The following is a 57671-nucleotide window of genomic DNA, read 5'->3' on the forward strand; positions in this document are numbered from 1 at the left end:
ACTAATTTACAATCATACATACCACACACACGGTCAAATGCTGCTTTGGCAACCCCTATCAATAAAGGAAAAGCGCTTTATCGTAATTGCAGCTATTGTCATGGCGACATGGCTCAAGGTAATTACGCAATGTATGCGCCTAGGTTAGCCGGCCAGCATCCTGACTATTTAAAAAGACAGATTCTCGCGTATCAATCGGGACAACGAGGCGTGCATGCTAAGGATGTTTTCGGTAATCAAATGCGGCTAATGGCGAGCATTCTAAAAGATGAATCTGCGATCGACAACGTCGTTTTATATATCAATACGCTTACCAGTGAGGCCAAGGAATAAATGATGGAGCTATTCTCGTGAGTGACACTAAACATATAGCCATTGCTGATCAAGCTGATGAATCAGCGCATCCAACAAGCTTCATAACTAAATATATTTGGAGCCAAGATCACAAAGTGATCGCGATTCAATATGCGATAACCGCGATTGCGGTTGGGTTAGTCGCATTGGTACTTTCGGGGCTAATGCGGTTACAGCTAGGGTTTCCAGAACACTTTTCATTTATCGACCCATCCGCTTATCTGCAATTTGTCACAATGCACGGCATGATCATGGTGATTTACTTGTTGACTGCGCTGCTTTTAGGGGGCTTTGGTAATTACCTCATACCATTAATGATCGGGGCACGAGACATGGTATTCCCGTATTTAAACATGTTGAGCTACTGGACTTACTTATTAGCGGTAATTGTTTTGATGGCGAGCTTTTTCGTCTCTGGCGGGCCTACAGGGGCAGGATGGACGCTTTACCCACCACAAGCTGTGCTAAGTGGCACACCGGGTGAACATGGCGGCATATTGCTGATGTTGATTTCGCTAGCAATATTTATTGTCGCATTCACTATGGGCGGGCTTAACTATGTGACGACTATCCTTCAAGCGCGAACTAAAGGCATGACGCTAATGCGTATGCCATTGACCATTTGGGGAATCTTTGTTGCGACAATTCTTGGGCTATTGGCGTTTCCTGCGTTGCTGGTCAGTGCAATCATGATGATATTTGATAAAGTTGTGGGTACCAGCTTTTTTATGCCAGCGATACTCTCTTTAGGCGAGAGTCTAGATCACACGGGTGGCAGCCCTATCTTATTTCAGCATTTATTTTGGTTTTTTGGTCACCCCGAAGTTTATATTGTTGCATTGCCTGCATTTGGTATGGTGTCTGATGTCATTGCTACCCATGCAAGAAAGAACATATTTGGCTATCGAATGATGGTATGGGCTATCGTCGCTATTGGTGGGCTTAGTTTCGTGGTGTGGGCACATCACATGTATGTGAGTGGCATGAATCCATATTTTGGCTTCTTCTTTGCTACAACGACGCTAATAATTGCGATTCCTACGGCACTAAAAGTCTATAACTGGATACTTACGCTATGGCGCGGCAATATCCATCTAACTGTGCCGATGTTGTTTGCCATTGGTTTTATTTTCACTTTTACCCATGGCGGTCTCACCGGCTTGATGCTAGGTAATGTTGTTATTGATTTGCCACTGTCGGATACCTATTTTGTGGTGGCTCATTTTCATATGGTGATGGGAGTATCGCCAATCATGGTGCTATTTGCCGCTATTTATCACTGGTTCCCTAAAGTTTCTGGGAAATTCTTAAGTGACCGTTTGGGTAAAATCCATTTTTGGGGCACATTTTTAGGAACCTACGCCATTTATTTACCGATGCACTACCTCGGGTTTTTAGGCGTTCCGCGTCGCTACTACGCAATGGGCACAACGGATTTCATACCAGAATCTGCACAGACGTTGAACGCTAGTATTACGGTGTCAGCGATCATTGTTGGCGTTTTTCAATTGGTATTTATTGTTAATGTGATTAAGAGCTTAAGAAGTGGCAAACCAGCTGATGGCAATCCCTGGCATGCCACTTCACTTGAGTGGCAAACAGAAAAAACGCCTCCAGGACACGGCAATTGGGGAGATACGTTACCTCAGGTACACCGATGGGCGTATGACTACAGCGTGCCGAACGTAAAACTGGACTACATTCCGCAAACAGTTGCCGTTCAAGATGTTGAGTATCAAGAAGAGGTTAAATCGTCATGAGTTGGTTTTCTACATTAACGGAAAAGCCTTGGCTGGCACAGGAGGCAGCTAATGGTGTGCCTCATTGTATTTATGACCAACAGCTAAAACGCACAAAAACAGCGTTGTACTTCATGTTAGCGGTGATTGGTGTGGTGTTTTTTTTGTTCATAATTACGCTACTTCAGCGCTCACAGTCATTTGATTTTCAGCCGTTGGCGGGTGAGATTTGGCGACCATTAACCGACACGCGATTGTTATGGCAAAACACGGTGATGTTGTTTTTGGCGAGCGTAATGCTTTTTATCGCGAACAGGAAAGCAAAGAAAGAGCAACAAAATACGGCGATGGTTCTCGTGACCTTATCCGCGTTTTTTAGCATATGGTTTATTCACGGACAAGTTTCAGTATGGAGCCGTTTGCTTGCTGAAGGGTACTATTTGACAAGTAACCCAGCCAATAGTTATTTCTACGTATTAACAGGGCTCCATGTTGTTCATATTGCGGTTGGTTTGCTTGTCATGCTACGAGTTTTTATTCATTTTTTCCGTCCTGCGACTCCGCAATCATTACGTAATTTCATTCAGCTTTCTGGGATTTATTGGCATTATTTATTTGTGATTTGGTTGGCGCTCTTTTCACTGCTAACCAGCGATAGCGAGACTTTTGCGTCAGTGGCCGCCTGGTGTGGATTCTAAGGAGGTGAGATATGACAAGTCAGAAACCAGATTCACACAGTGAAAAAACGTCTAAACAGGAGTCAGAAGGTTGGTCTGATGTGGTAAGCGATTGGGCGGCAGATAAGCAAGTCTTTGATATGTCATGGGGCAAGCTCATGATGTGGTTATTTTTGTTGAGCGATACCTTTGTTTTTAGCATCTTTTTAACGGCCTATTTGAATGTCAGAACATCAGTAACCGTAGATTGGCCTAATTCAAGTGAGGTATTTGCGCTTACCATCGCCGGCCACCATATTCCTTTAGTTTTAATCGCCATAATGACATTTGTGTTAATTACCAGTAGCGGCACCATGGCGATGGCGGTGAATTTTGCGTATCAAAAGCAAAAAGATAAGGCAGTCATGCTCATGCTGTTAACGGCGTTCTTAGGAGCTACCTTTGTTGGAATGCAGGCATTTGAGTGGAGCAAGTTAATCGTAGATGAAGGTGTACGACCATGGGGGAACCCAATGGGGGCTGAGCAGTTTGGCGCTGCATTTTTCATGATCACAGGTTTTCATGGTTTGCATGTGAGCGCAGGAGTTATTTACTTATTGGTTATCGCTCGCAAAGTTGCTCGAGGTGATTATGAACAAAAAGGCTATCAAATCGTTGAAATTACAGGACTGTATTGGCACTTTGTTGATTTGGTATGGGTTTTTATTTTCGCATTTTTCTACCTTTGGTGAGTTTAAATAAGGATTGAATATGAGTTCTGGTGCTAAGCAACAACATCCTATTAGCCTCTATTTAAAAGTTTGGCTCTTACTGTTTGTATTGAGTACGTTTTCATATTTGGTGGATTTCTATCAATTACAAGGTGTGTTGCGCTGGAGCCTTATTTTATTGTTTATGTTTCTTAAGGCTGGATTTATTCTGGCGGTATTTATGCACGTGTCGTGGGAACGATTATCACTAAAATTGGTATTGTTTGTACCACCACTCGCTATCGTAGTCTTAATCGCGTTGATGTATATGGAGGCAGACTATACGTTGCTAAATCGTCTATTTTCTTTTAGCGCAGACCGATAAATGATTAAGAAGCATCTGACGTTAAGCTTCGTTATTTTTTGCATATTGAGTGGCATTTATTTTTTAGTTAGTCCTTTGCTTAAGCCATATGCAAATGAATCACCGCCTAGAATCCAAGGCGTGTTATTGCAAACCCCGGTCGCTTTACCACGTATTGATTTAATCAACCATTACAATGAATTAGTAACACAAGATGCCTTCAAAGGAAGTTGGTCAGTTATTTCTTATGGTTATACTCACTGCCCTGACGTATGCCCGCTATTATTGGTTACGTTGACTGAAGTCGAAACAGAGTTAAGGCGTATCGCACCAGACATTAATTTGGCATTTTATTTCTATACGGTTGATCCGCTTCGTGACAACGTGGCGCGGCTAAAACAGTATGTCCCCTATTTTTCATCAACATTTGTCGGACTTAGGGCTATTTCAGCGTCAGATAAGGATGTTTTTGAGGAGAGTTTGGGGATTCAATCTGTTATCGATATACCTGATACCAATGATTTGACAACGTACACCGTAGGTCATAGTCAATCAATTTTTCTTGTTAATCCAAACGGGGCGCTTCAAGCAGTATTATTGCCAATGAATAGGGGGGGGGTAGCACAGCCGTTCAATAGTGAACAGTTAGTTACAGATGTTACTAGCATCATTCACCACTACCCGCAGATTTAACGGCAGGTAGTTGTTAACTGAACCGTAATTACGTTACTTGGTGCTACAAGTATTATTCGGCAATGCATCAAATTAGCACTTAGTATGCGGCAACAATGGAGGCTAATGTACCGTCGCGTTGAATAGTTTTTAGTGTGTCATTAACATGCTGTTGTGCTTTTTTGTCAAACGTATCTGACATGGCTAAGTGCAAGTTGTAGTCGGCGATAATGTTTGAGAAGTTGTGTAGTACATAATCATCCACATCGAGTGCTTCCTTGTCTAAGTTATATTTAATTCGCACATCCATTTCCACGAATCCTGCTTTATCGGCCAGCCTGTCTACCACCTTAAATGCCGCTTGATAGTTCTTGACGTTTATCGCGTTAATTTTCTTGTCTGCAATATACTCTTCCAGACCAGGGTAATTGAAGCCATGTAGTAGTACTACAGTTTTACCAAACATATCTTCGATTTTATTTATTGGGCTTTCTTGCTGTTTAGACGTAAGCAAAGCATGTTTGACTTGGAAAATTGGCATGTCTGAAAGGTTTAATGATTGAACTCCCGGCCAATTGGGTGAACCGAAGGTAATCCAATTCTTATAGCGATTGTCTTCTAGCATCTTAATCATGCGATTGAATGGCAAAGTGTGTATTTTTAATTTGTATTCTGGGCCGCTAAAAATACGCTTTACGATGTCAGTTACGATGCCATCGTGTTCTTGTTTGTTAATATGATTTTGAAATGGTTGGGCTTGATCTTGTATGACAAAGTAATTTATTTCAGTGCTGGCATGTGTGTTGCCTGCGAATGCTAACATGCTCAAAATGAGTAATATTATTCTCATATCAACTTCCTGTGATTTTATGTCTCACCTAAAATTTAGCTCATAGATCAAAATTTGCAAAACATCAGATATCTACTAGCCTAAATGATTATACCAATGCGCTTTTCTAACTTTATTCTTCATCATTAATGTCATGGAGCGAAACACTATGTTAAGGAAGACGTAAGCAAATGAATTTTAAACACTCTTTAGCCAAGCAACTGTTGTTTTGGATATTACTATCCAGTTCATTGTTAACGCTCATTATTACCAGTATTCATTTGTATATTGATTATACCAACGACATGTCTGCGATTGATGAAAGACTATACCAAGTTGAGAAAAGCTATTTACCCACCATTTCCAGTGCGCTTTGGGTAGAAGATGAACATCAAATTTCTATTCAAATGGAAGGAATATTAAATCTCCCAGAGGTCGTACTCGTGCAGCTATTTCGTGAAGGCAAGCTGGCGGCGTCTAAAGGAGAGAATAGTACTGAGCATTTTCGTGAAGGGCGCTGGCCAATCGTATATCAATTTGAGGGCAATGAAGAAAAGCTAGGTGAATTGTATGTGGTAACTGATTTAGCGCCAGTTTATGCACATTTAATCGATAAGTTGATATTAACGGCGGTTACGCAAGGCACCAAAACTTTTATCGCTTCGTTAGTGATTTTCTATATCGTGTATTTGCTCATCACCAAACATTTGCATCACCTTGCAGAGTCTATGTCGAAAGCTAATTTCAATAACGGCATACCTAAACCTTTATCACTCAAGCGTAAGAAAAATAAAGATGATGAATTGAACTATGTGGCTAACGCATATAACTCTATGTGTACCGCATTAGCGGATTCGTTTCAGCGTATTGAAGAGCAAAAGGAAGTTGCGGAACGTGCCAATCACTTGAAAGGTGAATTTTTAGCGAATATTAGTCATGAAGTGAAAACACCGATGAATGGCGTCTATGGTATGACACATTTGCTGCTGCGAACCCCGTTAGATAAAAAACAATTTGAATACGCAAAACATATTCAAAAAAGCGCGAATCATATGTTGGACTTGCTCAATAGCATCCTCGATTTTTCTAAGATAGAAGCTGGCGGTTTACAGTTAGAAAATCATGAATTTAATCTCGCAGAGCTAGCAGATGAAGTGGTTACTATATTTCGCCAAAGTGCTCATGATAAAAACATCGAGCTGTTGCTCGCGTTAAATGATGAAATTAGCTACTACATTATTGGTGATTCCACTAAATTGAAGCAAATTTTGGTTAACTTAGTGAACAATGCCATTAAGTTCACTGAAAAAGGCTCGGTATGTCTTAAAGTAGAAGTTAAACACTGTAAAAATGAAGTTTGTACTATAAAGTTTTCGGTTATTGATTCAGGGATTGGTATTGACGAAGACAAGCAACAACACATATTTGAAAAGTTCACGCAGGCAGAAAATTCAACAACACGTACGTATGGCGGCACAGGTCTAGGTCTTTCTATTTCTTCACGCCTTGTTACGATGATGGATGGCGAGTTAAAGGTAAAAAGTCAGGTCGGGGTTGGCAGTTGTTTTTCGTTTGAACTTGAGTTCCCGATGACGCAGCATCAAGTGCAAAGCCCTGACTATGATCTTGCTAAACTTTTTGGAAAGAAAGTGTTGGTGGTGGATGACTATTCATTTAATACCAAGGTAATGACCGAATTACTGGAAAGCTGGCAGATGCACGCCTTCTCTTCAAACCAGCCGGAACTGGCATTGGAAAACATTCAGAAATTTGATCAGGAAGGAGAACCTTACGATCTCATTCTAATCGATAAGAAAATGCCTAACATGGATGGCTATGAATTGTTTTCTGCATTAAGCAAGTGTCCGCTTAAAGTACGCCCTCGTGTGATAATGACATCGTCAAATACTGACGAGCAAGATCTAAAACTATGTAAAGACAAAGGCATCGATGGTTTCATTTCACTTCCTGCTGCACCTGAGTACATACTGCAGGTTATTCAAACTGTTGTGGGCAATGATAACGAATTTTTCAGCGCAGAAGAGTTGTTGTCAAAGCATAACCAAAGCAGTAAGAAAGCGATAATCATGTTAGTAGAAGACTCAAAAATTAATCAGCAAGTATGTTTGTGTGCGTTAAAAGACTATTTCCCTGATATTATCGTTGCCAACAATGGATTAGAGGCTGTAGAAATTTGGCAAAAACATCAAATTGATATTGTGTTGATGGATTGTCATATGCCTGTCATGGATGGCTTTGAAGCCACGAAGAAAATCAGAGAAATGGAGGCTGGTGGTTTGTCGCGCTCCGCTATCATTGCTATCACCGCAAGCGATGCAGATCACGACAGATCACGTTGTAAGGAAGTAGGCATGGATGATTTTGTTGCCAAACCATATTCCCCTGAGCAATTGTTTAAGGCTATTGTTAAGCAATTGCCAAAAGATAGAATGGATAGTATACAGGCTACGTCGAATCTTTAGCGCTTTGAATAGGTGATTGTCGCTAGGTTGCAGGTGTGTTAGTTTGAAAAATAAGCGTTTAAGTAATAAAAACAATAACAATAAGGAAAAGTTATGAAAAAACTTATCGTGCCGAGTTTAGTCGCTGCCATTGCCATGTTTATTTGGGGCTCCGTTTTTTGGATGAGTCCACTACCTTATAGCGCAACGGTGCCGTTGGATAACCAAGCGCAATTGCAGACTAAAATGGCGAATACTTTCACTCAACCGGGCACTTACCTATTTCCATCAATGATGCAGCAAGACGTTGAGCAAGAAGCAATTATGGCGCTTTATGAGCAAGGGCCGATTGTTATTGCGCAAGTGGCACCGGGACGAACTGCTTTTGATCCTATGGTTTTTGGTAAAGGATTTATCCATTATTTTGTTGTTGCGTTACTAATGGCTTGGTTGCTAACGCGTGTTTTCACCCAAAACGGCACATTTAGAGAAAAGTTTGATTTTGTTAGCAAGATTGCGTTCTTACTTGTTTTGTTTACACATGGCAGTGAGTTGATTTGGTGGGGGATTCCTGCTGGTTGGACGCTATGGACCGCGTTCTATGAGTTTATTGCGTTAGTATTAGCTGGAGTGGTATTAGCCAAAATGATCAAACCTGATACCGTAGCAGATGAGGCACCACAAGCCGCGTAAAGTTTAAAGCGTAAATTCTATAATCGACTAATACAAAACGGCGAACTATTGGGTTTGCCGTTTTTTTTGAGGGCGATTCTCAATCAATTTAAATCAATCTATCGTGAAACTAATACGTCTAGCCTAAGAGGTGATTCAAATTGTACGCTTACCTATGATGTCAAGCACTTCAGAACGAACCAACTGGCTGCTACTTGAATGGCTCAGTTTAAGATAAACATGCTTTGTTTGATAGTTGTACGGTAGCTCTGAAAAAAGAGTAAATGCTTTCTCTGCAACGTCGTTTTCGTGAGAAAACAGTAAAGGGTTAAGCAAACTAAGGTATGTTTTACTCATATTGCTTCGAAGCAGATCTAACATGATAAGCGTTTGTTCGGTTGTCATTACTGATTGTTTGGCAAATAGCCTAATGATGAGCTGATGTGGCAAACGATCATTAGACGCATCTTTCACTCTTGCTGCTGCGACTAGCATGTCATCAATATTCTCAGTTGTTAAACTTGCGATTAAAATACCACTGAGTTTTTCCTCACGCTTTTGCTTTCTTAAAAAAGACTCTGCCGTATATTGTTCAGGCGTTTTTAACGTTTGGTACTCAGAGGTTTTGCTGTTCTTAACACTAGACAAAACAGCTATGGAGATAATCGAAGTAATAAAAAGGAAGCGCATGATAATAAAATACTAAATTAACTTGTCGACCAGTCTAAAATAAGATTGTGCAGGAAATGTGGATGCGACGAACCACATCCATTAATTCGTGAGGTCTGTTGTTTCTGATATTTGCCACTTCTTTTGAATTTCTTTGAATCGATTTGATTGTTTTAGCTGCTGAAAGGCGTTGCGAAATTTTTCAACGGTCTCTATTGGGGTTTGCTTGGAGAATGCTAAACACAAGTTGCTTTCCAGCGATTTAATCTCGAACAACTTGTGCATGTTTTCAAACGGTAATCCTAACGAATTAGCCCGGTGTTTAAGTGATAATTCTGAGCCTGCGATGGCATCGACACGATGCCTAAATAGCATCTTCATATTTTGTGTTTCCATGACGACGCGTTTAATACTCGGATAATTCAGCTGAGTTAAGTATTGTTCAACATTTGAGTTTCTTTCGGTCGCAATACTGCGAGGAGAAAAAGATTCAATTGAATTGACGGTGTTAACCAATTCAGGGTCAAGCGACCAAACATAGAGCTTTTCGACGATTAAACTACCAATCCAATGAAACTTATCTTCGCGAAATGAGGTTCTGGCAATGGAAAATATTAAGGTGTTGGGTTGTCGTAAAGCAGTGTTATAGGCGCGTGCCCATGGCATTACTTGAATTTTATCTTGGTTATTAATCATAGTTTGCAATTCGCGTACAACGTCTATGGCAAAACCTGATAATTCCCCTGTAGGTCTGAGAATTTGATATGGTTCAAGATGTTCAGTGACAAAGTTTATTTCGTTTGAGTTTGAACAATGCGCTGCAGGAGGGAGCAAGATACTTGATAGCAGCAAAAAATAGAACCGTATTGAAGTAGCGCGTGATACTAGAAACATATGTAGTTATCTCGATAACTTACCGGCAAGATACATTGCATGACTGTAATTATTCCTATTGAGAGCGGTCTACTCCTATTGAGTATAGTAAACAATAAGTTATCGATAACTTTAATTAGTGTTCAGACACATCGATTACCGAGTTAGGTGACTAAATGTTCGCCTTAACCTGCATACTCAGTGATACCTAATAATTCTAGCACTTCGTCAATTTCTATCGTGGAGAATTGGCTGCGCTTGAGTATAGGAGGAATGTGGTTATTCACATAAGCAATGGAAATCTTTCGTTCGGTAAATGAATAGCCCATATTTTCTGCTGCCATTATCAAATGTGATGAAATATCCCGTAGATTTTGGATAAACCTTTGTACTTCGTATACATCCTCAATAATAATTTGCTGATTCTTGATTAGGTAATTACCAGTGCGGATGCGTCCATAAATTGGTGAAGCATATTCGAGCACGTTGTCTGTGGTACCAAATGAACCGAATTCATGTAGTGATAAGACAATACGTGTCTGCATATTGTCTGTGACTTCAATTTTGAGTTTATCAAAGCCGTCAATTGTTTGCGCGATGGCTTTGTTACCTTCCTGATATATATGCCATTGACCAACAAAAGACTCCGCCATTGCAGCGGGTAATAACATTATGAACATAAGCACAATGCGGATAAGCGTTATGCTGGCGGAACGAATAATCATCATACTGTGCACTTTATCTTAATCGACTGCACACCGGTAGTTATATTGCGTAACAAAATATACCTATTATTGTCGGTCATCCTGTTCCGGATGGTAAATGTGTGGGCCTGGGCCTTTCTTAGCCAATCTGTCTCTCGGGTTTGCTAGTCTGCACTTTTCGATCGATAAACAACCGCATCCGATGCACTCATCTAGATTGTCTCGTAAATCAATGAGTTGGTTTATTCGGTGATCTAGCTGTTCTCGCCATTTATTAGATAGTTTTGTCCAGTCTTCTACTGTCACTTTCTTATGGTTTGGCAAGGCTGACAGGGCGTGTTTAATTTCTGTGAGTTGAATGCCGGACTCTTGTGCAATGCGAATAACAGAGATAATGCGCAATATATCTCGCGTGTATCGCCTATGGTTTGCGTGATCCCGATGTGATGAAATTAGTCCCTTTTTTTCGTAAAAATGTAGCGTTGATATCGCGATGCCTGCGCGCTCTGCAACTTCGCCTACGGACAATTCATTACCTTTTAGCATGATACTTTTTCCAAATAAGCTGTTGACCTAAAGTATAGTTGAGGTAGTAGCATGCCGGCAATTGTTTTAAGTACGACAAATAGTTTTGTCAGTGTTTACCAAAATTTAAGGGGACGTTATGCGTTATTTATCATGGACTTTAACGGTTGTTATTACGGCACTTACAGTGTCAGGGTTATTTGTGTATAAGCAGGCACAATCGGCTGAATCTGCTAATCAATCCAATTATGAGCCTGCTATTGCAGTAGAAGTAAGTCGCACAAAGGCGGTTACTTTTCAACAGACGCGGGCAGTCTCAGGCACTATCAAACCAAAAAATCACCTCATAATTAAGAATGAACTGGCAGGTAAAATTGCCAAAATTCATGTTGCTTCAGGCGAAGTCGTAGAGGAAGGTCAAGTGTTGCTTGTTATTGAACATGATGAAGAAAGTGCTCAACTGGCCGCTGCCAAAGCGAGGCTCAAATTATCTCAACTAACATTATCGCGATTTCAAACTTTGGCGAGGTCTGAGCGTATTAGCAAAGAAAAAGTGGATGCTGCGCAATCTGATGTTGCTATCGCGAAAGCTGATGTTGCCAGAATCGAGAGTCTTATCGCCAGAAAAACACTACGTGCTCCGTTTGAGGCGTTCGTAGGTATTCACGATTTGAAAGAGGGAGAATATTTAGATACCAACGAAGTGGTTGTTGAGCTAGTGGGTACTGAACGTGAAGTCTGGGTGGATTTCTATCTACCGCAAACATACCCGCTGCTAATGCCTAAATCGACAGTGAAAGTAACATTTGTCGGTAGTAAAGCACAAGAACGTGAAGCGACTATCGTTACCCGCGCCAAGCATGTATCGGTTGAAACTCGTCAACTCCATTATCGCGCAACATTGACGGTTGATCATCAAGCGTTGGTCGCCAACCAATTGGTACGCGTAACTGTGCCAGTGACAGAGCCTGTGGAAAACCTTGCTATACCGGCTTTGGCCATTGTTCGTGATCAAAGTGGCGATTATGTGTATCAGCTTAATGCTGATTCAGAAGGCACGTTCAGGGCAGAAAAGGTGAAAGTAAAGGTGGCCGTTATCAATCGCCAGCAAGCGGTTATTTCACAAGGGGTAACAGACAATACGTTGGTAGCGACCAAAGGCGCGTTTAAACTCTATCCCGGTGCTAAAACGCATTTTGATCAATCGATTGCTAATGTGGAGTAAGTCATGAGTCATTCAAATCGAAAAATCACCGATATTTTCGTTAATCGCCCCATCCTTGCGTTGGTTATTTCACTGATTATCAGTATTGCTGGCTTGTGGGCGGTTAAGCAAATAACCGTTTTACAATTTCCTAAAATTGAAAGTGCTTCGCTGACCATTGAAACTACCTATATTGGCGCTCAACCAAGTATCGTAAAAGGGTTTGTTACTGATCCGATAGAACGCATTGCTGCAACTGTGCCAGGTGTTGAATATGTTGATTCAGAAACTAAGGCTGGATACAGCAAAGTGACAGCGTGGTTGGCACTCAATGAGAATAGCACCATGGCGCTGGCTGAATTGAATACCCGCCTAAGTCAAATCGGTTTTGAACTGCCTTCTGGTGCAGAAGATCCCGTGGTCTCGGTGACACGCGCCGACCGCCCTTATGCCGTATTTTACTTAAACGTGTCATCAGAACATATGAACTTAAGTGAATTGAGTGATTATCTGACACGCCAGATTAATCCCAGTATTAACAATATTGCTGGTGTTCAACGAGTTGGTATTGAAGGTGCACGTACGCCTGCTATGCGCATATGGTTGCAACCGACGTTGCTTGAATCACTGAATGTAAGTGCTGCAGAAGTCTATCAGGCGCTCTCGGTTAACAATCAAATTTCAACATTAGGTTATTTAGACAACCAAAGTAATCGCTTGGATGTTGTCGCTAATACACAGCTTTCCAGCGTGGAAGACTTTGAGCAGATCATCATTAAAGAGAGTCATCAAGGCACGATATTTCTTGCTGATGTGGCAAAGGTTGAGATTGACGCTGAAACGCCACAAAATACCGCGCGATTTGATACTGAGAATACGGTGTATATTTCTGTATGGCCGCTACCGGGCGCAAACGAGCTCGAAATTGGTAATGCGCTATATCAGGTTGTTGAAACCCTAAACCAGAAAGATACGCAGGGTATTCACATTAACCTCGCTTATGACGGCACGTTGTATATGCGAGACGCAATCAATGAAATCGTCATTACTTTGTTTGAAACGGTTCTCTTAGTAGGTATTGTGGTGCTATTACTGATGGGATCTTGGCGTACGGCTTTAGTACCGCTAATTACCATCCCAATTTCATTGTTGGGTGCTATAGCTGCTATTTGGCTTATGGGCTTTAGTCTCAATCTCTTAACGGTTCTTGCCATAGTGCTGTCTGTTGGCCTTGTCGTGGATGATGCAATTGTGGTGGTAGAAAATGTTGCTCGCCATATGCGCAGCGGTATGTCTAAAATTGAGGCGGCGTTGCTGAGTTCTCGTCAATTATTGGTGCCAATTATTTCAATGACGCTGACGTTGGCGCTCGTATATGCACCAATTGGCTTTTTATCAGGACTAACGGGTGCGCTTTTTAAAGAGTTTGCTTTTACCTTAGCTGTTGCCGTAATGGTTTCAGGAATCGTAGCTATAACGCTGTCACCGATCATGAGCGCGCACGTTAACCCCGAAGGTGGGCAGGAAGGTCGCTTAACGAAAAGAGTCAACCGCATATTTGAGTCTGTACAAACACGTTACAGTAAGTGGCTAACACAGTTGTTATCACGCCAAGGACAGGTTAGTTTTGTCGCTATCGTACTGATGTTACTCATCGTTCCTTTTTATCTGTTTTCAGCAAAAGAACTCGCACCGATGGAAGATCAAAGCAGTGTAACTTTGGTGATGCAGTCTCCTCCTGATGGCTCATTAAACTATACCGAGCAGCACATTACGCCTGTCGTTGAAGATTTACTAACGATAAAAGGCACCGAGCAAGTATGGCAAATATTAATGCCTAGCGGTGGTTTTGGCGGGCTTGAGTTTGCCCATGCGAAAGAACGTGACTACACCACTGCGGAAAAACTGCCTGAAATTTATGGCCGCCTTTCACAATCAACGGGTCTAAATATCTTCCCGGTTTTACCTTCGCCTTTGCCTACAGCGGGTCAATTTGATGTGGAAATGGTGATCAAGTCCAGTGATAACCATTACGACATGAATCAGTATGCGCAACAGTTAGTGCAATCCGCTTATCAATCGGGACTGTTTATGTATGCAGATACTGATTTGAAAGTCGATCTGCCACAACTTGAACTCGTGCTTGATAAGCAGAAAATCGCTGATTTAGGTTTAACAGTCGCGCAAGTATCGAGCGAGTTGTCGACCTATTTATCAACCAACTTTGTTAATCGATTCGAGCATTTTGGCAAAGCATATCGCGTTATTCCGCAAGTAGGAGACAACGCTAACGTCGACCCGGACCAAATATTGTCGCTTACCATTCGAGCAGCAAACGGCGAGTTAATTCCTTTTGCTGATTTTGTTGAACTTAAATGGTTAACAGTACCAAGAGCATTAGGCTCATTTGCGCAGCAAAATTCATTCAAACTCTATGGTGGTGTTTTACCTGGGGTAACGAAAGGGCAGGCTTTGCAAGCCATGGAAGATATTGCTCGAGAAGTGTTGCCAACGCATTATTCTATTGATTACGCAGGCGAATCACGCCAAACCAAAAAAGAAGGCAATAGTTTGTTAACGGTGATGGCGGTGTCGCTATTAGTAATCTTCCTATTACTTGCGGTGCAATTTAACAGCTTTAGAGATCCGCTGGTCGTATTGTTGGGGAGCGTGCCACTGGCATTGTCGGGGGCTCTAGTGTGGTCTTATCTATCATTTACTACATTGAATATTTACTCGCAAATAGGCTTAGTTACGCTTGTAGGTCTGGTGGTTAAAAATGGAATCTTGATTGTTGAATTTGCCAATCATTTACAAACTATTGGCAAGGATAAAATGACGGCGATTGTTGAAGCTGCCAAAACGCGTTTGCGTCCAATTCTGATGACAAGTGCAGCGACTATTTTAGGACATTTTCCGCTGATTCTGGTAACAGGTGCAGGTGCTGAATCGCGCAATAGTATCGGCATCATCTTAGTTGCTGGCATGTTTATTGGCACGATTTTTACACTCTTTATTTTGCCAACGATTTATTTACTCATTGCCGAAACACGTAGTGTGGAAATTTCAAAAGGGAAAGTTACCCGTATTAATCAGGAAGAACAAAGTGCGGCCGCTGATGCTGCAATGGCTAAACTTGCTTAATTTGAAATTGTTGAGCACTTTAATCACGCCTTTAGCGAATATCGTTAAGGGCGTTTTTCACCAAATGCAGTCAATGCCTGCCAAAGCGATTCGGCAACAGGCCCAAAGATTTGATCTTTATGTTTAATCGCATGGTAATTGAGAGGCAGCCTTGTGCGTAAATCACTCAGTTGTAACGGGATCAGTTCACCTGATGCAATGTCTCGATTAATAACTGAATCGGGTAATCTTCCCCAACCAATACCACTCTTAATTAGGGTATGCTTAGTATTAAAGTCGTTTACATACCAACAGCGTTGACCAGTTTGTACACTAAACTGCTTGCCCTGAGAGCTTTGACCTGAATCTTGAACAACAATTTGATACTCGTTGATGAGCTCTGTGGCACTTGCTAAGGCAGGATGGCGTTCAATGAGTTTTGGCGAGGCAACATTGATCAAATCCCCTTGATCTAGCCATATTGCAGTGAGCTTGCCTAATTCCAGTTTTACAGGATCTATGGTGGTAATGGCTATGTCAGCACGCTTTTCTTCTACTGACTCGATAGCGCCACTTAAATACTCCTGTTTCAGCACAATTTGAGTCTGAGGAAATTGTTGCTGCATTGTTTCAAGCATCGGAATTATTTTGCGTATATCAAACGATGCGTTCATGGCAATTACAACCTGAGGTTCTTCGCCTCTGGCAAGGTGTACCGACAACTGCCTTAATTCGTTTGCTTCTTTAATGGTACGCATTGCATGATGATAAATTTTACGGCCTGCTGTAGTCAGTGATAATCGATAGGAAGAACGGTCGAATAGCTTAACGTTTAGTTGCGCTTCAAGTTGTTTTATTCCTTGGCTTATCGCAGGTTGTGTTTTATGTAACAGTGCGCTCGCCTGCTTTAATGTGCCCGTGTCTGCTAAAGCGACTAGCATGTTGAGTTGGTCTAAGGTCATTTAGTACAAGATTTATAAGTTTAAGTAAAAGTTTACTAGTTGTTCAGTATTATTCAATATTAATTTAAAGGTTGTGCTGGCACACTAACGCTAATAGTTAAGAGTTAGACGGATTGGTATTAAGGTTTTAAATTATGCAGAACACCGAAAATGGCTATGGCACAGTGGCAATTGTTATGCACTGGGTTGTTGCTGTGAGCTTTTTCGCCTTGTTCGGGCTGGGGTTTTGGATGGTGGATTTGGGCTACTACGATCAATGGTATAAAAAGGGCCCTGATTTGCACCGAAGTGTTGGCATATTGCTGTCAATGTTAGTGATCGCCAGATTAATTTGGCGTGTCAAACAAGTAAATCCGAAGCCTATTGCGACATATAGCAAATTGGTTAGACGCTCGAGTCATCTCATGCACATCACATTGTATGTGTTGTTATTTGTGATTTTTGTCAGTGGTTATTTCATCTCAACCGCAGATGGCAGGGGTATTGATGTTTTTACTTGGTTTACCGTGCCTGGATTTGGTGAATTGTTCGACGAACAGGCTGATATTGCCGGAACCATTCACAAATATGTTGCCTATGGCACATTAGCTTTGGTTGCTTTGCATGCTGTGGCTGCGTTTAAACACCATTTTGTTGATAAAGACGATACATTAAGGCGCATGCTGAGTAGTAAGCCCAAAACATAGATAGATTTTTACGTAACAGACAATTATTAATTTAAAAAATTTAAGAGGAATCCCATGAAAAAATTATTAGCAGGTTTAACCACAAGCCTTTTGATGTCAACAATAGCGTTGACGGCTTCGGCAGCTGATTATGTGATTGATACCAAGGGTGCACATGCATCAGTCAATTTCAAAATTCAGCATTTAGGTTATAGCTGGTTAACCGGGCGCTTTGATAAGTTTTCGGGAAAATTTAGCTACGACGAAAGCAATGTTGCTTCATCTAAGATTGAAGTTTCAATTGATACCGCAAGTATTAATTCAAATCATGCTGAACGTGATAAACATTTGCGCAGCGACGACTTCCTATCGGTTGACGAGTTTGCAACGGCAAAGTTTGTGAGCAAAAAAGTGATCGACAAAGGTGATGGAGAATTATTAATTCAAGGTGACCTTACATTACACAATGTGACCAAAACTATTGAAATAGACGCTGTTAAGATTGGCGAAGGCAAAGATCCTTGGGGCGGCTATCGTGTCGGTTTTTCAGGAAAAACACGTTTGGGGTTAAAAGATTTTGGCATTAAGACTAATCTTGGGCCTGCCTCGACACATGTTGAGCTTGAATTACACATTGAAGGTGTCAAAGTTTAATCGTACTCGCTATACAAATAACTATGCGAGGTGCCCGAAAGGGCACTTTTGCGTTTTGAGGGTGTAAATTGAAAATTACAGTCTTACGAGACATTAAGTTTAAGTGAATGAAATTTGAGAAAATATCAAAATTCGTCGAAACGAGTACGATAAAAGTTACTTTTTTGTGATTTGGCGCAATTACAGGCAAAGTTGAAATTACAAGCTATACTGTGATTTCATCTCAAAGAAGGAAGGGCTCTGACATGGATGCTGCAATCAAAGAACGTTTAAACAACCTCACTGAAAAAGCGCTGCGTGATAACGCCAGTGACGAAGAGCTTAGGGAACTTACTACCCTAGTAGCTGAAACTATCATGGGGGGATTTGATAAAATAACCTCAACTGAGGCTAGCGAAGGATAAATGCCGAGCCATCGTATGCCAAAAATTAAATACTCGGGCTTGCCAATACAATAGAGTTAAGCCCGAATACTGTAGCTGACGTCTTAATTAATGCACATGTAAATTACTTTGGTTCTAGTCAAACGCACTTTACTGTTCCTTTAAGAATTACAGCTTGAGGTGCTGATCCAAATTTACGATCTTCCTTAAACTCTGTTTTTGCCTCTTTGTCGCCACACAATTCTTTTGCTCGACGAAGCCACAACGGTTTCAATTCATCAATTTTAGTTAAATTACCGGCACCGGTGTAACGCAACCAATATTCATTCTCGCTAAGCTGACCATCTTCGTAGCCGCCGCCTCCGCCAAAAATAGGTTTAGGTTGGTATACCGTCGACATACAGCCGACTAAAATAGTTAATAATGAGATAGTAGCAATTTTTTTCATTTTATTATTCTCAATTGACCATAGTAAAATTCTCATTAGTAACTTATGTTAAATCGTTCCAAAAAGTCAATTTAATGTTTCAAACTTGTTAATCAGTGATGCTTGGTTCGTCGTTGTCTTGCGGTTCAAATTCTTCTTCATCGATGACAATCGTCTCATTAACTGTGTAATAAATACTAACGGGTTCCGAAAAATTAGGCACATCGTCGTAACTAAACACTGAATAATATTTGGGAATGTTAGCATTGCCAAAATTATCAAATGTGTATTCATCAGGACCACCATAGAGTTTTACGCCATCATTGGGGGACTTGGGCGGGTGAAAACGATTCCGCACGACGAAACAGCCGACGAAATCCTCATCATTCGGATTTTGCCAAGTGAGTTTAACTTGCCTGTTGTCCACGTTGGCGCTCAGTTGTTGAGGCGCACTAACGGGACGTTTGCGACGTGGAATGTACTCAATAACGAGTTGTGGGAGTTGCGTTGAGCTTTCTCCATGCCAATCCACTTGCTGGGCTCTTTCAACCGAAGAACTGGTGGCTCGAATGATTAAGTAACAAGGCTTACCGTTCTCGTGCAGTTTTTCCAATTGTTGCTTGCAAAAACTATCAAATATGAAGTGATGGGTACTGTTTTCTTTGAGTTGTGCGTTACTTACCTCATAACCGATGAATTCTTTTTTGCGCCTTTCTTTAACGCTTTGGTAATCAATATCTCTTAAGCTTGCCAATTCGATTGTAAAGCGCGTGTCTTTGTGAGTACTCATTGGTGACTTACTATGCATGACTAAGTAGGCGTTGGTGATGACCGTCTTATTTACGTCAGGTAAATCATTGAGCATGAATGCCATTTGGCCATAGACAATATCGCCATCTTCATCAAAGCCAGACGATAGTTGTTTTTCAATGATGGTATGTTTGTTAATCGTATTTAGCGCGATTGGGTCGAGTGTCATCGTTGCTGGTGTTCGGGTATAGATGATCTCAAGATTAGGGCGATAATGAATGCCTGCACCAAACTTTCCATAACCAATGTCAAATTGCATCATTTGAGAATCAGCCCCTAAGGGTAATTTCTTAGGACCTTCAATTCTTAACAAGACTTTGCCATCTTTTATTGCGTTTTTGAGAATGTGTCGCTCGGTGACATTGAAGTCCCATTCGCTCCATATTCCTTGGGTAAGTTGGTCAGATGCAATTGCGTGTCCCAATGTTTGTAAAGGAACGGCGCCATCGATTTGGTTAAAGTCGGTTAAGTCGTTAATTTGGTGATGATCAAGAATTGATACTGTCCATTCACCGAAGTTTTCGACTTTCGCATTAACACGGTTCATGGGGTAAAGGGAGAATTTGGCAGATTTTAGTTTTGCGTCTTCAGGTAAGTTGTCTAACGTAAATGCGATCACGCCATAACATACGCCTTTGCGCTTGTTTACGCCGACAAAGAGCGAGTTATAGCCAAAATGTTCTTTGTTTTTGTCGGTTTGCCGTTGGCTAACGTATCCAATGTCTCGTTTTAACGGATACAGCGAACGAGAATATTCGTCAGCTGCTAATGTGGTTTTTATCTTGAGTTCAGGACTAAATGGTGACTTAATCTTGCTCATTTTGTCCACGGCTCGCAGATTGTAATAGTATTTTTTTCCGCTTTTTAGTTGTACATCGGTAAAGTGCGTTGCATGGGTAATTGCGACCAGTGTTTCGTCAGAGCATGCCGTTTTCACTTGTTCAGCGCGATAAACTTCAAAGTAAACTTCCTTGGTATCATCATATTGCCAGCTAATTTTGGCGGTCGATGTGTCAATTGAATCCAGAACGAATTGGCTTGGCCTCGCTGGTGCAACGTTGGAATAATTCACCGCCTCAGACAAAGCCAACAGTACTGCGGGTATATTTTCATCAACACTTTGCGACATATTAATCAAATAATCAGGAATATTTCGCGTTCCTACTTCGACAACTGCTGCAAGAATACCAAGTGAATAATAGTACTCCCTGCCACTTCCATGGATCAGGTTGGTAGGGGGCTTTCCGCGATGTATACCGTATTTTCGACCTGTAACTTTAAATATTTCTCGATTCATATTGGCACATAAAATATTGAGATCTGTGCCTTCGATTTCTGTCTCATGGTTAAATTTATGTGCGGGAAAAAAAACATTACCTTGTGAGTGGTAATCGAGTGCAATGGTAATATTTTTATGGTTCTGCACAAAGTCACGAATCGCGCGAGTTTCTGGCTCAGAAAAAGCTTCAGGACCTGCATAAGTGTTTAAACTGGTGTCTGTACCTTTCTTGAAACGCACACCAAAGTTACGGTTCAAATCTACCCCAAATGTGCCATCTTTGTTATCACGACGGTTCTTGCGCCAAAATGAGAAATGATTACGTGAAAACTCAAAACCGTCAGGATTTAAGCAAGGCACCATGTACAAGGTATTGCGTGTTAGCGCCTCTTTTAGCTTAGGGTTAAAACGATAATTACTGATGACATATTCAATGAACTTGATGGCGAGCTCATTGCCGATCCATTCACGGGCATGAATGGTCCCTGTGTAGAGCAAGGCGGGCTTTTGATCGGCGTATTCAACGTCGAGTGACATGGTCACTAATAAAATTGGCCGTTTTTCCCATGTTTCACCTATTTGGGTGAGCTTTAATAAATGGGGATGTTCGCCCATAGCTTGCTCTAAAAAGCGCACGGTTTGTACGTATGACGTATATTGCTTTTTCAATGTAAATTACTCTAATTATTTCATTTGGTATTGGGCGCAGTTGCCAGCATTTGTTGCCATTGCGATACAATGAGTGCTAGTTTTTTTTCTTTTAGATTTCTCACCGTGAGTAACTTGGCCGGATCATGCTGTAGTGCAGATACAGTTCCTTCTCGACCTAAAGTCTCGATGATGCTATCCACCATTTTTTTACCAATACCTTTGATTGACGCAAAAAAGCTTTCCAGTTGACTGGTATCAAATGGATAGGCTGTTGTTTGTTTATTATTTCCACTAACCACATTGTTTTCATCGCCTAGCACATTACTATCTTCGTTAACGTGGAGCTTTGATGTTTGCCTGTTTTTTTGGTAGTTATCTTGAAAATTCCATTGCTCACTCGGCCACTCTTCTTGTGGCCTCAATTCAATTGGTAGCAACGAAAAATCGATTGCCGTTGCGTGTGCCAGTACGTCATTACAATCATAACTCGGTGTATATTCGCCAAAGGTAATGTGACGCATAGTGCGTAATAACGACGAATTGATTTTGCCGAGTTCTTCCCAATTAAATAACGGAAAATAGGGTTTTTTAAATGTGCCATCAGATAGCAACCACATTAAATATTGGCCTATCCAATCACGCACGTAAGGAAAGGCTGCAAATGCCGTGGCGCACTCTAATATTCTAAATTTACCATCGGTGCCTAATGCGATGTCACATGCCCAATATTCAGCGTTCGCAGCTTTTGACGCTTGAACAGCGATATCCAGCGCTTTTTGTGGCACATTGAGATAGTCCATCGCGCCACCTTGGCTAGTATTGGTAAGCCATTCACCGTCTGGCGGACGTCGCCAAAACGCACAAATTGGTCGATGGCCAACTAGCATCACGCGAATATCGGCTGCCATGGGCACAAACTCTTGAACGTAAACGGGGTAGTAACGTTTTACACTCAATAGTGATTTGGCTTCATCAAAGGTGTCCACTTTATGGACGTAATACCCGCCATAGTTTGAGGGCCCATATGATTTTTTGATGATCTTTGGATAACGGGTGTACTGCAAAAATGTTAATGCTTCATCTAGCTCATAAAATATGTCCGTTTTGGGAATTGGTAATCCATATTTCTGACAGAAGTGGGTTACGTTTTCTTTCGACTTGTTGGCAAATTGCGCATCTAATGACGGGACAAAGCGTACATGTGGCAAGGCGCGTGCAATTTCACGAAATGTTTCATACGCCGTTGCCGGAATATTGCCAATGAGAACGTCGATATTCTTGCGTTTTACTTCGTTGATAAACCGTTGTTTGTCCTTGCCCCAATGGTAAGTGACTGATTCTATTTTGTCTGGCCAGCCTTTAAAGTTTGATACGTCAAAGAAGCGTAAAACGTGATCAAGGTATAGCAGGCCTAACTTAGGGAGCGATGTAGTAGTATTCATTAAATCAGTTTCCGTAGACAGATTAAAAATTCACAACCTTGGCAGTAGCAACAGAGGCGGTGCTTTGTACCCGTTGTTCGATCAAATCAACAATTTTGGTAATTTTTTTATGGTTGAAGTTGAGCCCTAGCTTCTCTTGTTCTGGTGTGGCAAATGCCGGAATGCCGTTGACTTCAAGAACAACATATTCTTGACGTTCTATGTCGAAAATAAGATCGACACCTGCGATCTCCAATCCGGTGACTTTCGCGGCTTTTAGCGCAAGGTCGATAGCGGCTTGGCTGGGTTCGCGTAGCATAATGCTACCGCCACTAGTGATATTCGTTTTCCAATCATCCTTGGGGGCTCTGCGGCCGTAGCAAGCGATGTATTCGCCATTAACGATATCGATGCGATAGTCGGTCATGTCGTAGTTGACGAAGCGCTCGACGTAAAAATGCGGGATGTTAGTGTGCTCTAAAAACGGAAATAGCATATCAAGTGCTCGTTCATTCTCTATTTTTACAATGCCCATACCGCCCCAGCCGTCGGTAGGTTTGTAAACTAGCCGTCCCTCCCATTCTTTTAATGTTTTTTTCAGTCGTTTCTTATCCCGGTTTTTTAGCATTTTATAATCCGCGGTTCGTATGCCAGCACGGTTGAGTTTATGTGATGTGCGAAACTTGTCTTCGGATAAGGCGAATGCGTCAAAGTTGTTCAGGCATGGAATTGAATCATTGAGTGTTTGGTAAAGGTACATCTGGTATTGCGTTTGTTTCCCTGCGTTATAGGAAAAAAACGCAGCCAATTCTTCCATTGCGACTTTTTTACACAAAATATGGCCATTTGTTGCGACGGCATTCGCTAAATTCAAATCGGGAATAACGTGTATATCTCTTGCTTGTAACTGATTGATAAGTTCTTCTTGTATGGCTTGGCCACCACCATTCTTATACATCCACATTCCAACGGTATACTTCGACATTTTCGTTCCTGAATTTCTCTTGGTTAGGGGCATTAATAACCACCTAGCCTAAAAATGCACTGTTACCGCTGTATTACGTATTGTCATTGCAAAAAAAAATTCATGATTCTGTAGTAATGGGGCTAGCCTTTACGTAATCGTAAATATTTCCGTCATCGCTTATTCATCAATTCAACACAGTATTGTCATCAATCTGCCAACAATTCACGTTGCAATAGCACAAAACCTTCGTGTGTGATGTAAAGGAGTGAGCAATGTCACAATATTATGATTTTTCGCAATTGGCTCAATTGGTTAATATAAATTCTTATACAAAGAACAAAGTAGGCGTTGATGCAGTTGCTAGCTTGTATTCGCAATGGATGAAAGAACTCGGCTTTGCTGTCAACAGATACAAACGCGCAGAAATAGGTGATCATCTGCATTTTATTTCGTCTAAACAAGTGGGTAAAAAAGTGCTACTGCTTGGGCATTTCGACACGGTGTTTCCACCGCAAACGTTTGAAGGTTTCAGTGAAGACGAAGGATGGATTTATGGTCCTGGCGTGTGTGATATGAAAGGCGGAAACATGGTTGCATTGGAAGCTTTACGCAATGTGCATCAACAACATGGTGAAATCGCAAATATTGATGTCTTAATGGTTAGTGATGAAGAAACAGGTAGCGATGATAGTAAAGCGTTGACAGCACAGCTTGCCAGAGATTATGACTTATGTTTGGTGTTTGAAGCTGCAGGGCCTGCACAAGAAATCGTTATTGCGCGCAAAGGAATTGCGACGTTTACCATCCTAATTGAAGGGAAAGCTGCACATGCAGGTAACCACTACCAAGACGGAATCAACGCTAATCTTGCCGCTGCCCATATGGTTATATCGCTAACCAGCCTGACTGATTTGTCGCGTGGTTCAACAGTGAATGCGGGCAAAATTGCTGGCGGCATTGGTGCTAACACTATATCTCCGCGTGCTGAAATAAAGGTGGAAGCAAGGTTTACTGGCAGTCAAGAAAAGCAGCGAATACTTGATGGTATAGAAGAAATAGCAAACGCACCCAAAGTAAAAGGTGTACGAGTCTCGTTAACGGGGGGCGTGCAACGAGACGTAATGCAAACGACTGAGCAACAGGTGTCGCTGATTCAAACATTCGAAGCAATTACTGAAGAGTCGTTTAAGCTGGAACGTCGAGGCGGGGTATCAGACGCTAATGTGGTGTCAGCCATTGGTATACCTACGTTAGATGGCTTTGGTCCTTTCGGTGACGGTGATCACACTGAAAATGAGCGAGCGTGCAAAAAGAGCTATTTAAGCCGTATTGCCTTGGTGAGTAAAATTCTTAATGCCTACAATGGCGTGCAAAAGCTACCAGAGAGTGATGTTGCATAAGCACTTTAAGCCATTGAGTTCATTTTCGATTTTGCTGCATTTGAGCATTGCGATCAAATGCAGCGATTTTATATATCTAGCTATGCGCTTTTTTTGGCGGTGGGGGAGGTGCTAAGTCAGCACGCTTTTGGGTCAATATTGGTGTGTATACCCAGAGAAATATCGCCATAGCGGTTAGCCAACATAGCGCACTGCCTAGCCATGCGTAGTACGGAGATATGACAGTCAGAAGTGCCACCCTAAAAATCAATGAACATACTAGCAATACAAATGCTGCGATGATGATTGGCCTAACTTGCAGCGCCCTGCCGGTGTGACCTAATGAGACACGGCTTAACATACTCAATATCATCAAACCTATGCCTCCTATCGTTAATGTGTGTATGCCCATGCTAAAGGTGATTGCTGCAAGCCAATAAGAAAAACCTAAAAGTAGCAAGCCTAACGCCATAAATAAATACGACAAATGCAAACTCCACAGTAGGGCTACTTTCAACGTCTGGTGGCTTTTCCAAAAAGCGAGACGCGCTACATGAAGCAGTGCTGTAAGAGAAAACAGCCAAGGCATAATCGGCGTAAGGCTGGCGAATATTATATGTAGAATATAGAAGGCAATGGTACAAATCGATGCGATTAGCACCAGCTTTTCGATGACTACGGGTGTCTGAATGGGGCCGGTGTTCGTGCCTCTAGCAGTAAAGAATGGAATAACGCGACCGCCTATAATCGACATGATCAATGTCATCATCAACAGACTGATCTGCATCAGCGACGTAACTATTGAAAACTGTTGTTGAAAGCTTAGCGTGAGTACCAACAGGTTTAGCATCGCTAACACCGTTAAGATAGGGACAAATAGAAAGTTGCGCTTGTTGTTTGCTCTTATCACCATTCTTGCAAATGTGGCAATGGTCATTAACCACCAAATAGCGGATAAGATGATCGCCAGAATTACACTAACATCAGAGTTATAGTAAAGCGTTGCTCTAATTGCGCACCATAACAATACAAATCCTAGTAACGGTCCTTTACTCAGGCTGGCTTGATTCGTCCAAGTTTGACCCGCCGTTAGAATGAAAGCGACGGCGATTGTGATAGCAAAGCCAAAAATCATTTCATGCGCATGCCATAAAGTAGGCGCAATGGCGTGATGCGGCATGACTGGCGTTCCACTTAGTTGAAGAAGCCAGACGGCTAAAGCCAAACAAGAAAAGAGCGTTGCCAATAGAAAAAACGGGCGAAAGGCTAGCTCAAAAATAGGGGCATGACAAATTGCCTGCCAGCGTGTTTTATGTTGCCCAGGTTGACCGAAGGGCTCTTGAATAGTCAGCATATTAAAAGTTCTGTTTCCCTAGCCCATGTTGACCTACGCAACGGATGACATAACCTAACTTGAATAAACCCGCAAATATGATGGTGCAAATATGGGCAATAATTTGTACTTGTATGCTAATAAGGTTGTCATATTTAAACGTAGCAAGTATTGATATAGCGCAAACTATAAAACTAATTAGCATTAATACGTTGCCTAAATGCACACACCGGCGAAAGTTCACTTGGGGGGAGAGTGCAACCGTTGGCATCAAAGTGGTTTGAGACATAGTGGTTTGAGACATAATAGTTCCTAGTAACCGATATTGACGAAGTTGCAGCGGTGTGCTGAAACTAGTTAATGAGTAATGCATCGCAAATCTAATGCCAATGTGTTAGTTGTTGATATTGTTAAACATTTAATTCTGTGTAAAGTTACTGTGTAGTGTTTATGACTCTTTTGTTTGTAGTCAATTTGACTTTGGTTGTAATCTCTAGTCAAATTGACTACAGTGGTGAAATGCTACTTTAAGTAACGTTCTGAGAACTAATGTCTGATATTCCCACAAATGCACTACTGTCGTTATCGCTTGATTTAGCGAAAAGCTTGTCTAGCCAAGATCGTTTTGATCGACTGCTATCGACGATCAGAAAGGTAATTCGCTGCGATGCTATTACTTTATTACGTTTGCACGGTGACATATTGATACCACTTGCACAGCAAGGATTGTCTGAAGAAACCTTAGGACGCCGCTTTGTTGTAGCGCAGCATCCAAGATTTGTTGAAATATGCCAAAGCCAAGAGCCAATACGATTTAGTGCTGATTGTCATTTGCCAGACCCTTATGACGGACTGCTCATTGATAGTGACGATGATTTGCCAATGCACGCTTGCATGGGCCTGCCATTACGCTATGACGATAATCTAATTGGTGTAGTTACGTTCGACAGTTTGACGACTGGCGTCTTTGATAACATCGCTAGCAAAACCTTAGCGTTATTGTCTGCAATCTCTGCTGCCCACTTGAATACTGCTTTGATGATTGAACTGATGGAACAAAATGTCGCTATGTCACAACAGGCAGTGGTAGAAATGAGCTATCAGCAGACTAATGCGTTGGGTTACGAAATGATAGGTCAAAGTGAGCCGATGCAACAATTAAAACAAGAGATCGCACTCGTTGCGACATCTGATTTTACTGTGTTGATCACGGGCGAAACGGGTTGTGGTAAAGAGTTGGTTGCCGATGCGGTACATAAAGCTTCAAGACGCGCTCAAGCGCCAATCGTACACGTTAACTGTGCTGCGATTCCTGAAAACCTCATTGAAAGTGAACTATTTGGTCATGCTAAAGGAGCTTTCACTGGCGCTGAACGTGAGCGCCGAGGCAAGTTTAGTATTGCGAGCGGTGGTACCTTGTTTCTCGATGAAGTTGGTGAATTACCTTATAGTGCACAGAGTAAGATTTTACGTGCATTACAAAATCAAGAAATTCAACCGGTTGGCAAAGAACTGGCTGAAAAAGTTGATGTGAGAGTGATTGCAGCAACCAACAGGGATTTACTAAAAGAAGTAGAAGCCGGAAACTTTCGCGCCGACTTATATCATCGACTAAGTGTTTATCCCATCTCCGTGCCACCACTACGTCAACGTTATGGCGATGTCACTTTACTTGCGGGCTTTTTTCTGGAAAAAGTACGACGAACCTTGGGGATTAAGCAGTTGAAGATAGCTGAATCCTTGCTTGCACAAATGCAGAATTACCAGTGGCCTGGGAACGTTAGGGAGCTGGAGCATGTAATGAGCAGAGCTGCGCTCAAAGCAAGCGCACGTCAAGTGAGTAAGCAGACAGTAGAAATCGAAAGTCAGGACTGCTACGAAATACTGACAGCATCCTCCAATCATATTGTGCCACCATCTAAGGTTGCGCCTCCCGATACTAATATGTCCTTTGATACAGGGCTCAAAGTTGCAACTGAATCTTACCAACGACAAATGATTAGACAAGCCCTACAAACATCAAACGGCAATTGGGCAGCGGCGAGCCGAATCTTAAAGATGGATCGTGCAAATCTTGCAAGATTGGCAAAGCGTCTTGATGTTTATACGAGCGCGTGAAATGTGTGCTGAGTAATATAAACAAGTAGCGAAAGTTTTAGACGTCTATATAGCCAAACGGTAATTTTACTGTTATAGTGACGACCGTTTTTTGGTGCTTTGTGCGAACAAAGCGCTAGAGCAATCGTTAATTTCGCCAATCGAAGGCGTGATAACGAGTGTTGTAGCAGGGAATACGATGAAAGTTCGTAACTGTTCCCGCAACTGTAAATGAAGCTGGGCTTACAAACCACTGGGTAACTGGGAAGGGTGAGTTGATATCAGGCAATCTTCATGAGTCAGGATACCTGCCAAGAAACGAAGAAGTAATACCATTGGGTATCTGAGTAGATGAACAATATTGAAAATGATGTTGTTACTCATTTGCTTTATTGTCGTGCGGGTAACGCGATAGTTTCAATTTTTAGGGCTGTTCGAATACATTAACTACACTGAATAAATATTGGTGCAGTTTATGGTAAAGCTTGCCCTGTCATTGTGCTGCGTCCCTGCATTTATGCCATCGCCATTAGGCTAAGTGTTAAATTTTTACTATGTCAGCAGCAGAATTATCGGTTCAATCTTTGTCTTGGGGGGTTAACCACCAGACAATTATTAAAGATATCAGTTTTCAGGCTAATGCCAACGAAGTGATTGGTATTGTTGGGCCCAATGGTGCAGGAAAAACCTCCATATTAAAGTGCTTGTATAAAGCATACTCAGCTCATTCTGGCGATATTTTTGTTAATGGTAAGTCTGTTCAATCACTATCTAATCACGTTTTAGCGCAGTTAATTGCCGTAGTATGCCAACACAATGAAACGGTGTTTGATCTCACGGTTTTTGACATAATCCATATGGGGCTTGTACCACATAAAACGATTTTTGAACGTGATACCAGTGAAGATCTACGTCACATTGAAATGGCGGCGACCAAAGTCGATTTATTTAACAAGCTAAACAGCAAATTTTCTATTCTTTCTGGTGGTGAGCAACAACGATGCTTGATCGCCCGAGCAATTGTTCAGCGGCCCCAGTTGCTCATTATGGATGAGCCTACTAATCATCTAGATGTTTTTTATCAACATCAAATATTGGCTTTAGTGAAGCAACTTTCATTGACCTTAGTAATGTCAATTCACGATCTGAACCTCGCTGCGCAATATTGTGATCGCATTTTGTTACTTAACCAAGGGCAAGTGGTAGCGTTTGATACCCCCGAAAACGTCTTGGTGCCACAAAGGCTAGAGGCTGTCTTTCGTCTGCCTTGTATTGTCGACCAACATCCAATTACGCAAAAACCGCGCGTGACTTTTTCAGGAGCGGCTCATGTTTAAGCGTTGGACATTGTGGCAAAGCACTTTCTTTTTGTCTGGTCTCGTAATCGTTTCATTATTCTTGTCTATGGGATTTGGCGCAGCGGAAGTTGGGTATCAGCAAATTTGGCAATGCGCCACCGTAGGCTGTGAGCGCTCTATTTACCAAACGATTCTCATGGATATTCGTTTACCGCGTGTATTGATGGGATTTTTAGCTGGCTTTGCATTGGCGGCAGCAGGGGCTTTAATGCAAAACGTTACCCGCAACCCTCTGGCTGACCCTTATCTGTTTGGTATTGTTGCTGGCGCTGGCCTAGGTGCGACTATTGCTGGCCTGATGCCTGAACAGGTACAAATGATTACCTTGCCGCTAGCTGCATTTATCGGAGCGCTTGTTGCTGTCGGTATCGTAATGTTGGTCGTGATGAACAATAACTGGCGGCGGGTCGAACACTTATTGTTAGCGGGTGTAGCAGTTTCTTTTCTGTTGAGTGCGTTCACCACATTTATTTTGTATTTTGGTGAAGCATTTGCCAGTAATCGCGTTATTTTCTGGTTAATGGGCAGTCTGTCGCGTGCGGATTACAGTGCACTCGGATGGACATTTCCGGTAGTGCTTGTGGCATGTGGTATTGGTTTGCTATATGCCAGACGGCTCGATGCAATGCTACTAAGCGATGAAAGTGCCAGCACTTTGGGTATCAATGTGGGTGTCATGAGACTGATGGCTTTGGTTATTAGTGCCGCGATGGTAGCTGTCATTGTTTCTTATTGTGGCGGAATCGGCTTTGTCGGCCTGATGATCCCACATATTGTGCGTCCATTTTTCGGTATAACCACGGCTAAATTGCTATTGAGCGCAGGGTTAGTTGGCGGTTGTTTCTTAGTCTGGGTTGATGTAATTGCGCGAACAATTATCCCAGGGCAGGAAATTCCAATCGGAGTCATTACCTCGGTTATTGGTAGTGTGTTCTTTCTTTTTCTTATGCGTCGGATGTAACTGGTTATGATAACTTCTGTCACCCATCAATATGATGGGGCAATTCAACAAGTGATTGACAATAAAACAAAGCCAATGGGCGCTTTGGGCATGTTGGAATCGCTTGCTAGGCAACTCGCTAGTATTCAAAGCCACCGATTGGCACAGCTATGTACCAAGATATCCTTGAGCAAACCGACGATGTTAGTATTTGCTGGCGACCATGGCATTGCTCAACATGGTGTGAGCATCGCACCTAGTGATGTAACGCATCAAATGGTGCATAACTTCTTAGCGGGAGGAGCAGCGATTAACTGTTTCTGTCGCACTAATCATATAGATTTTTATGTCGTTGATGCGGGCATCCAAACAGAAATAGATGAAGTAACTGTTGCAGCGCACCCAGAGTTAATTATTCAGCGACTAGGCGCGGGCACGGCTGACTTTTCTTCGCAACCAGCTATGACACCTGAGCAAGTTCGGCAAGGGCTCAATTTCGGAAAACAAGCAGCACAACGCATTCTTGACCAAGGTTGCGAGTTATTGATGTTTGGTGAAATGGGGATCGCCAATACTAGTGCGGCATCTGCGCTATTTGCTGCACTAAGTGATGTACCTGTAGTCGCAACGGTAGGACGGGGCACGGGGATTTCGATTGAGCAGCTCAACCAAAAACAGCAGTTAATTCAACAAGCGCTGATGCGATTCTCTGGTCGTGCACCATTGGATGTGTTGGCGGAAGTGGGTGGGTTTGAAATTGTGCAAATGATTGGCGCGATGCAGGCATGTGCCGAACGTAAAATCCCGATGTTAATTGATGGTTTTATTGTCTCAGTCGCCGCGTTTGTTGCGACTCAACTCGATGCCAATATTAGGGATTACTTAATTTTTGCCCATTGTTCAGATGAGAGCGCACATCGTATCTTATTGGGTAAATTAGTTGCGAAGCCAATACTGGATTTATCTCTAAGGTTGGGCGAAGGTACTGGCGCAGCGTTAGCCTTTCCGATACTCGCGTCTGCAGCAAGCTTTTATAATGACATGGCGAGCTTTGAAAGCGCGGGAGTCACGGTGTGATGACGATTTCGCGCACAGCAGCGCTGAAGCAGTGGCAGCTATTTCAATTGGCGGTAATGTTTTTTACTCGCATTCCAGTAGGGCGAAATGTGCCTTATTCGGCGCAGCGCTTAAATCAAAGTAGCCGTTATTTTGCACTTGTTGGTGTTGTGGTTGCCATTGTTTTTATACTGAGCTATCAGCTCGCACTTACTGTATGGCCAAACGATGTCGCTATGCTGCTGGCGATGATCGCAAGTTTTCTGGTTACAGGCGGCTTTCATGAAGATGGTTTAGCAGACGCGGCTGACGGAATTGGTGGTGGCATGACCGTTGACAAACGGCTGAGTATCATGAAAGACAGTCGCATCGGTACTTATGGTGTTTTGGCGTTATTTTCGGTGGTATTACTTAAGTATCAGTTATTGCTAGCACTGTCTGTCGCCACGCAACTTACTTGGGGATTTATTGCCTCTGTTGTAATAGCGCATTGTTTATCACGAGCTATTGCGGGAAGCCTGATATTTAACACTGCTTATGTTACTAAACAGGATGCAAGCAAGAGCAAGCCTTTGGCTGAACAGCAGTCAAAAACTGAACTGGTCATTTTGCTGGCCACGGGATTACTTCCGCTCACCTTATTCATCTTTAACGGTAATTTTTGGTCACTGATAGCGACTTTGTTGGCAGTGTTGATAGTGTTTAGAACGTTCGCCCGTCGATGGCTAATCAATAAAATAGGCGGTATTACTGGCGATTGTCTTGGTGCGGTGCAACAAATAGCTGAACTAATTATTTATTTCGTGCTGCTGGCATTGATAAACAATTAAGGGCGATTTTGAGATGCATTTTATTATTGGTGGCGCACGTTCTGGAAAATCTAACTTTGCAGAACAGCAGGTGCAGAAAATTGTCCAGCAAACGGATCAAACGCCCATCTATTTAGCAACAGGAATCGCCATTGATGACGAAATGACAGATAGGATCACACGTCATCAATTGCAGCGTAGCCAAGCCAGCGCAATGATGAACAAACCGTGGCAATTACACGAATGTGCAATGCAAATTGCCACGGCATGCCAGCAATTTGGTCATGAACATGTGGTTTTGTTGGATTGTTTATCGTTATGGCTTAACAACCATATTTTCTATGCTGTGCAACAGTTCAGCAGTGATGACGAAGTTCAGACATACCTAAGTGATATGCGTCAACAACTGGTACAGGCATTACAAAACACGACGTGCCGACTCGTGATTGTCAGTAATGAAGTCGGTTTGGGCATCGTGCCGCTAGGCAGAGAAACGCGTTGGTTTGTCGATCATCTCGGTTGGCTCAATCAAGCGATAGCACAAATTGCCGACGAAGTGACTTTGCTGACCGCAGGGCTTCCAATGACATTAAAAACAAATGATAGGGTTTAAATAAGATAATGGCTAAGATTCATCTAGTGAGGCACACCAAAGTAATGGGACCCGCAGCGCTATACGGTCATAATGACATTGCCGTTGCACCGAAAGACAATCAAGCATTGATGGTGCAATTATTGGCTCAAAACATATCGCCAACGAAAGTGCTTACCTCCCCATTGCAACGTTGCCAGTCTTTAGCAACAGCATTAGCGATTGAACTTGATTGCCCATTAGCGATAGAACCCGCATTTACTGAAATGGATTTTGGCGATTACGATGGCGTTCCGTTTGATGACATCGTACAACGTGACGAAAAATGGCAGGTATTAGAGCGATTCTGGCAAAACCCAGTACAAAATACGCTACCGAATGCCGAATTATTGGCAGGCTTTAGTTATAGGGTTTTGCAAGGCTGGCGTAAGTTGTTAGCCGCTGAGCTCGACGGCGAATTAGTCATTATTTGCCACGGTGGTGTTATCCGCATGATTTTAGCCCATTTACTGGGGGTTGATTGGCGAAACGCTAACCTTTATACGCGGCTGAATATTGCTTACGGTAGTATGACAACGCTCAATATCTCTGAGCGTAGAGATGTAACTGTTGAATGTATCGCACGCCCTATTTTGCCAACAGAGGCGGTTGTCTAGTAATGCACAAATTTCCCCCTACAGATTTGACCAATTTTGCAGGTACGCTAATGGTACAAGGCACTACCAGTGATGCTGGAAAGTCGACCTTAGTGGCAGCAATTTGTCGAATATTGGCCAATCACAATGTGACTGTTGCGCCTTTTAAACCACAGAATATGGCGCTAAATAGTGCTGTAACTGAAAACGGTGAAGAAATTGGTCGTGCGCAGGCGGTTCAGGCAATTGCGGCTAAGATACCATTACAGGTTGATTTTAATCCTGTGCTGCTAAAACCGCAGTCAGATACCTGTGCTCAAGTTATCGTTAACGGTAAAGCGTTACCAGCTATGGAGGCTGAGAGCTATCATCGGTATAAACCGATTGCTGCTAAAGCCGTGTTTGCCGCTCACCAAAGGCTAAGTGAAGGCTTTCAAGCGGTTATCGTTGAAGGCGCGGGGAGTCCTGCAGAAATCAATCTTAGAGAGGGTGATATCGCCAATATGGGATTTGCCGAGAAAGTCGATTGTCCGGTGATTTTGGTCGCTGATATCGATAAAGGTGGGGTTTTTGCGCATATCGTTGGTACCTTGGCATTGCTTTCACAATCCGAACAAGATCGTGTAATTGGCTTTGTTATCAATCGCTTCAGAGGCGAAATCTCACTATTACAATCTGGCTTAGATTGGTTGGAACAACATACCGGTAAACCTGTACTTGGGGTGCTGCCGTATATTCATGGTTTGCACCTGGCTGCGGAAGACGCTGTCGAAAACCATCAAACTACCGTAAATACCAAATTAAAAGTCGTCGTGCCTGTAACGCCGCGAATGAGTAATCACGATGATTTTGATGCGCTTCGTTTGCATCCAGAAATTGAACTCACCTTTGTTTATGCTGCTGAGCATAGCGCAACCCGTTTACCCGATTGTGATTTGATCATACTCGCTGGCAGTAAGAGTGTTAGTGCCGATTTAGCTTTTATCCGAGCACAAGGTTGGCACGAAGACATTAATAGGCATTTACGTTATGGCGGTAAGGTATTTGGTATTTGTGGGGGATATCAAATGCTAGGGAATACCATTCTTGATCCGTTGGGCATAGAGAGCGATGTCAAAGCTATGCCGGGACTCGAGCTGTTAAACATATCGACCCAATTACTGGAGCATAAAGCGTTGGTCAACTGTCACGGGTTGATGTGCTTGAATGGTGAGCAAGTTGCGGTGCAAGGTTACGAAATTCACTGTGGAGAAACAAACATCGGCACAGAAAACGCACTCAACCCTTTGTATCATATAGGAGATAGGCTGTGTGGGGCGATCTCTGCTGACAACCAAATTGCAGGTGGTTATTTACACGGGATATTTAATCAAGATCAGGTGGTAAGTGCCCTCGCTAATTGGTGTAACACCTCAATTTCCAAACAAGAAGATATGAGCATTCGTCAGGAAAAAGCGATCGCTTTACTCGCCGACACTGTCGAACAACATTTAGACATGAAAACATTAAATCGTTTGTTAAGTAATTGGATTCAAAATGACTGAGAATAAAAACAATCGCGTTGAACGCGACCCGAAAAAGCATCAACAGCGACAACAAAAACTAAAAGATAAAGTCGATGAGCGTGTTGCCGCGGCAACCGAAGATAAAGGATTGTTACTGGTAATTACGGGCAATGGCAAAGGTAAGTCGACGTCGGGGTTTGGCACCGTCGCACGCGCAGTTGGTCATGGCCTAAGCGCCGCAGTAGTTCAGTTTATTAAAGGCACTTGGGATTGTGGTGAGCGCAATTTATTGGAACAGCACAGTGTGCCTTTTGTCGTTATGAATACTGGCTTTACTTGGGAAACGCAAAACCGTGAACAGGACATTGCCGCGGCTGAAAAAGTGTGGACTGATGCGAAAAAGCTGTTAGCGGATCCTCAGGTAGATGTGGTGTTGTTAGATGAGATCACTTACATGCTCAGTTATAAATATTTGGATTTAGACGAGGTATTGCAAGCCATCAAAGCGCGTCCTTTACATCAGCACGTAGTAGTTACGGGAAGAGCGTGTCATCGTCAGTTAATAGAACTTGCTGATACTGTTTCTGAAGTTCAGTCGGTTAAACATGCTTTTGAAAGTGGTGTTAAAGCGCAACGTGGAATTGATTGGTAAGGAGAAGCTAAGTGTTTCATAAATTCATCATTAAATTATTGCTGCTGATTGCATTTGTACCGGTTGTTACTGTACAAGCCAATGCACCGCTGGCTGCAACAGAGGATAAAGCAACTACATCTGTAAAGCGTATTGTGGTGCTGGCGCCACATATCGTTGAAATGCTATACGAAATTGACGCTGGTGATCTAATTGTTGGGACCACCGACCACTCAGATTATCCTGAAGCTGCGCTTGCGATACCGCGTATAGGTAATTACGCCAAGCTCAATATTGAGCATGTGCTGTCCTTGGCACCTGACGTAGTGCTGGCATGGAAGAGCGGTAATCCCAGTGATGATGTGGAAAAGCTGCGTCAATTAGGGTTGAAAATCATCTATTCGCAGCCTGATGCATTAGAGGATGTTGCCAAAGAACTACGATTGTTTGGGGAGCTTGTTGGTCACCAGCAAAAGGCAGAAAAAGTGGCCAAAGCGTTTGAAAATGAACTGGCAAGGTTACGCCAACGTTATCAGGGTAAAAAGCCAGTATCAGCGTTTTATGAGTTATGGTCGCGACCGTTAACCAGTGTCGCGGGTGAAGCTTGGCCACAACAGCAGCTCTCTGTTTGCGGTATCGATAACCCGTTTATTCATAGTGCGACTGATTATCCACAGCTAAATATCGAACAAGTCGTGTTAGCAGCACCTCAGATTATTATTCAACCGGGAGCACACGGTGATAATGCACCTGATGCTGTGAATTGGCGTCAATGGCCTGAAATTCCAGCGGTTGAACACAATGCATTTTTACATCCCGATCCTGACAAAATGCACCGCATGACGTCAAGATCGTTACTCGAGTTAGCCAAACTTTGTGCTGACATCGATCAACTAAGGAAAACATACTACGAGTAGGACAGCTCAATCTAATACCAGTGTTGATGTGTTTGAAATTCGCTTTATACCCATAGGTGTTGCGCGAATAATTCGAATGAAACGGGAAATGGGTGAAACTCTCATGCTGCCCCCGCAACGGTAATTGGTTAGCGGTGAAATCACGCTAACCATAAGTCCGGAGACCGGCATCAACTATCACTTACTGTTTTTTCTGTGCGGGGTGCGCAGAAGGCGAGGAAATTATGAAAAAAAGTATTTTAGCGTCATCTATTTTGGCGTCAGTCGCAGTTTCGGTCAGTCAAGCAGCATTCGCATACAATGCAAATATTGATGAACGCATTTTAATCACGGCTAACCGTAGCCAACAAGATAGCTTTCTGGCGTTGTCGTCAAACAGCGTTATTACCCGAGACGATATTGAAGCCATGCAGGTGGCGAGTGTTTCTGACATACTGAAAACCGTCGCAGGTATTCATGTAGTGAGCCAAGGAGACGCGGGACAAAACAGTTCTGTTTTTACGCGCGGCATGGAAAGTGACCATACCTTGATTCTACTCGATGGCGTACGCGTTAATTCGGCAACTTTGGGGACTACTAACTTTGCTGCCTTATCAGCACAACAAATTGAGCGTATTGAAATCGTTAAAGGGCCAAGAGCCGCACTTTGGGGTTCGGATGCACTTGCTGGTGTTATTCAGATTTTTACCAAACGTTATGCGAATAACGAAGGTGCGATTAACTTAGGCGTTGGTAGTAATAGTTTCTACCAAAGTGCCGTTTCAGTTGGTTTTGGTAATGAACAACACCAATATACCCTTACTGCTTCTAGTGAACAATCAGATGGGTTTAATGCTTATCAATCTGATCCTGATAACCCATATGATTTGAACGAACCAGATAATGATGGCTATCAACGTCAAACTATTTCATTGATTGGTGATAGTCAGTTTTCAAAAGCTTTTGGTATGTCGGTAGTTGCACGTTTTCAACGTGGAGAAAGCGAATTTGACGCTTCGTATCCAGATCAGCCATGTTGGGACGACTTTACTAAAGTGTGCCCAAGTTTTTATGCCAACGAGCAAGATACTAAGACTTACCACACGAAAGTGGCGGGTCATTACCAATTTGGTAAAGGGTCAATGGAACTTGCTCTAGCCAAAAGTCAGGACAGGGGCGAGCAATACGGTAATGGCGTTGATTTGCAACAAATTCAGACTAAACGTGATCAAGTGTCTTTCGTTTTATCTTATCCGTTTACTGAACAAAGTAGCGTAACGACAGGGACGGAGTGGTATCAAGAAAAGGTCTCTGCTAATTATGACCTTGATATTTATACACCTGAAACTCAAACGTTTGCTAATACGTCTCGTGATGTCAGTGCGATATTTGCCCAAGCACGTCACCAAATTGACCGTGTGTTATTGGAAGTAGCGGTACGTGGTGACGATATTGAGCAAGTCGGTAATGAAACAACCTATAACCTGTCATTAGGCTATCAATTAGCAAAAAATTGGCTAGTGAGTGCTAATACTGGCACCGGATTTAAAGCGCCTTCGTTTAACGATCTATACTGGCCTGGTTCAGGTAACGCTGAGCTTAAACCTGAAACGTCAAAAACCAATGAGCTTTTAGTGCGTCACTTTGAAGATAACTATAACGTCGAATTAAGCTTATATGATACTGAAGTAGATAACTTGATTTCGTGGGCAGAAGGGGCTGATGGTTTGTGGCGTCCTGCAAATGTTGATCGAGCAACGATGACTGGTGTCGACTTAGCTGCATCATTAGATTTCGGTAACTTATCGCACCAATTTAACTTTGGTTATGTTGAAACTGAAGATAAAAAGACGAAAGAAGAGCTTTTGCGTCGACCAAAAGTTTCAGCTGACTACACGTTAGGTTATCAATGGAATGCATGGCATTTTTCTAGCACATTGAGCTACCGTGATGAAGCGCGCGATACCGCCGAATTGGATAGTTACTGGTTACTTGACGTGGGCGCTCAATGGCAAGTGAATGACAGCTTATTGTTGTCTGCTAAGGTAAATAACCTTTTTGATGAAGCTTATGAGACGTCACGAAACTATGTGGCTGACGGTCGAAACTTCACCGTAAATGCTAGCTTTGCGTTCTAAATTGTTAAAGTGAGCTGATAAAACGCGCCAATCGGCGCGTTTTTTATAGCCATAGATTAATGACCAGAATAGAATATCAAAGTGACCAGTCGCATCGATAAAAGGAAAATGAAGCAGTGAGCATGAAGAGTGAAATGTTAGATGGCATGGTAGTGTATGTCACTGTGGTAGAGTTAGGCAGTTTTTCATCGGCAGCTGATCGTTTGGGACACTCTCCATCTTTTATCAGTAAAGAAATCAGTAAGCTGGAAAAACGCTTGGGGGTAAGGTTACTCAATAGAACGACGCGCAGTCTGACCCTAACTGATGCCGGATTGACGTATTTTGAACGATGCCGACAAATTATTATTGATGCAGAAAACGCTGAATTTGCGATGGGGGCGTTGCAAGAAACACCTAAAGGGGTTCTTAAAATCAGCGCACCCATCACCATGGGGAGTGTGCATCTGGAACAACTCTTAACGGAGTTCTTAAAAACCTATCCTGAAGTCGATTTAGATATTCATTATAGCCAGCGCAAAGTTGATGTTGTCGCGGAAGGTTTTGATCTGGCTATTCGAGCGGGCACACTAAAAGAATCAAACCTGATTGCAAAGAAAATTGGCGCTGCTAAAGGCGTTTTTATTGCGTCGCCTGATTATATCGCCGAGCATGGTGAGCCGAAATCAATGGAAGAGTTGCAACATCACCGTGTTATTAGTTATGCAAATGTTGGTACACCCAAATATTGGGAGCTCAATGATAAACACGGTAAATCACATAGCGCGCATGTCAACCCTCGCATTATCACTAATAGTTCAGATTTTGAAGTTGTTGCAACTTGTGCAGGGTTGGGAATTACCAGATTACCTGCGCATTTGTGTCTGGATGAACTGAAAAGTGGTCAACTGGTAGAAATACTAAAAGATATTGAACTAGACGATATTGGCATTTATGTTGTTTACCCGCATCGCCAATATTTATCGGCGAAAGTAAAAGTGTTTATTGAATTCATGCAAGAGAACTTACAAATAGAGATGTGGTAGTGTTTGAATAGGTCAAATATTTATGTCAGTTGGTATTACAATTCTCTGGTAACTTGGTTACAGTAGTCATTAATTGAATTTTACACCATTAGCTCGTATGAAGATTGTCTTGTACAGTATGCAAAATTGTCCGCATTGTCAGACAGTTAAAAAATATCTGCTAACGAATAATGTTAGTTTTAGAGAGTGCAATGTTAAAACACCCGCAGGACAAAAAGAGTTTGCGCGAACGGGGTTTCGCGGTGTACCTATTATTAAAGTAGCAGATAGCTACCACCAAGTAACAAATTTAAAAAGTTTAGCCAAATTACTAAAGCAATAGATAAATGGATTAGGGATAGCAGGTGCAGGCTTTAAAGAGGTTCTTACAAACTGTATTTATTAGCATTTTGTGCAGCATGTCTTGCGCAGCGTATAGTAATTCAGTGGCCGATTTACAAGAGATGGAACAAGAAATTTATCAGTTTCCATGGAAATCCTACCAAAAAATTCTAGCCTACCCAAAAGTTGGTGCGCTTAAGCCAGAGGAATATCTGTGGTGGTTATTAAGAAAAGCACAAAGTGAAAATTTGCTCTATCTTTACGATGACTTTTCTGCAACGGTGACCGAAGCCGTTCAGCGAATAACGCCTACTACCCCAAAAATAATTCAAAGTCAGATCTATCATTTTCAGGGGATGATATTTGGCCGCGATGGTCGCTATAAAGAGGCGGTCAAATCTTTTCGTCTAGCAATGAAAACAGCCAAAGAAATCAATGCCAACACCATCTATTTGTATGCAAAGCAAGAGCTTGCCTATACCCAAAGTCTTACCGAGCTATTCGAGATTTCCTTAATTGATCTGCAAGAAGCTTTCGTAGAAGCATTCGCGCTCAACGATCACTTTCTTATTGCCGTAATCAACGAAACTTATGGGGCGGTTTATGGTTATATGGGTGAATACGAAAAGTCTATCAGCTACTACGAAAAAGCGTTGGCAACGTATGAGCGTCTTAATTATCCCGCGCATATGGCGGAAGCCATCTATGGGTTAGCATCTACCTATCGATACTGGGGTAAATTTGGCTTAGCCATCGCCAAATTTGAGTTGTATCGTCAACGGATTTCTTACACGCCCAATAAAGAAATATCCTATTTTGGTGCGTATGGGCTAGGCATGACCTTGGCGGAAAAAGGCGCCTGTGGTGAAGCGTTACAAGTCATAGACGAAGCATTGAGTTTAGAGGGCATTGATGACTATGACGCCGAATTATTGAAACAAAAAGCACGCTGTTTGATTCAACTTAACCGAATTGCAGAGGCAAGTGTAGCCTTAGAGCAGGCCAATGATATTTTTGAGGGCATGCCAGAACTTGTAGGGACGCGCTGGCAGTTGGAAATTACCAAGATTGCTGGTGAGTTAGCGTTTGCTAACGGTGAGTTGGAAGAAGCGTATCAATACGTTAATGAATACTACGAACAATATATTAAATTGGTCAGGGAAAGTGCCAGCGCGCGGCTGGTCAATGTAAAAGCTTTGCTGGAGTTAGAACGCCAAGAAATTGAGGAGGCTTTAGTATCGCAACGCTCGCGTGCTGACGACTTGGAACATCAGGTCGAGATTGATAAGTACGAACGTCAAACTTACTTACTGATATTTTTTGTGACAGGTTTTTTTATCGTTGCTGCCGTTGTCGTGGTGCAATATAGAAACAATCGCACAATGAAGCAATTGACTATTACTGATGAATTGTCTGGCATATACAATCGACGTTATGTTTTTTCATATCTGAATAAGATGTTAAGTGCAATTAGCCAAAACAAAGCACAAGTGTCCGTAATTTTACTTGATATAGACAACTTTAAGCGCATTAACGACCACTTTGGTCATCTTGTCGGTGATTTAGTGATAAAAACGTGTGCTGAGAAAGCACAGAAAATACTACGTAAAGAAGACGTAATTGGTCGAATTGGTGGTGAAGAGTTTATGTGTGTTCTACCAAGAACAAATAAACAAAAAGCCATGACCATTGCTAACCGAATTTTGGAAAGCATACGTCAGCATCGATTTGTTTTAGGGGACTCTGTTAATGTTCCAGTGTCGGTTAGTATAGGTGTCGCTGAGTTTGGTGATGATTGTGCTGACGGCCAAACACTGTTCAGTCATGCTGACATGGCGTTATATCAAGCGAAATACCTTGGTAAAGATCAAGCAGTAAGCTATCCGTTTGACAGCTAATATTTGAAATTCACGGAATGTAAATGGAACAAGTACTTGAACACAATGAAGTAACATCATTGTTTAAAAGTGTCATAGTTTCATTGCAAGAGCTGATTAATTATCAAGGGATTACACCTAAAATTCACTTTGAAGTAGAAGGGTGTTTCGTGCCACTTATTTCCCCACGTGGTGCTGTCTCATTTGAAGGCGTTAATCGCAGGCTCAAGCACTTAGGTATAGATGGCAAGATAATTCCTGAGTATTGGCGCAATCAATGGGAATTTGTTTCTGCGTTTCATGGACAAACACCACTTAAAGAAGCGCAAAATATAGCAACGTTAATTAAGCGGTTACCTGAATTATTTAAGCAAGAAAATATTGGTGAACTACTCATCAGGCCTGTGGTGTGGTCAGGCGATAAAGGCAAATTAGCGCCAAAATGTCATAGCATTTTTACTCAGGATAACCGTGCTGTACATATTCCTAATGCGATTCAAATGAATATCAGTGTTTGGGATGATCGTACAAATGAAAACCTGCTTGTAAGCGAAGAGTTTGGTGCTCACTTACAACAGATTCTGATGCAACGAAGCCGAGACTGTAGTTTACTTTTTTTGCCAGAAGAAGATGCATTTGCGCGCTTTTCTTTAAAAACTCAATATGGCCTCGCACGCGAGCTGTGTTCGCCTAGCGATATTTCGGGGGGGCATCAAGGGAGTATTGCCCTTTACAAGCAGTGGGGAAAACATAACCAACCAATGGGGATAAAAACACTGTTGGTCAACACCAATAACGATATTTTACTTAGCCAACAAGATTGGCACTCAACGACTCGCATCGAACATCGTTTGGGGGCGTCTAGTGTCTTTTATAACGCATACAGCAATGTGATTTTTGCGTTACTTTGTGTGATCGAAGCGCTCAATGAATCAGCAAATAAGGTAAACGTGGACACGGAAATTTGTGCCGAAAAGTTCATGCTTCCATCATCTTTGTATGATACAACAGTGGGAGTGCATTGCGCTAAGGGCGACACAGAGGAATGCGAGAATCACTTAGGCGCTATCTCATTGTTTATGCAAAATTCATGGTTTATCAAAAGTATAGACGAGGCGTTAGCACATCATTCAGAGATTGCACCTCAATTGCGCAACGACAATACGCAACAACGATGTCATGGTATAAACAGTATGCTATTAGATACAGTAAAGGCTTCTAAATTGTCAATTGGTGAACAAGTTCATCAAGGGATTTTAGCTCCCTATTTGCCTGCGACTATCATAACATCAAGGTAAGCAGACTATATAACTCATAATGCTACGAACGACATGATGCAGGAAAAAATAATACAGCTAACAACACCACTATTAACAGGGAACTCTGTTGCTGAAAAGCGGGCAGAACTGAAAGCCTATTTTGATAATAGTTGGCAAACTTATGAGTCGTTGTTTGCATTAATCAATAATGATAATGCTTACTTTCTTCGCCCTGAACCGCTACGACACCCACTTATTTTCTATTATGGCCATACCGCCACGTTTTACATCAATAAGTTGATGCTGGGTAAATTTATTAGTGAGCGAATCGAGCCTAAACTGGAAGCAATTTGCGCTGTTGGCGTAGATGAGATGAGCTGGGATGATCTCGATAGTACACACTACGATTGGCCAGACGTAAAGCAGGTTCGTGAATACAGACAAAAAGTCTACCTGCTCGTTCATCAGCTCATTGATACTATGCCGCTTAGCTTACCTATAACACAAGATTCATTGGCTTGGATTATATTGATGGGATGTGAGCATGAGCGTATTCATCTAGAAACCTCGTCAGTGATAATGCGCATGCTACCACTGGAACACCTGACGTTAACTTCACCAATGTGGCAAGCTTGTCGAGACTATGGTCAATCTCCTGAAAATACGTTAGTTCCTGTGGCCGGAAAACACATAGTGTTAGGCAAAGCGAATGATGACGATACGTATGGTTGGGACAATGAATATGGTGAATGTCCCGTTGATGTGGAACCGATTGAAGCAAGTCAATTTTTGGTTTCCAATGGTGAATTCATGGCATTTGTTGAAGCGGGAGGGTATCAAAATAGTGAATATTGGGGAGAAGAAGGGCAATCATGGCTAGCATACACACAAGCCCAAATGCCGCGATTTTGGTGTAAGCTGCAAGATCAATACTTTCAACGTAACTTACTAGAGTTAATCCCTTTACCGTTGAACTGGCCTGTTGAAGTCAATTACTTGGAGGCAAAAGCATTTTGTCAATGGAAGTCACAGCAGTCCGAGGCGTTTATCCGCTTACCAACAGAAGCCGAGTGGTACTGTCTACGGCAAAATATTTCTGGCGATATCACTGATTGGCCTGAGATTTCAGCAAACATTAACTTAGCTTACTATGCCTCTTCCTGTCCGGTAAACCGATACAGTCACGATGGTATGTATGACATTGTTGGCAATGTCTGGCAGTGGACTGAATCGGCTATTGATGGCTTCCCAGGTTTTAAAGTACATCCACTGTATGATGACTTCTCTACACCAACATTTGATGGCAAGCATAATCTGATCAAAGGTGGCTCTTGGATATCGACAGGTAATGAAGCAATAGCCTCATCGCGTTATGCGTTTCGTCGTCACTTCTTCCAACATGCAGGGTTTAGGTATGTAAAATCCAGCCAAGAACAAGTACCGACAATTAAAGTGAGTCATTTTGAGAATGACATCGAAATTTGCCAATTGTTGCAGCGACACTATTTACCAAACAAATACACAGGCACAAGCTTCGCAAAAAAATTAGCCGAGTTAGTGATGGCTGTCAGTACCCAACATAAGGTGAAAACGCATAAATTGCTAAATTATGGCTGTGGTGTTGGACGAACGGCATTTGAGCTGGCAGCGTCGTTTGATATGGTCGATGCGGTCGACTTCAGTGCGAGAACCATTCAACATGCGGTGGCAATGCAGCAACATGGCCATACGCGATTTGTCACCATTGAATCGGGCGACATTGTGCAATATCACGAAGTCACCTTAGCAGATTTAGCACTCGTTAAGCCGCCTAGCAATATTTATTTTTCTCAAGGTGATATAAGCAATTTAAAGCAGGTTTACCAAGAATACGATGTGATAGTAGTGCAGCAGGCACTTGAAAAAAGCTATCACCCTAAAAATGCTTTATTGTCTTGTCTGTCTAGGTTAGAGACAGGAGGGTTACTTGTGGTTGCCAGTGATGGTCAGTTTGATGAACGCTATACCGAAAAGCCCCTATGGCTAGGAGGGATTAAGGTGAATGGTGAAAATTTAGTTGCAGACGCAGGCATTAGTGATGTGTTGAGCCCTCAAGCCAAATTATTGGCGACTTATGCACTAAGCGAAGAGACACAGTTAAATAGCACGAACAGGCTCGTCACAGATATTCAAGTGATGGTTTGGCAAAAGTTTTGAACAACCGAGCTATACATAAATAGTTATGACCCTTGAATTACCTGCACATATAGCGTTTACACGCCAATTGCCAGAGGTTGTTACCAACTTGAGTAACTCGTGTGCGCAGTCAATGACGGTTGCCGAATTACTGGCATTAACTAACGCGACTTTTGACGATTGCAACCTCACCTATACCTCTGTAGCTGGGAGTTTAGCGCTTCGCGAGGCCATTTTGGCTTACCAACAAACGCTTAATGAAAAAGTACATTCGTTGACTGCTCAACATGTAGTAACTTTTTGTGGCGCACAAGAGGCATTAGCGGCAATTTATAAGACAGTTTTGTCACCTGGCGATGAGGTCATTGTGATGACGCCCTGTTATCCCTCTTTGGTAACTATGGTGGCTCAGCGTGGTTGTCGTGTTGTTGAAATTAAGCTAGCAGAACACGAACAATGGCAATTTACATTGTCAGATGTAGCTGCAGCAATATCTGACAAAACCAAACTCATTGTGTTGAACGCGCCACATAACCCTACAGGGAGTGTGATTTCCCGCTCATTGCGACAAGCTTTGCTTCAACTAGCGCAAAAGCATCAATGCTATTTACTGGCTGATGATGTTTCGCAAGCATCCAATTATAATAACGAAGATCTGGCTCATGATTATCTCAATTATGAAAGAGCGATCAGTGTCTCTGTGATGTCGAAAAGTTTAGGCTTGTCAGGCATTCGTGTCGGTTGGGCCATTACTCAGTGTACGCGTCTCGTTGACGGTTTACTGGCACAAAAAGCCTATGGTTCAATTTGTACGTCAGCGGTTGATGAGCAACTGGCCACACTGGCACTGCGAAATTTTGAACCTATTATTGCGCGAAATAATCAAATCATTCATCAAAACATTGAATATTTTCAACAATTTGTAACAGAAAATTCTGACTTTATAAGCTGGCTTGCGCCGCGGGCAGGCATATTGAGTTTAGCCAAAATAAATACTGCATTGCCGATTGAGCAGTGGTGTTATCAACTTGCTAAGCGGCACCAGACCTTACTATTACCCGCAACGCTGTTCGGTTTAGATGGACAATATGTCAGAGTAGGATTAGGTCAACGTCACTTTAATAAACAATTATCCCCATTAGCTGAGTATCTATCTCTTTGTTCTCAAAACTAATTGTTATTTCATTGGTTACATTTGGTTACATTCTTAATTACAACTATTTTCGTATTTGTCGCGACAATAGATAAAACAATAAGCGCATCAATGCGTAAACTCTCGGTCAAAAATAAGAAAATAACATGTATAAATACTCATTATTAGCAGCAGTCTTTCTGGCAAGCTTTGCTGGACACGCGACAAAAATGCATCGTAATCAATTTCAACTTGTTCATGCCAAAGATGAAATTACCGTTGACGGTAATTTGAATGAGGCTATCTGGCAGAGCGCCACCAAAATGGAACTCAAGTATGAGAACAATCCAGGTGAAGGCTCGCCTGCGCCGGTAAAAACGGATGTTTATTTTTATGAAGATGGAGAGTCATTCAATGTAGCTTTTGTCGCTTACGATCCTGAACCAGACAAAATTAGGGCATCATTACGTGACCGAGATGCATTATGGTCTGATGACAATGTTGGCATTATCATCGATACCTTTAACGATGAACGTACTGCCTATGAATTCTTTGTGAACCCACTTGGCGCACAAGCTGATATGCGCATGGATGATACAGATGGCTGGAATGAAGATGATTCATGGGATGCAATTTGGGAGAGTGCTGGCCAAATAACCGATGAAGGGTATGTGGTAGAGATGAAAATTCCATTTAATGCCTTACGTTTTCCTGATCGAGAAGGGGGATTAGTTTGGAACGTTGCCGGTTGGCGAAACTACCCTCGTGATGTGCGAATTCAAATGGCCACACATAATTCAGATCGTGATCTGGAATGTAACATATGTCAATTTGAGCAATTGACGGGATTTGAGTCAGTTACACCTAGTAATAATTTTCAACTAACGCCAACGTTGACGATTTCTAGACAAGACGAAAAACCTGATTTACCTGGCGATTGGGTAGAGGGTGACACAGACATCGAACCGGGGTTAGATATTCGTTGGGGCATAACGCAGGACATGGTACTGAATGCGACCATTAATCCCGACTTTTCACAAGTAGAGGCTGATGCAAGTCAACTCGATGTCAATAATACATTTTCATTGTTCTTTCCTGAAAAACGCCCATTTTTCCTTGATGGCGCCTCTTATTTTGAAACGAATAATTTCAATTTAGTGCATACACGCAACATTGCGGAGCCAGATGTTGGACTAAAAGTGACAGGCAAGACCGATCAACATACATACGGTGTGATGGTTGCGAATGACAACAATACCTCCTTTTTAATGCCGGGCAACCAAGGTTCTGGCATCGCCACGCTCGAAGAAAAATCAGAAGTAGCAATTGCACGTTATAAAATGGATGTGGGTGAGCGAAACAATGTAGGGGTGTTAGTTACACACCGTCAGGGGGAAGAGTATCGTAACTCACTTGTTTCTGTAGATGGCTCTTATTGGTTTAATCAATCGAGTAGTTTGAGCTACCAAGTTGCGCAATCTGACACTAAAAACCCTGATAGCGTTGTTGAAGATTTTGAAGTGGCACATGAGCAAGATGATCATGCCTACTCTGTTAATTACTCACATAGTACCAGAGACTATAACTTACGTGCTGGCTACACCAATGTTGGAAAAGATTTTCGCGCAGATTTAGGTTTTCAGTCTCGTGTTAATTATGAGAAGGTGGTATTCGGCGGGCGACATACATGGTATGGCGAAAGTGATGATACTTTCACGCGCTGGGGTGTTTTTGGCGATTGGGATCAAACGCATGATCAAGATGGCAATAAGCTAGAGCAAGAAATTGAAATCCACGGTAATTTGCAAGGACAAAAGCAATTCTTCACTAATTTTGGTATCGTCCATCGTGAACGTTTATTTGATGATCAATATTTTGATGAAACGCAATTTATGATGTTTGCCAAATTCGTTCCAGTTTCTGGTGTCGAAGTAGGTAGTTTTATTAATTTTGGTAAACAGATCGATTTCGCTAATACGCAACTCGGTGACAAAATCTATTGGGAAGGCTTTGTTGATTGGGACGTGAATGAGCATGTTAGCATGGAACTCAACTATAACTTTAATACATTGGATGTAGATGACGGAACGTTGTTTACGGCAAATCAAGTAGACTTTCGTTTAGGTTATCAGTTTGATATGCGCAGTATTTTAAAGTTAGTGGTGCAATATACTGATATTGATCGTAATGCTGATTTGTACAGCTATGATGATATTGCCGATCGCCCTGACGAAACGAGTCGCTATTTTTCAACACAGTTAATTTATTCCTACAAAATTAACCCGCAAACCCTGTTTTTTATTGGATACTCAGACGGTGGTTTTCAGGACGATAACCTAGATTCATTAGAGCGTAATCAACGTACTATTTTCACTAAATTCAGCTATGCATGGCAGCTATAATACCAATCTGTGATTTGAGCGTACTTTGATTACAGTTCCTCGATTATACTTAGTACTACTAAACGATAAATCGAGAGCTGCTTTCAAAGTACGCTCAGCTTGAATAAATTTTATACCTCATCGTTCTACACGCGCTAAAGTGAATATCTTCACTTTAATCATTTTACTGTATCGAAACTAAGCGCTATGATGTCTTCATTGTTGCAGATGACCTGCCACTCAAAAATTAAAATAAATTATGTTGTTAGAAAAAGAAGACTTAATCGCACTTAACCGTACAGGTGAGAATTTGAAGAGCGTATTGCGTCATATTGTGAGAGAATTTCCACAGTCGGCACAATCAATTACTGGCATGTCAAAATGGCTAGACTTTAACCGCTCTAATTGTCAACGTATCCTAAACGGTATCAATCGCAGTAAGGATGGTAAGCAAGTACTATGTTATTTGCCGGGGATTGCTGGCCTACAAGATTTCTTAGTACAAGTAGAAAAGCAAGGACTGCACAAGCCACAAATTTTAGAGGCAAAAAAGGCGGTCGCCGTTTTTGATTCTCAGATTCGTAAATATGCCCGTAGTCATGCCGAACTGAAACGGTTACTCGGTAGTAATGTTACCAGCTCACATCTCGACAAAAACATGTTGTCAGCGGATGAAAAGCGTGAACAGCACTATTTGGCGTCCAAACAACTTATCGGCTCATCGATTGATACCTTGTTTAGTTGCTACATTTTGAAAGAAAGCAGCCACGACCCGCAATATTTGCAAGAAGTTGCGATGATTTCTAAGCAAAATATTATGCGCTCAAAAGCATCACCTCCTTTTGTACAGTTTTATACGCATCCGCATCCTGAAAATTTTTCAGTGCCGGAAAAAATAACCGAAGACTCGTTAATCGACACCAGCCGCTTTCAGATAGGTGTTGTGGATGAATATTCAACGAAGGGGTTACTTGAAGCTTATTCGAGTTACTCAGCAAGTAATTCAGGGATTGTTTTTAATGATATTGAAAACAAACTGAACTTTGACGCAACCTTTTTGTTCAGTAACCCTGACGAATTGGCTAACCCATTGGTACATGAAAGTCGCTGTAGCTCGACCAGTATTTCCATTAAGAACCCAACGAAAAAGCTCATCATGTTTGTGTTTCTGGAAAAGAAAATTGATATGAGAAGCAGCGTAAATGTTGGTTGTTATTCGGGTAATCAAAAAGTGGAAGAAGGGAGTTTGCGTGCCGATGACATGTGGACAGAGCGCTTGCCTGAGTTTCCTGAACTAAAAATTGTTAACGCTGGCTCGCCGTTAGCAGAAGTTATTGCAGATGTTGAAGTAGGTAAAATGACAGACTATTTATTCAGATTTTCAAATCTAAATAAAGACGATTTTATTTGCTACGCACTAGAGGTAAACCACCCAATTTGGTCATCGACTTATCGCATTTACTTTGAACATTCAGTGTAATAAGTTTTTGCATTGCTGAGCATTTATCATGACGAATTCATGATTTGCGTCAATATGTGTGGACCAGATTAGCGGTAAAATATGGATTAAATGGCAAATTGGAAAAGACAAAGGTTGATGAAATGAACAAATTGTTAGTAGTGGCAGATAAGGTCGGTGAATCTTCGGTCGCATTGAAGCAGGCGTTGATATTGGCAGATACGTACCAGGCACAGATACATGTTGTCCAGTTTGTTTATGAAGATCTTAGGGACGTATCTAACGATCACGACGAAATTCGCAATACCATCATTGACCGATTATCAACACAGCTTGAACAGGAGTTGGCGCATACAATTTCTGGACAAGTTGAGTACACCTATGAAGTGGTTTGGCTGAAAAAAATACATCAATGGATTATCGATTACACACAAGAGCACAAACCTTCGATGGTACTTAAAACTGGGCATCGCACTGAAAGTACTTTTTATACACCAACAGACTGGTTGTTGATACGTGAATGTACCGCACCTGTGTTGATCGTCGCTGAAACCAAGTGGCGTAAATCGCCTAATGTGTTTGCTGCGATTGATTTGGGCACTAAGCTTGAAGATAAACAAGCCTTGAATAAGAAAATTTTGACACATGCCAAGCAGTTGGCACAAAGTTACTCTGTTGATTTACACGTATGTTACGCGCCGCCAGTTTCTCCACTGCTTCGAGACTTAGGGTTACAATATGCTGATGAGGTGGAAGAAAATGCAATTCGCGACACCAAGGCAGCGATTGAATCCTTGAGTCAAGAGTTCGACATACCTAAGAAAAATTTTTCCATTCATGCGGGAGATCCAGCTAAGGTGATCCCTAGTATGGCAGCAGAAGCCAACGCTGGTTTAGTTGTCATTGGCACGGTTGGCCGCACAGGTTTAAGCGGCAAGTTTATCGGTAACACCGCTGAAAAAATCATGATGTTACTTAAAACTGATGTCTTAGCATTAAAGCCATAACCGTTTATTATTATTAGTTAGCCACGCATGTGTGATTTTGCTGAGTTGAAATAGATAAAGAGCCTCAATTGAGGCTCTTTTTAAATAGTACGCCGTTAATTATTGGCAGCTACCTGTTTTTCTCCAAACGTTGCTGAATACTTCAGGGTCTGCTCCCGTAGACCACCAAATTGCATCATATTTATTCCCATTGTGTGACACTTTATCACCTAATGAATAAGACTTAGATGCAGACCATGCATCTAGTCCGCCGCATCCAGTATTGTCACCAGTTGTCACTGTGACATATTGATAGGAAGTATGGCTAAGCCCTTCTACATCATAAACCGTGAGACTCACTGTGTAGGTGCCAGCACTATTGTATGTATGACTAGGTGATTGTTGTGATGAGGTAGTGCCATCACCAAAATTCCATGCTGAGCTTGTCACCGCTTTATCATCAGTCGATGTATTCGAAAACGCGACGCTAAGATTGTTAGCCGTGAAGCTAAAGCTTGCTACCGGGGCATCGTTTTCTCCGGAACCATCACATTGATCAAGTCGTTCCCAGACATTGCTATAAATATCCGGCTGAGCGCCCGTTGACCACCAGATAGATTCATATTCATAGCCGTTATATGTCACCTTGTCACCAATTGCGTAACTTGCGCTACTTGACCATGGCGAAGCACAATTACCATTGTTAGTGTCGCTAACATCAATCTGCTTGGTAATAGAATCCGTTAAGCCTTCCTGGTCACTAACTGTGAGTTTTACTTGATAGCTGCCTGCGGTTGAATAAGTATGAGTTGGGTTATTAGCTGATGAAGTACTACCATCACCAAATGTCCATGAATGACTGGTTACTGCTTTATCATCAGTTGAGCTATCTGAAAATGATACCGTTAAACCGTTGTGTTGCTCTGTAAATGCTGCATCAGGTGCTTGATTTGGTGGTGGCGTATCACCACACACGCTTTGCAGGTGATCATGTGCAGCCCTTGCTTTGACAATACCGTAGCCATAACTATTGTCACGACCTGCCTGTCCACGATCTTCTGCAGTCGCATTTAAACCGTCTCTAAGTTGTCTAACTGTGCACCTAGGATTGTTCGCCCACACTAGCGCCGCAACACCTGAAACGTGCGGTGTTGCCATCGAGGTACCGCTAAGAGATTTATAGCCGCCATTGTTATATGTTGAATTGACACCCACACCTGGCGCAGAAATTTCGACTTGTGCATTATATTGTGAAAAGCTTGCTTTATTGCCCGAGCTATCAACGGCGGCAACTGACATCACCGAGCTGTACGAAGCTGGATATGACATCGATGAGTCACCGTCGTTACCGGCAGCGGCTACATTGAGGATGCCTGCTGCGTATGCTTGATCAAATGCGGCTTGTTCCGTTGAAGATGAACCACCACCGCCTAAACTCATACTGATGACAGTCGCACCAGCTGCACGACATTGGCTAACTGCCTGAATCAAATCTGAACCATAAGCCCAACTGCCTTGATCGTTAAATACTTTAACAATATGTAGTCCGAGCTTACCGCTTGGGTTAACACCAACAACGCCTTGCCCGTTGCCACCGATTGCAGCTATGGTGCCAGCTACGTGTGTGCCATGGCCATTACCATCGTTGTACCAGTTTCCCGTATCGTTTGAGCCGTAGCCATCATCGCCGGTAATGCCAGAACTTGGTAAATCAGGATGATTGAGTGTATAGCCGGTATCCATAATACACACTTTCTGATTTACTGTGCCGCTGTCTGATAACTGCTGTGCTTGTACCATAGTAATGCCATATGGCGTAGATTCAGCGTACAGAAACCGCTTCGGATCGACTTCTACCGAGGCAACCTTATGGTTATTTAGCAATCGTTGCTTTTGTTCAGGCGACAAAATGACAGCCATTGCATTCACATTGGGCATGTGTTGTACAATTTGTGCATCTACGGACTGCGCGGTTTCTTCAAATAGCGAGCGTTGGCTTGGTGTTGCATGCAAAATGTTCTTACTACTTTGTGCTTTTTCTAATCCTGTTTGTTTAAACGTTACAATAAAGCGCTGTTCCTTATTATATTGTTCGACTATATCTGCGGCATTAGCTGCCAAAGGCATAGTAAGCGCCGACGCAATGAGTGAATATTTAAAGATTTTATGGTTCATGATTACCCTCTAATGTTTTGTAATTGTTTATTATTTTTTTCTACAACTTCGAGAGCCAATAGCACTACAAAACGTCGATTTACTTGGTCGCCGTTATTGCTCTGGCTTAGCCAAAAGTGGTCACTTTTAGCGGGAAAGAGAAACATTGTATTTTTAATACTTCTCGTTCGTTAACTAATCTTTAACATTTTAAGTGTGAATGCAAGGTGTATTTGAGAGTATCTGAGAACTGATGTGGGCGATAGGGACATGTTGGCGGGGCGATTGATTTTTGAGCGAAACAGCCAAGGGGAAATTACGATTTGAATCGTAAATTTAAGTATTGAAAGCTAACTGAAATTTTCTATGGGCAAAGAATTTCGCCGAAAGGTTGCTGAGAACGTAGGTTATTCTATATGGTTATGGTTTATAAGTAAAAGTTATGGATAAGCAGAGAGGCAATACTGCTTATCCTTCCTTAGGTGAAACTAGCTAAAGTGCTAGTTCGATCACCATCTCACGTAACTCTTCTTTAGAAATCGAGTTGTCATGATTGGTATCAAAGCGCTTAAAAATACTCTCACACATGCGAATGCCCTTATCTTGTAAGAGTACATCGATTAATTCTACAAATTCACTACGATTAATGACGCCATCATTGTCTTCATCGAAAACTTCAAATAGTTCGTCGACCCACTGATTTAAGTCCATCAGTATCCCTTAATAATTAACTGCATTGATGAAACTTTATCGCTAATTGAAGCTTTTGTGAATGATTAATTTCAATTTCTGCGCTTTCGCTAAAAATCTGCCAATTATGGGTGCATTACGCATCAGAAATTAGATAAATAACCAGCAGTTTATCAATAATTATTCACCAAAAGTCCCATTTAATAACTTTTTACAATTGAATAATGTCTTTCTAAAACAGTTAGATATCTGAGAAATGTAACCGAATAGCACCAAGTGTCAAAATTTGATCGTTGATCAGTCAATGTTACTACAATATACTCGTGCTAGATATATTGTATACAATATATCTAAATAATAATTTTAAGCCGAGCGACGAAGTCGACGGTAATTCAAAGGGTAAAACAATGGCACATTTAACACATACGGGTTTTAGTTCTCGTAAAACACTTACAGCGTTGGCTGTTGGTACAGCATTATTCATGTCAACACCAAGCGCATTTGCTACCGACGGTAAAGGTGCACTTCATGGTCATATCGTCACGGTTCAGGGCACTGATTTAAGCAATGCGACAATCACGGTTAAGCATGAAAGCAAAGGTATTGTGCGTACTACACGTACAACAAATAATGGTGACTTTTCACTAAAAGGCTTACCTATTGGTAATTACACCATTACTGTATCCAAAGACGGTTTCGGCACAATCACTGAGCAAAACGTTTCAATTAACGTTAGCGGTTTGGAGTTCGATGCGACCTTGGCATTAGAAGGCGACATTGAAAAAATCGAAGTTACAGGCGCACGCATTAGCCAAGTTGATACTACGTCAACTCAAGCGTCTCAGGTTATTTCAACAGAACGCCTTAAATTATTGCCAGTAGAGTTAGATTCAACAGCTATCGCATTGCTCGCGCCGGGCACTGTTGGTGGTGACAATGCATTTGGTGGTGTAGCAATTGGTGGTTCATCGGTTGCTGAAAACGGTTACATGCTTAACGGTTTAAATATTACCGATGTGCGCAAGGGCATGGGTGATATTGAACTTCCTTGGGAAGCTATTCAACAAACAGAAGTGATTACTGGTGGTGTATCGCCTGAATACGGTCGATTCATTGGTGGTGTCGTTAACCTAGTTTCAAAATCTGGTGATAACGACTGGACGTTCGGTGGCAAGGTAGAAATAGAACCTCAATCACTGCGTGAACCATCACCGTGGGTGAACAACGATGGCAAGGTGATTAAAGACGATACTTCTGAGTATGACGAGCGCGAAATCAATATCTGGGCGAGTGGTGCGATTATTGAAGATACACTTTTCTTCTATGGATTGTACAACCCACAAAAAGGTGATGGTTCATATGAAAATGACACCTCTTACCATGAGCACGAGTGGGAACGTGATATGTGGTTTACCAAGCTCGATTGGGAGATTAACGAAAATCATTCTTTGAGTGCGATGGCATTTGATAACGGTGCTAAGGGACATGATAACGAGTGGCGTAAAGATGCTGACGGCAATTATGACCGTAGCAGTGAGCCGGGCACGTCACGATGGAAAAATGGTGGACTAGTTTGGAACGTTCAGTATACGGGGTATCTTACTGACGATATTACACTTTCAGCAATGTATGGCCGTGTAGAAAACAAAACAGGAGTGCCAAGTGGTACGCCTGATATGTCTACTTACACAGACAGACGTGATGGTGTTAGTGTGCCATTGGGTAACTGGGTCGGATGGGGCGATTCATCGACAGAGGATGTGCGTAAAGTTTATCGCGTAGATTTGGACTGGGTGATTGGTGACCATACATTACGATTCGGTTTCGATCATGAAACTTTAGAAATTTCAGATTATTATGAACCTCACGGTGATGGTTGGTATACATACTACCGTGCAGCCGAAGATGGCGCCGCTGGTTTACCTATTCAGGCAGGTGATGAGTATGCAGATCTACGCATCTGGGGTAAAGCTAGTGAAACTGAAAACGAATCAAATGCCTTTTACATTACAGATACTTGGCAAGTTAACGACGAGCTCGTTTTAAACCTTGGTGTACGAGCTAGTACTTTTAGTAATACAACAGGCTCGGGTGACAAATATGTTGATTTAGACGATCAAATTGCCCCTCGTGTTGGCTTTACTTATGACTTACTTGGCAATGGTGACAGTAAACTATATGGTTCTTACGGTCGCTACTTCCAGCCGGTATCTCCTAATACCAACGTAAGAATGGCCTCTGCGGCTTACGATATTCATCACATCTACATGTTAGAAGGTGTCAATTCTGACGGATCTCCGCAATTAGGTGACTTATTACGTACTGATGTAGTTGCTGACGGCACAGTCCCTGATGCTGACCAATTGTTTAATAACCAAGCAGAGTCGATGTATTCAGACGAAATTGTGATTGGTTACGAACAACAAATCAATGAAGATTGGGCTGCGGGTGTACGTTTAGTATCACGTGAGTTGAAGCAATCTATCGAAGATATTTCGTTCAATTATGGTATGAACCAGTGGATCAAAGAGAATTTTGCTGATGATCCAAATATGGAAGATTACTTAGTTGGTGGTTGGTTCCCAACGCTAACTAACCCAGGCCGTGACGTTACGATGATTTATGATGTTGATGGCGACGGTACGAAAGAAGAAGTGACTGTTAGCTCTGAAATGTTAGGCTTCCCAGACTCTAAGCGTCAGTACTATGCTGCTGAGTTTAACGTTTCTGGTTATGTAACTGAAGATTTTTTCATTGCATCATCTTACACTTGGTCACACAGCTATGGTAATACGGAAGGCTTGGTAAGATCAGATAACGGTCAGGCTGATCCGGGTTGGACGACGTCTTTCGACTATCCTGAATTAATGGACAATGGCTACGGTGACTTACCTAACGATCGTCGTCATAACATCAAAGCATATGGTATTTATACCATCAATGATGATTTCAGTGTTGGCTTCAACTTTTGGGCGAAATCAGGTAAGCCAAAGAGTGCCTTTGGTGTTCACCCTGAAGACGATGGCTTCTGTGTAACTGCGGTTCAGGTTGACGGTGTTTGTTATGGC

Annotated in this window: 48 protein-coding genes and 2 riboswitches (2 of these 50 only partly in view); of the genes, 35 read left to right on the plus strand and 13 right to left on the minus strand. The window is 42.1% G+C overall.

Going from position 1 to position 57671, the window contains the following annotated elements:
- The 6 genes in view from ACSLUK_RS00750 to ACSLUK_RS00775 are tightly spaced (at most 19 nt apart) and all read left to right on the plus strand, a layout consistent with a single transcriptional unit that may run on beyond the window.
- A protein-coding gene (locus tag ACSLUK_RS00750; RefSeq protein ID WP_448546580.1) for a c-type cytochrome crosses the window boundary here: on the plus strand, window positions 1-333 show its 3' portion. Its footprint begins 1074 nt before the window's first position; only the last 333 of its 1407 coding nucleotides appear in the window; its start codon lies off the left edge, out of view; the stop codon is at window positions 331-333.
- Between the two features lie 17 nt (window positions 334-350).
- Window positions 351-2114: a cytochrome c oxidase subunit I gene (locus ACSLUK_RS00755; RefSeq protein WP_448546581.1), complete on the plus strand. Its 1764-nt coding sequence runs from the start codon at window positions 351-353 to the stop codon at window positions 2112-2114.
- A complete protein-coding gene (locus ACSLUK_RS00760; RefSeq protein WP_448546582.1) occupies window positions 2111-2791 on the plus strand; it encodes a cytochrome c oxidase subunit 3 in 681 nt (226 codons plus the stop codon). Before ACSLUK_RS00755 ends, ACSLUK_RS00760 begins: the two co-directional genes overlap by 4 nt.
- A gap of 11 nt (window positions 2792-2802) precedes the next feature.
- Window positions 2803-3501, plus strand: a complete 699-nt coding sequence (locus ACSLUK_RS00765; protein ID WP_448546583.1) for a heme-copper oxidase subunit III family protein — start codon at window positions 2803-2805, stop codon at window positions 3499-3501.
- Between the two features lie 19 nt (window positions 3502-3520).
- Window positions 3521-3844, plus strand: a complete 324-nt coding sequence (locus tag ACSLUK_RS00770; RefSeq protein ID WP_448546584.1) for a cytochrome C oxidase subunit IV family protein — start codon at window positions 3521-3523, stop codon at window positions 3842-3844.
- Complete coding sequence (locus ACSLUK_RS00775) at window positions 3845-4516, plus strand: SCO family protein (protein ID WP_448546585.1); 672 nt, start codon at window positions 3845-3847, stop codon at window positions 4514-4516.
- Window positions 4517-4595: 79 nt separating this feature from the next.
- Here ACSLUK_RS00775 and ACSLUK_RS00780 read toward each other — a convergent pair whose 3' ends face one another.
- The gene (locus ACSLUK_RS00780) at window positions 4596-5345 is read right to left on the minus strand and encodes a substrate-binding periplasmic protein (RefSeq protein ID WP_448546586.1); all 750 of its coding nucleotides are present in this window, start codon (window positions 5343-5345) and stop codon (window positions 4596-4598) included.
- A gap of 170 nt (window positions 5346-5515) precedes the next feature.
- On the opposite strand from ACSLUK_RS00780, the gene ACSLUK_RS00785 reads away from it, so the two are divergent.
- Entirely contained in the window at window positions 5516-7807 is a 2292-nt protein-coding gene (locus ACSLUK_RS00785) for a response regulator (RefSeq protein WP_448546587.1), read from the plus strand.
- 93 nt (window positions 7808-7900) lie between these two features.
- Entirely contained in the window at window positions 7901-8479 is a 579-nt protein-coding gene (locus ACSLUK_RS00790; RefSeq protein WP_448546588.1) for a hypothetical protein, read from the plus strand.
- A 135-nt stretch (window positions 8480-8614) separates the two neighbouring features.
- On the opposite strand, the gene ACSLUK_RS00795 is transcribed toward ACSLUK_RS00790, so the two are convergent.
- The 4 genes from ACSLUK_RS00795 to soxR all read right to left on the minus strand — a co-directional run bounded on the left by ACSLUK_RS00795 (window position 8615) and on the right by soxR (window position 11250).
- On the minus strand, window positions 8615-9148 hold the full coding sequence (locus ACSLUK_RS00795; protein ID WP_448546589.1) for a hypothetical protein: 534 nt from the start codon (window positions 9146-9148) through the stop codon (window positions 8615-8617).
- Between the two features lie 81 nt (window positions 9149-9229).
- Window positions 9230-10021: a substrate-binding periplasmic protein gene (locus ACSLUK_RS00800; protein ID WP_448546590.1), complete on the minus strand. Its 792-nt coding sequence runs from the start codon at window positions 10019-10021 to the stop codon at window positions 9230-9232.
- A 164-nt stretch (window positions 10022-10185) separates the two neighbouring features.
- Window positions 10186-10728, minus strand: coding sequence for a hypothetical protein (locus ACSLUK_RS00805; RefSeq protein ID WP_448546591.1), 543 nt, complete (start codon window positions 10726-10728; stop codon window positions 10186-10188).
- Between the two features lie 63 nt (window positions 10729-10791).
- Window positions 10792-11250, minus strand: coding sequence for a redox-sensitive transcriptional activator SoxR (soxR, locus tag ACSLUK_RS00810; protein ID WP_448546592.1), 459 nt, complete (start codon window positions 11248-11250; stop codon window positions 10792-10794).
- 118 nt (window positions 11251-11368) lie between these two features.
- Here soxR and ACSLUK_RS00815 point away from each other — a divergent pair, with 118 nt between their 5' ends.
- On the plus strand, window positions 11369-12454 hold the full coding sequence (locus ACSLUK_RS00815) for an efflux RND transporter periplasmic adaptor subunit (protein WP_448546593.1): 1086 nt from the start codon (window positions 11369-11371) through the stop codon (window positions 12452-12454).
- A 3-nt stretch (window positions 12455-12457) separates the two neighbouring features.
- A complete protein-coding gene (locus ACSLUK_RS00820) occupies window positions 12458-15577 on the plus strand; it encodes an efflux RND transporter permease subunit (protein ID WP_448546594.1) in 3120 nt (1039 codons plus the stop codon).
- A 44-nt stretch (window positions 15578-15621) separates the two neighbouring features.
- Here the strand turns inward: ACSLUK_RS00820 and ACSLUK_RS00825 are convergent, their stop codons facing one another.
- Window positions 15622-16518, minus strand: a complete 897-nt coding sequence (locus ACSLUK_RS00825) for a LysR family transcriptional regulator (RefSeq protein ID WP_448546595.1) — start codon at window positions 16516-16518, stop codon at window positions 15622-15624.
- 131 nt (window positions 16519-16649) lie between these two features.
- On the opposite strand from ACSLUK_RS00825, the gene ACSLUK_RS00830 reads away from it, so the two are divergent.
- The 3 genes from ACSLUK_RS00830 (at window position 16650) to ACSLUK_RS00840 (ending at window position 18241) form a co-directional block, all read left to right on the plus strand.
- Window positions 16650-17204 (plus strand): cytochrome b, encoded by a 555-nt coding sequence (locus ACSLUK_RS00830; RefSeq protein WP_448546903.1) that lies wholly within the window; start codon window positions 16650-16652, stop codon window positions 17202-17204.
- A gap of 54 nt (window positions 17205-17258) precedes the next feature.
- Window positions 17259-17837 (plus strand): YceI family protein, encoded by a 579-nt coding sequence (locus ACSLUK_RS00835; protein ID WP_448546596.1) that lies wholly within the window; start codon window positions 17259-17261, stop codon window positions 17835-17837.
- Between the two features lie 245 nt (window positions 17838-18082).
- Window positions 18083-18241 (plus strand): hypothetical protein, encoded by a 159-nt coding sequence (locus tag ACSLUK_RS00840; protein ID WP_448546597.1) that lies wholly within the window; start codon window positions 18083-18085, stop codon window positions 18239-18241.
- 118 nt (window positions 18242-18359) lie between these two features.
- Here the strand turns inward: ACSLUK_RS00840 and ACSLUK_RS00845 are convergent, their stop codons facing one another.
- The 4 genes from ACSLUK_RS00845 to ACSLUK_RS00860 all read right to left on the minus strand — a co-directional run bounded on the left by ACSLUK_RS00845 (window position 18360) and on the right by ACSLUK_RS00860 (window position 23793).
- A complete protein-coding gene (locus ACSLUK_RS00845; protein WP_448546598.1) occupies window positions 18360-18668 on the minus strand; it encodes a hypothetical protein in 309 nt (102 codons plus the stop codon).
- 88 nt (window positions 18669-18756) lie between these two features.
- Window positions 18757-21405, minus strand: coding sequence for a M14 family zinc carboxypeptidase (locus ACSLUK_RS00850; protein ID WP_448546599.1), 2649 nt, complete (start codon window positions 21403-21405; stop codon window positions 18757-18759).
- Window positions 21406-21425: 20 nt separating this feature from the next.
- On the minus strand, window positions 21426-22829 hold the full coding sequence (locus ACSLUK_RS00855) for an ATP-grasp domain-containing protein (protein WP_448546600.1): 1404 nt from the start codon (window positions 22827-22829) through the stop codon (window positions 21426-21428).
- A 22-nt stretch (window positions 22830-22851) separates the two neighbouring features.
- A complete protein-coding gene (locus tag ACSLUK_RS00860; protein ID WP_448546601.1) occupies window positions 22852-23793 on the minus strand; it encodes an ATP-grasp domain-containing protein in 942 nt (313 codons plus the stop codon).
- Between the two features lie 254 nt (window positions 23794-24047).
- Here ACSLUK_RS00860 and ACSLUK_RS00865 point away from each other — a divergent pair, with 254 nt between their 5' ends.
- Complete coding sequence (locus ACSLUK_RS00865) at window positions 24048-25175, plus strand: M20 family metallopeptidase (RefSeq protein ID WP_448546602.1); 1128 nt, start codon at window positions 24048-24050, stop codon at window positions 25173-25175.
- 76 nt (window positions 25176-25251) lie between these two features.
- Here the strand turns inward: ACSLUK_RS00865 and ACSLUK_RS00870 are convergent, their stop codons facing one another.
- Window positions 25252-26508 carry an NnrS family protein gene (locus tag ACSLUK_RS00870; protein WP_448546603.1) on the minus strand — a complete coding sequence of 419 codons (1257 nt, stop codon included), beginning with the start codon at window positions 26506-26508 and terminating at the stop codon, window positions 25252-25254.
- A gap of 528 nt (window positions 26509-27036) precedes the next feature.
- Here ACSLUK_RS00870 and norR point away from each other — a divergent pair.
- From norR to ACSLUK_RS00970, 20 genes are all read left to right on the plus strand, one after another.
- Window positions 27037-28605 (plus strand): nitric oxide reductase transcriptional regulator NorR, encoded by a 1569-nt coding sequence (norR, locus tag ACSLUK_RS00875; protein WP_448546604.1) that lies wholly within the window; start codon window positions 27037-27039, stop codon window positions 28603-28605.
- 127 nt (window positions 28606-28732) lie between these two features.
- Window positions 28733-28914: riboswitch (cobalamin riboswitch) on the plus strand.
- Between the two features lie 224 nt (window positions 28915-29138).
- A complete protein-coding gene (locus tag ACSLUK_RS00880) occupies window positions 29139-29921 on the plus strand; it encodes an ABC transporter ATP-binding protein (protein ID WP_448546605.1) in 783 nt (260 codons plus the stop codon).
- Entirely contained in the window at window positions 29914-30903 is a 990-nt protein-coding gene (locus ACSLUK_RS00885; protein ID WP_448546606.1) for a FecCD family ABC transporter permease, read from the plus strand. The genes ACSLUK_RS00880 and ACSLUK_RS00885 overlap by 8 nt, the downstream gene beginning before the upstream one ends.
- 6 nt (window positions 30904-30909) lie before the next feature.
- Window positions 30910-31959: a nicotinate-nucleotide--dimethylbenzimidazole phosphoribosyltransferase gene (cobT, locus tag ACSLUK_RS00890; protein ID WP_448546607.1), complete on the plus strand. Its 1050-nt coding sequence runs from the start codon at window positions 30910-30912 to the stop codon at window positions 31957-31959.
- Window positions 31959-32768 carry an adenosylcobinamide-GDP ribazoletransferase gene (locus ACSLUK_RS00895; RefSeq protein ID WP_448546904.1) on the plus strand — a complete coding sequence of 270 codons (810 nt, stop codon included), beginning with the start codon at window positions 31959-31961 and terminating at the stop codon, window positions 32766-32768. The genes cobT and ACSLUK_RS00895 overlap by 1 nt, the downstream gene beginning before the upstream one ends.
- 13 nt (window positions 32769-32781) lie before the next feature.
- Window positions 32782-33360, plus strand: coding sequence for a bifunctional adenosylcobinamide kinase/adenosylcobinamide-phosphate guanylyltransferase (gene cobU, locus ACSLUK_RS00900; RefSeq protein WP_448546608.1), 579 nt, complete (start codon window positions 32782-32784; stop codon window positions 33358-33360).
- A gap of 8 nt (window positions 33361-33368) precedes the next feature.
- Window positions 33369-33995, plus strand: coding sequence for a histidine phosphatase family protein (locus tag ACSLUK_RS00905; protein ID WP_448546609.1), 627 nt, complete (start codon window positions 33369-33371; stop codon window positions 33993-33995).
- Window positions 33996-33997: 2 nt separating this feature from the next.
- Entirely contained in the window at window positions 33998-35518 is a 1521-nt protein-coding gene (locus ACSLUK_RS00910; RefSeq protein WP_448546610.1) for a cobyric acid synthase, read from the plus strand.
- Window positions 35511-36131, plus strand: a complete 621-nt coding sequence (cobO, locus tag ACSLUK_RS00915) for a cob(I)yrinic acid a,c-diamide adenosyltransferase (RefSeq protein ID WP_448546611.1) — start codon at window positions 35511-35513, stop codon at window positions 36129-36131. The genes ACSLUK_RS00910 and cobO overlap by 8 nt, the downstream gene beginning before the upstream one ends.
- 11 nt (window positions 36132-36142) lie before the next feature.
- Entirely contained in the window at window positions 36143-37027 is an 885-nt protein-coding gene (locus ACSLUK_RS00920) for a cobalamin-binding protein (protein ID WP_448546612.1), read from the plus strand.
- Window positions 37028-37066: 39 nt separating this feature from the next.
- A riboswitch (cobalamin riboswitch) is annotated at window positions 37067-37214 on the plus strand.
- Between the two features lie 37 nt (window positions 37215-37251).
- Window positions 37252-39144: a TonB-dependent receptor domain-containing protein gene (locus ACSLUK_RS00925; RefSeq protein WP_448546613.1), complete on the plus strand. Its 1893-nt coding sequence runs from the start codon at window positions 37252-37254 to the stop codon at window positions 39142-39144.
- A 122-nt stretch (window positions 39145-39266) separates the two neighbouring features.
- Entirely contained in the window at window positions 39267-40169 is a 903-nt protein-coding gene (locus ACSLUK_RS00930; protein WP_448546614.1) for a LysR family transcriptional regulator, read from the plus strand.
- Window positions 40170-40266: 97 nt separating this feature from the next.
- Entirely contained in the window at window positions 40267-40491 is a 225-nt protein-coding gene (locus ACSLUK_RS00935) for a glutaredoxin family protein (RefSeq protein ID WP_448546905.1), read from the plus strand.
- Between the two features lie 103 nt (window positions 40492-40594).
- The gene (locus ACSLUK_RS00940; RefSeq protein ID WP_448546615.1) at window positions 40595-42388 is read left to right on the plus strand and encodes a GGDEF domain-containing protein; all 1794 of its coding nucleotides are present in this window, start codon (window positions 40595-40597) and stop codon (window positions 42386-42388) included.
- Between the two features lie 23 nt (window positions 42389-42411).
- Window positions 42412-43665, plus strand: coding sequence for a hypothetical protein (locus ACSLUK_RS00945; RefSeq protein WP_448546616.1), 1254 nt, complete (start codon window positions 42412-42414; stop codon window positions 43663-43665).
- Window positions 43666-43698: 33 nt separating this feature from the next.
- Window positions 43699-45822 carry a 5-histidylcysteine sulfoxide synthase gene (gene ovoA / locus ACSLUK_RS00950; RefSeq protein WP_448546617.1) on the plus strand — a complete coding sequence of 708 codons (2124 nt, stop codon included), beginning with the start codon at window positions 43699-43701 and terminating at the stop codon, window positions 45820-45822.
- Window positions 45823-45847: 25 nt separating this feature from the next.
- On the plus strand, window positions 45848-46975 hold the full coding sequence (locus ACSLUK_RS00955; protein ID WP_448546618.1) for an aminotransferase class I/II-fold pyridoxal phosphate-dependent enzyme: 1128 nt from the start codon (window positions 45848-45850) through the stop codon (window positions 46973-46975).
- Window positions 46976-47100: 125 nt separating this feature from the next.
- Window positions 47101-49335, plus strand: a complete 2235-nt coding sequence (locus ACSLUK_RS00960; protein ID WP_448546619.1) for a carbohydrate binding family 9 domain-containing protein — start codon at window positions 47101-47103, stop codon at window positions 49333-49335.
- 238 nt (window positions 49336-49573) lie between these two features.
- Window positions 49574-50794 carry a hypothetical protein gene (locus tag ACSLUK_RS00965; protein ID WP_448546620.1) on the plus strand — a complete coding sequence of 407 codons (1221 nt, stop codon included), beginning with the start codon at window positions 49574-49576 and terminating at the stop codon, window positions 50792-50794.
- A 122-nt stretch (window positions 50795-50916) separates the two neighbouring features.
- Window positions 50917-51780 carry a universal stress protein gene (locus ACSLUK_RS00970; protein WP_448546621.1) on the plus strand — a complete coding sequence of 288 codons (864 nt, stop codon included), beginning with the start codon at window positions 50917-50919 and terminating at the stop codon, window positions 51778-51780.
- A gap of 99 nt (window positions 51781-51879) precedes the next feature.
- Here ACSLUK_RS00970 and ACSLUK_RS00975 read toward each other — a convergent pair whose 3' ends face one another.
- Both ACSLUK_RS00975 and ACSLUK_RS00980 read right to left on the minus strand, forming a co-directional pair.
- Window positions 51880-53934 carry a S8 family serine peptidase gene (locus ACSLUK_RS00975; protein WP_448546622.1) on the minus strand — a complete coding sequence of 685 codons (2055 nt, stop codon included), beginning with the start codon at window positions 53932-53934 and terminating at the stop codon, window positions 51880-51882.
- A gap of 471 nt (window positions 53935-54405) precedes the next feature.
- A complete protein-coding gene (locus tag ACSLUK_RS00980; RefSeq protein WP_448546623.1) occupies window positions 54406-54624 on the minus strand; it encodes an EF-hand domain-containing protein in 219 nt (72 codons plus the stop codon).
- A gap of 386 nt (window positions 54625-55010) precedes the next feature.
- Between ACSLUK_RS00980 and ACSLUK_RS00985 the strand changes: the two genes are divergently transcribed.
- Window positions 55011-57671, plus strand: the 5' portion of a protein-coding gene (locus tag ACSLUK_RS00985) for a TonB-dependent receptor (protein WP_448546624.1). 300 nt of this gene lie beyond the right edge of the window; 2661 of the gene's 2961 nt are visible here — the first part of the coding sequence; it begins with the start codon at window positions 55011-55013; the stop codon falls past the right edge of the window.

It is taken from the genome of Thalassotalea fusca (genome assembly GCF_053485835.1).

Bases quoted from the DNA above. Each gene is read 5' to 3' on its own strand.
- ACSLUK_RS00860 (WP_448546601.1), bottom strand. From the start codon at position 23,793: ATGTCGAAGTATACCGTTGGAATGTGGATGTATAAGAATGGTGGTGGC.
- ovoA (WP_448546617.1), top strand. From the start codon at position 43,699: ATGATGCAGGAAAAAATAATACAGCTAACAACACCACTATTAACAGGG.
- ACSLUK_RS00905 (WP_448546609.1), top strand. From the start codon at position 33,369: ATGGCTAAGATTCATCTAGTGAGGCACACCAAAGTAATGGGACCCGCA.
- norR (WP_448546604.1), top strand. From the start codon at position 27,037: ATGTCTGATATTCCCACAAATGCACTACTGTCGTTATCGCTTGATTTA.
- ACSLUK_RS00945 (WP_448546616.1), top strand. From the start codon at position 42,412: ATGGAACAAGTACTTGAACACAATGAAGTAACATCATTGTTTAAAAGT.
- ACSLUK_RS00865 (WP_448546602.1), top strand. From the start codon at position 24,048: ATGTCACAATATTATGATTTTTCGCAATTGGCTCAATTGGTTAATATA.
- ACSLUK_RS00910 (WP_448546610.1), top strand. From the start codon at position 33,998: ATGCACAAATTTCCCCCTACAGATTTGACCAATTTTGCAGGTACGCTA.
- ACSLUK_RS00785 (WP_448546587.1), top strand. From the start codon at position 5,516: ATGAATTTTAAACACTCTTTAGCCAAGCAACTGTTGTTTTGGATATTA.
- ACSLUK_RS00930 (WP_448546614.1), top strand. From the start codon at position 39,267: ATGAAGAGTGAAATGTTAGATGGCATGGTAGTGTATGTCACTGTGGTA.
- ACSLUK_RS00825 (WP_448546595.1), bottom strand. From the start codon at position 16,518: ATGACCTTAGACCAACTCAACATGCTAGTCGCTTTAGCAGACACGGGC.
- ACSLUK_RS00965 (WP_448546620.1), top strand. From the start codon at position 49,574: ATGTTGTTAGAAAAAGAAGACTTAATCGCACTTAACCGTACAGGTGAG.
- ACSLUK_RS00925 (WP_448546613.1), top strand. From the start codon at position 37,252: ATGAAAAAAAGTATTTTAGCGTCATCTATTTTGGCGTCAGTCGCAGTT.
- ACSLUK_RS00870 (WP_448546603.1), bottom strand. From the start codon at position 26,508: ATGCTGACTATTCAAGAGCCCTTCGGTCAACCTGGGCAACATAAAACA.
- ACSLUK_RS00780 (WP_448546586.1), bottom strand. From the start codon at position 5,345: ATGAGAATAATATTACTCATTTTGAGCATGTTAGCATTCGCAGGCAAC.
- ACSLUK_RS00820 (WP_448546594.1), top strand. From the start codon at position 12,458: ATGAGTCATTCAAATCGAAAAATCACCGATATTTTCGTTAATCGCCCC.
- ACSLUK_RS00805 (WP_448546591.1), bottom strand. From the start codon at position 10,728: ATGATGATTATTCGTTCCGCCAGCATAACGCTTATCCGCATTGTGCTT.
- ACSLUK_RS00935 (WP_448546905.1), top strand. From the start codon at position 40,267: ATGAAGATTGTCTTGTACAGTATGCAAAATTGTCCGCATTGTCAGACA.
- cobU (WP_448546608.1), top strand. From the start codon at position 32,782: ATGCATTTTATTATTGGTGGCGCACGTTCTGGAAAATCTAACTTTGCA.
- ACSLUK_RS00775 (WP_448546585.1), top strand. From the start codon at position 3,845: ATGATTAAGAAGCATCTGACGTTAAGCTTCGTTATTTTTTGCATATTG.
- ACSLUK_RS00895 (WP_448546904.1), top strand. From the start codon at position 31,959: ATGACGATTTCGCGCACAGCAGCGCTGAAGCAGTGGCAGCTATTTCAA.
- ACSLUK_RS00760 (WP_448546582.1), top strand. From the start codon at position 2,111: ATGAGTTGGTTTTCTACATTAACGGAAAAGCCTTGGCTGGCACAGGAG.
- ACSLUK_RS00880 (WP_448546605.1), top strand. From the start codon at position 29,139: ATGTCAGCAGCAGAATTATCGGTTCAATCTTTGTCTTGGGGGGTTAAC.
- ACSLUK_RS00955 (WP_448546618.1), top strand. From the start codon at position 45,848: ATGACCCTTGAATTACCTGCACATATAGCGTTTACACGCCAATTGCCA.
- cobO (WP_448546611.1), top strand. From the start codon at position 35,511: ATGACTGAGAATAAAAACAATCGCGTTGAACGCGACCCGAAAAAGCAT.
- soxR (WP_448546592.1), bottom strand. From the start codon at position 11,250: ATGCTAAAAGGTAATGAATTGTCCGTAGGCGAAGTTGCAGAGCGCGCA.
- ACSLUK_RS00770 (WP_448546584.1), top strand. From the start codon at position 3,521: ATGAGTTCTGGTGCTAAGCAACAACATCCTATTAGCCTCTATTTAAAA.
- cobT (WP_448546607.1), top strand. From the start codon at position 30,910: ATGATAACTTCTGTCACCCATCAATATGATGGGGCAATTCAACAAGTG.
- ACSLUK_RS00980 (WP_448546623.1), bottom strand. From the start codon at position 54,624: ATGGACTTAAATCAGTGGGTCGACGAACTATTTGAAGTTTTCGATGAA.
- ACSLUK_RS00855 (WP_448546600.1), bottom strand. From the start codon at position 22,829: ATGAATACTACTACATCGCTCCCTAAGTTAGGCCTGCTATACCTTGAT.
- ACSLUK_RS00845 (WP_448546598.1), bottom strand. From the start codon at position 18,668: ATGAAAAAAATTGCTACTATCTCATTATTAACTATTTTAGTCGGCTGT.
- ACSLUK_RS00795 (WP_448546589.1), bottom strand. From the start codon at position 9,148: ATGCGCTTCCTTTTTATTACTTCGATTATCTCCATAGCTGTTTTGTCT.
- ACSLUK_RS00885 (WP_448546606.1), top strand. From the start codon at position 29,914: ATGTTTAAGCGTTGGACATTGTGGCAAAGCACTTTCTTTTTGTCTGGT.
- ACSLUK_RS00800 (WP_448546590.1), bottom strand. From the start codon at position 10,021: ATGTTTCTAGTATCACGCGCTACTTCAATACGGTTCTATTTTTTGCTG.
- ACSLUK_RS00840 (WP_448546597.1), top strand. From the start codon at position 18,083: ATGGATGCTGCAATCAAAGAACGTTTAAACAACCTCACTGAAAAAGCG.
- ACSLUK_RS00975 (WP_448546622.1), bottom strand. From the start codon at position 53,934: ATGAACCATAAAATCTTTAAATATTCACTCATTGCGTCGGCGCTTACT.
- ACSLUK_RS00815 (WP_448546593.1), top strand. From the start codon at position 11,369: ATGCGTTATTTATCATGGACTTTAACGGTTGTTATTACGGCACTTACA.
- ACSLUK_RS00970 (WP_448546621.1), top strand. From the start codon at position 50,917: ATGAACAAATTGTTAGTAGTGGCAGATAAGGTCGGTGAATCTTCGGTC.
- ACSLUK_RS00835 (WP_448546596.1), top strand. From the start codon at position 17,259: ATGAAAAAATTATTAGCAGGTTTAACCACAAGCCTTTTGATGTCAACA.
- ACSLUK_RS00790 (WP_448546588.1), top strand. From the start codon at position 7,901: ATGAAAAAACTTATCGTGCCGAGTTTAGTCGCTGCCATTGCCATGTTT.
- ACSLUK_RS00765 (WP_448546583.1), top strand. From the start codon at position 2,803: ATGACAAGTCAGAAACCAGATTCACACAGTGAAAAAACGTCTAAACAG.
- ACSLUK_RS00960 (WP_448546619.1), top strand. From the start codon at position 47,101: ATGTATAAATACTCATTATTAGCAGCAGTCTTTCTGGCAAGCTTTGCT.